The sequence below is a fragment of the Ensifer sp. CCNWLY38 genome (genome assembly GCF_037120565.1).
Classification (GTDB): Bacteria; Pseudomonadota; Alphaproteobacteria; order Rhizobiales; family Rhizobiaceae; genus Ensifer; species Ensifer adhaerens_H.
This window is the reverse complement of the sequence record NZ_JBBBBO010000004.1, coordinates 1-57,488: the sequence shown is the minus strand read 5'-3', so window position 1 is coordinate 57,488 and position 57,488 is coordinate 1. Positions and strand designations below refer to the sequence as shown.

General features: G+C 63.3%; 51 protein-coding genes. 24 read left to right on the top strand and 27 right to left on the bottom strand.

Features of this window, described 5'->3' with window-relative positions; all coding sequences use genetic code 11:
* Positions 1-13: 13 nt before the first annotated feature.
* The 3 genes from V7S54_RS09855 (at position 14) to V7S54_RS09845 (ending at position 2,432) form a co-directional block, all read left to right on the top strand.
* Positions 14-757 carry a HugZ family pyridoxamine 5'-phosphate oxidase gene (locus V7S54_RS09855; protein ID WP_065374277.1) on the top strand — a complete coding sequence of 248 codons (744 nt, stop codon included), beginning with the start codon at positions 14-16 and terminating at the stop codon, positions 755-757.
* A gap of 119 nt (positions 758-876) precedes the next feature.
* Positions 877-1,221 carry an ArsR/SmtB family transcription factor gene (locus tag V7S54_RS09850; protein WP_057253023.1) on the top strand — a complete coding sequence of 115 codons (345 nt, stop codon included), beginning with the start codon at positions 877-879 and terminating at the stop codon, positions 1,219-1,221.
* A gap of 176 nt (positions 1,222-1,397) precedes the next feature.
* Positions 1,398-2,432, top strand: a complete 1,035-nt coding sequence (locus V7S54_RS09845) for a Gfo/Idh/MocA family protein (protein ID WP_176707560.1) — start codon at positions 1,398-1,400, stop codon at positions 2,430-2,432.
* Between the two features lie 38 nt (positions 2,433-2,470).
* Here the strand turns inward: V7S54_RS09845 and V7S54_RS09840 are convergent, their stop codons facing one another.
* Positions 2,471-3,559: a Gfo/Idh/MocA family protein gene (locus V7S54_RS09840; protein WP_065374450.1), complete on the bottom strand. Its 1,089-nt coding sequence runs from the start codon at positions 3,557-3,559 to the stop codon at positions 2,471-2,473.
* Positions 3,560-3,721: 162 nt separating this feature from the next.
* Positions 3,722-5,974 (bottom strand): glycoside hydrolase family 9 protein, encoded by a 2,253-nt coding sequence (locus tag V7S54_RS09835; RefSeq protein WP_065374279.1) that lies wholly within the window; start codon positions 5,972-5,974, stop codon positions 3,722-3,724.
* Positions 5,975-6,246: 272 nt separating this feature from the next.
* Here V7S54_RS09835 and V7S54_RS09830 point away from each other — a divergent pair, with 272 nt between their 5' ends.
* Together V7S54_RS09830 and ade are read left to right on the top strand one after the other, a co-directional pair.
* Positions 6,247-7,572: an aspartate aminotransferase family protein gene (locus tag V7S54_RS09830; protein WP_065374280.1), complete on the top strand. Its 1,326-nt coding sequence runs from the start codon at positions 6,247-6,249 to the stop codon at positions 7,570-7,572.
* A 130-nt stretch (positions 7,573-7,702) separates the two neighbouring features.
* The gene (gene ade, locus V7S54_RS09825; protein WP_065374281.1) at positions 7,703-9,400 is read left to right on the top strand and encodes an adenine deaminase; all 1,698 of its coding nucleotides are present in this window, start codon (positions 7,703-7,705) and stop codon (positions 9,398-9,400) included.
* Positions 9,401-9,424: 24 nt separating this feature from the next.
* Here the strand turns inward: ade and aac(6') are convergent, their stop codons facing one another.
* Both aac(6') and bglA read right to left on the bottom strand, forming a co-directional pair.
* A complete protein-coding gene (aac(6'), locus tag V7S54_RS09820) occupies positions 9,425-9,889 on the bottom strand; it encodes an aminoglycoside 6'-N-acetyltransferase (RefSeq protein ID WP_065374282.1) in 465 nt (154 codons plus the stop codon).
* On the bottom strand, positions 9,889-11,523 hold the full coding sequence (bglA, locus tag V7S54_RS09815; RefSeq protein ID WP_065374283.1) for a beta-galactosidase BglA: 1,635 nt from the start codon (positions 11,521-11,523) through the stop codon (positions 9,889-9,891). The genes aac(6') and bglA overlap by 1 nt, the downstream gene beginning before the upstream one ends.
* A 197-nt stretch (positions 11,524-11,720) precedes the next feature.
* Here bglA and V7S54_RS09810 point away from each other — a divergent pair, with 197 nt between their 5' ends.
* Positions 11,721-12,638 carry a sugar kinase gene (locus tag V7S54_RS09810; protein ID WP_065374284.1) on the top strand — a complete coding sequence of 306 codons (918 nt, stop codon included), beginning with the start codon at positions 11,721-11,723 and terminating at the stop codon, positions 12,636-12,638.
* Positions 12,639-12,917: 279 nt separating this feature from the next.
* On the opposite strand, the gene der is transcribed toward V7S54_RS09810, so the two are convergent.
* From der to V7S54_RS09795, 3 genes are all read right to left on the bottom strand, one after another.
* Positions 12,918-14,351 (bottom strand): ribosome biogenesis GTPase Der, encoded by a 1,434-nt coding sequence (der, locus tag V7S54_RS09805; protein WP_057253007.1) that lies wholly within the window; start codon positions 14,349-14,351, stop codon positions 12,918-12,920.
* A gap of 391 nt (positions 14,352-14,742) precedes the next feature.
* A complete protein-coding gene (locus tag V7S54_RS09800; RefSeq protein WP_065374285.1) occupies positions 14,743-15,411 on the bottom strand; it encodes a tetratricopeptide repeat protein in 669 nt (222 codons plus the stop codon).
* Positions 15,412-15,691: 280 nt separating this feature from the next.
* Positions 15,692-16,279 carry an NnrU family protein gene (locus V7S54_RS09795; protein ID WP_065374286.1) on the bottom strand — a complete coding sequence of 196 codons (588 nt, stop codon included), beginning with the start codon at positions 16,277-16,279 and terminating at the stop codon, positions 15,692-15,694.
* A gap of 220 nt (positions 16,280-16,499) precedes the next feature.
* On the opposite strand from V7S54_RS09795, the gene V7S54_RS09790 reads away from it, so the two are divergent.
* Positions 16,500-17,507: a polysaccharide deacetylase family protein gene (locus tag V7S54_RS09790; RefSeq protein ID WP_336408383.1), complete on the top strand. Its 1,008-nt coding sequence runs from the start codon at positions 16,500-16,502 to the stop codon at positions 17,505-17,507.
* Between the two features lie 21 nt (positions 17,508-17,528).
* On the opposite strand, the gene sbmA is transcribed toward V7S54_RS09790, so the two are convergent.
* The 5 genes from sbmA to glpK form a co-directional block, all read right to left on the bottom strand.
* A complete protein-coding gene (gene sbmA, locus V7S54_RS09785) occupies positions 17,529-18,788 on the bottom strand; it encodes a peptide antibiotic transporter SbmA (protein WP_065374287.1) in 1,260 nt (419 codons plus the stop codon).
* Positions 18,789-18,951: 163 nt separating this feature from the next.
* Complete coding sequence (locus V7S54_RS09780) at positions 18,952-20,151, bottom strand: MFS transporter (protein WP_336408384.1); 1,200 nt, start codon at positions 20,149-20,151, stop codon at positions 18,952-18,954.
* Positions 20,152-20,285: 134 nt separating this feature from the next.
* Positions 20,286-21,035, bottom strand: coding sequence for a type I methionyl aminopeptidase (gene map / locus V7S54_RS09775; protein WP_065374288.1), 750 nt, complete (start codon positions 21,033-21,035; stop codon positions 20,286-20,288).
* Between the two features lie 100 nt (positions 21,036-21,135).
* Positions 21,136-22,194, bottom strand: coding sequence for an LLM class flavin-dependent oxidoreductase (locus V7S54_RS09770; RefSeq protein WP_065374289.1), 1,059 nt, complete (start codon positions 22,192-22,194; stop codon positions 21,136-21,138).
* A 165-nt stretch (positions 22,195-22,359) separates the two neighbouring features.
* Positions 22,360-23,847: a glycerol kinase GlpK gene (gene glpK, locus V7S54_RS09765; protein WP_065374290.1), complete on the bottom strand. Its 1,488-nt coding sequence runs from the start codon at positions 23,845-23,847 to the stop codon at positions 22,360-22,362.
* Between the two features lie 255 nt (positions 23,848-24,102).
* On the opposite strand from glpK, the gene V7S54_RS09760 reads away from it, so the two are divergent.
* The 3 genes from V7S54_RS09760 (at position 24,103) to xdhB (ending at position 28,804) form a co-directional block, all read left to right on the top strand.
* Positions 24,103-24,879, top strand: a complete 777-nt coding sequence (locus V7S54_RS09760) for a 3-hydroxybutyrate dehydrogenase (RefSeq protein ID WP_057252991.1) — start codon at positions 24,103-24,105, stop codon at positions 24,877-24,879.
* Positions 24,880-24,989: 110 nt separating this feature from the next.
* Complete coding sequence (gene xdhA, locus V7S54_RS09755; protein ID WP_065374291.1) at positions 24,990-26,465, top strand: xanthine dehydrogenase small subunit; 1,476 nt, start codon at positions 24,990-24,992, stop codon at positions 26,463-26,465.
* A 2-nt stretch (positions 26,466-26,467) separates the two neighbouring features.
* Positions 26,468-28,804: a xanthine dehydrogenase molybdopterin binding subunit gene (gene xdhB, locus V7S54_RS09750; RefSeq protein ID WP_336408385.1), complete on the top strand. Its 2,337-nt coding sequence runs from the start codon at positions 26,468-26,470 to the stop codon at positions 28,802-28,804.
* 18 nt (positions 28,805-28,822) lie between these two features.
* On the opposite strand, the gene V7S54_RS09745 is transcribed toward xdhB, so the two are convergent.
* Positions 28,823-29,143: a hypothetical protein gene (locus V7S54_RS09745; RefSeq protein ID WP_065374293.1), complete on the bottom strand. Its 321-nt coding sequence runs from the start codon at positions 29,141-29,143 to the stop codon at positions 28,823-28,825.
* 29 nt (positions 29,144-29,172) lie between these two features.
* On the opposite strand from V7S54_RS09745, the gene V7S54_RS09740 reads away from it, so the two are divergent.
* The 4 genes from V7S54_RS09740 (at position 29,173) to V7S54_RS09725 (ending at position 33,963) form a co-directional block, all read left to right on the top strand.
* Complete coding sequence (locus V7S54_RS09740; protein WP_065374294.1) at positions 29,173-30,087, top strand: LysR substrate-binding domain-containing protein; 915 nt, start codon at positions 29,173-29,175, stop codon at positions 30,085-30,087.
* 72 nt (positions 30,088-30,159) lie between these two features.
* The gene (puuD, locus tag V7S54_RS09735; RefSeq protein WP_065374295.1) at positions 30,160-31,398 is read left to right on the top strand and encodes a urate hydroxylase PuuD; all 1,239 of its coding nucleotides are present in this window, start codon (positions 30,160-30,162) and stop codon (positions 31,396-31,398) included.
* The gene (gene guaD / locus V7S54_RS09730) at positions 31,395-32,711 is read left to right on the top strand and encodes a guanine deaminase (protein ID WP_065374296.1); all 1,317 of its coding nucleotides are present in this window, start codon (positions 31,395-31,397) and stop codon (positions 32,709-32,711) included. Before puuD ends, guaD begins: the two co-directional genes overlap by 4 nt.
* A 115-nt stretch (positions 32,712-32,826) precedes the next feature.
* The gene (locus V7S54_RS09725) at positions 32,827-33,963 is read left to right on the top strand and encodes an alpha-hydroxy acid oxidase (RefSeq protein ID WP_057252982.1); all 1,137 of its coding nucleotides are present in this window, start codon (positions 32,827-32,829) and stop codon (positions 33,961-33,963) included.
* A gap of 259 nt (positions 33,964-34,222) precedes the next feature.
* On the opposite strand, the gene uraH is transcribed toward V7S54_RS09725, so the two are convergent.
* From uraH to V7S54_RS09700, 5 genes are all read right to left on the bottom strand, one after another.
* Entirely contained in the window at positions 34,223-34,585 is a 363-nt protein-coding gene (uraH, locus tag V7S54_RS09720; protein WP_065374297.1) for a hydroxyisourate hydrolase, read from the bottom strand.
* A 67-nt stretch (positions 34,586-34,652) separates the two neighbouring features.
* Positions 34,653-35,150: an ureidoglycolate lyase gene (locus V7S54_RS09715; protein ID WP_336408386.1), complete on the bottom strand. Its 498-nt coding sequence runs from the start codon at positions 35,148-35,150 to the stop codon at positions 34,653-34,655.
* A 96-nt stretch (positions 35,151-35,246) separates the two neighbouring features.
* Positions 35,247-35,750 (bottom strand): 2-oxo-4-hydroxy-4-carboxy-5-ureidoimidazoline decarboxylase, encoded by a 504-nt coding sequence (uraD, locus tag V7S54_RS09710; RefSeq protein ID WP_065374299.1) that lies wholly within the window; start codon positions 35,748-35,750, stop codon positions 35,247-35,249.
* Entirely contained in the window at positions 35,750-36,679 is a 930-nt protein-coding gene (puuE, locus tag V7S54_RS09705) for an allantoinase PuuE (protein WP_065374453.1), read from the bottom strand. Before puuE ends, uraD begins: the two co-directional genes overlap by 1 nt.
* A gap of 127 nt (positions 36,680-36,806) precedes the next feature.
* Positions 36,807-37,607: a DUF1045 domain-containing protein gene (locus tag V7S54_RS09700; RefSeq protein ID WP_065374300.1), complete on the bottom strand. Its 801-nt coding sequence runs from the start codon at positions 37,605-37,607 to the stop codon at positions 36,807-36,809.
* A 269-nt stretch (positions 37,608-37,876) separates the two neighbouring features.
* Between V7S54_RS09700 and V7S54_RS09695 the strand changes: the two genes are divergently transcribed.
* Positions 37,877-38,266 (top strand): PRC-barrel domain-containing protein, encoded by a 390-nt coding sequence (locus V7S54_RS09695; protein WP_065374301.1) that lies wholly within the window; start codon positions 37,877-37,879, stop codon positions 38,264-38,266.
* Positions 38,267-38,435: 169 nt separating this feature from the next.
* Here the strand turns inward: V7S54_RS09695 and V7S54_RS09690 are convergent, their stop codons facing one another.
* A complete protein-coding gene (locus tag V7S54_RS09690; RefSeq protein ID WP_065374302.1) occupies positions 38,436-39,578 on the bottom strand; it encodes an NAD(P)/FAD-dependent oxidoreductase in 1,143 nt (380 codons plus the stop codon).
* A 39-nt stretch (positions 39,579-39,617) separates the two neighbouring features.
* Here V7S54_RS09690 and mnmD point away from each other — a divergent pair, with 39 nt between their 5' ends.
* Together mnmD and V7S54_RS09680 are read left to right on the top strand one after the other, a co-directional pair.
* Positions 39,618-40,349 (top strand): tRNA (5-methylaminomethyl-2-thiouridine)(34)-methyltransferase MnmD, encoded by a 732-nt coding sequence (mnmD, locus tag V7S54_RS09685; protein WP_065374454.1) that lies wholly within the window; start codon positions 39,618-39,620, stop codon positions 40,347-40,349.
* Between the two features lie 256 nt (positions 40,350-40,605).
* Positions 40,606-42,192 carry a trimethylamine methyltransferase family protein gene (locus tag V7S54_RS09680; protein WP_065374303.1) on the top strand — a complete coding sequence of 529 codons (1,587 nt, stop codon included), beginning with the start codon at positions 40,606-40,608 and terminating at the stop codon, positions 42,190-42,192.
* A gap of 66 nt (positions 42,193-42,258) precedes the next feature.
* Here V7S54_RS09680 and V7S54_RS09675 read toward each other — a convergent pair whose 3' ends face one another.
* Both V7S54_RS09675 and V7S54_RS09670 read right to left on the bottom strand, forming a co-directional pair.
* Positions 42,259-42,708, bottom strand: coding sequence for a host attachment protein (locus tag V7S54_RS09675; protein ID WP_058321185.1), 450 nt, complete (start codon positions 42,706-42,708; stop codon positions 42,259-42,261).
* 126 nt (positions 42,709-42,834) lie between these two features.
* On the bottom strand, positions 42,835-43,509 hold the full coding sequence (locus V7S54_RS09670; protein WP_058321186.1) for a helix-turn-helix transcriptional regulator: 675 nt from the start codon (positions 43,507-43,509) through the stop codon (positions 42,835-42,837).
* 146 nt (positions 43,510-43,655) lie between these two features.
* Between V7S54_RS09670 and V7S54_RS09665 the strand changes: the two genes are divergently transcribed.
* The 3 genes from V7S54_RS09665 (at position 43,656) to V7S54_RS09655 (ending at position 46,936) form a co-directional block, all read left to right on the top strand.
* A complete protein-coding gene (locus V7S54_RS09665) occupies positions 43,656-43,955 on the top strand; it encodes a hypothetical protein (RefSeq protein WP_057252963.1) in 300 nt (99 codons plus the stop codon).
* A 34-nt stretch (positions 43,956-43,989) separates the two neighbouring features.
* A complete protein-coding gene (locus V7S54_RS09660) occupies positions 43,990-45,090 on the top strand; it encodes a DNA alkylation repair protein (RefSeq protein ID WP_065374304.1) in 1,101 nt (366 codons plus the stop codon).
* A 295-nt stretch (positions 45,091-45,385) separates the two neighbouring features.
* Complete coding sequence (locus tag V7S54_RS09655; protein WP_065374455.1) at positions 45,386-46,936, top strand: DEAD/DEAH box helicase; 1,551 nt, start codon at positions 45,386-45,388, stop codon at positions 46,934-46,936.
* Between the two features lie 51 nt (positions 46,937-46,987).
* On the opposite strand, the gene V7S54_RS09650 is transcribed toward V7S54_RS09655, so the two are convergent.
* The 3 genes from V7S54_RS09650 to V7S54_RS09640 all read right to left on the bottom strand — a co-directional run bounded on the left by V7S54_RS09650 (position 46,988) and on the right by V7S54_RS09640 (position 49,449).
* Positions 46,988-47,866, bottom strand: a complete 879-nt coding sequence (locus tag V7S54_RS09650) for a DMT family transporter (RefSeq protein WP_336408387.1) — start codon at positions 47,864-47,866, stop codon at positions 46,988-46,990.
* A gap of 178 nt (positions 47,867-48,044) precedes the next feature.
* Positions 48,045-48,500 (bottom strand): GyrI-like domain-containing protein, encoded by a 456-nt coding sequence (locus V7S54_RS09645; RefSeq protein WP_058326507.1) that lies wholly within the window; start codon positions 48,498-48,500, stop codon positions 48,045-48,047.
* 79 nt (positions 48,501-48,579) lie between these two features.
* Positions 48,580-49,449 (bottom strand): LysR family transcriptional regulator, encoded by an 870-nt coding sequence (locus V7S54_RS09640; RefSeq protein ID WP_065374306.1) that lies wholly within the window; start codon positions 49,447-49,449, stop codon positions 48,580-48,582.
* A gap of 81 nt (positions 49,450-49,530) precedes the next feature.
* Between V7S54_RS09640 and V7S54_RS09635 the strand changes: the two genes are divergently transcribed.
* From V7S54_RS09635 to V7S54_RS09620, 4 genes are all read left to right on the top strand, one after another.
* The gene (locus tag V7S54_RS09635) at positions 49,531-50,610 is read left to right on the top strand and encodes a YeiH family protein (protein ID WP_083203610.1); all 1,080 of its coding nucleotides are present in this window, start codon (positions 49,531-49,533) and stop codon (positions 50,608-50,610) included.
* A 235-nt stretch (positions 50,611-50,845) separates the two neighbouring features.
* On the top strand, positions 50,846-52,240 hold the full coding sequence (locus V7S54_RS09630) for a circularly permuted type 2 ATP-grasp protein (protein ID WP_065374456.1): 1,395 nt from the start codon (positions 50,846-50,848) through the stop codon (positions 52,238-52,240).
* Positions 52,241-52,243: 3 nt separating this feature from the next.
* Positions 52,244-53,182, top strand: a complete 939-nt coding sequence (locus V7S54_RS09625; RefSeq protein WP_065374308.1) for an alpha-E domain-containing protein — start codon at positions 52,244-52,246, stop codon at positions 53,180-53,182.
* 15 nt (positions 53,183-53,197) lie between these two features.
* Positions 53,198-54,028: a transglutaminase family protein gene (locus V7S54_RS09620; protein ID WP_065374309.1), complete on the top strand. Its 831-nt coding sequence runs from the start codon at positions 53,198-53,200 to the stop codon at positions 54,026-54,028.
* 25 nt (positions 54,029-54,053) lie between these two features.
* Here the strand turns inward: V7S54_RS09620 and V7S54_RS09615 are convergent, their stop codons facing one another.
* The 3 genes from V7S54_RS09615 to V7S54_RS09605 form a co-directional block, all read right to left on the bottom strand.
* Positions 54,054-55,427, bottom strand: coding sequence for an FAD-dependent oxidoreductase (locus V7S54_RS09615; RefSeq protein WP_065374310.1), 1,374 nt, complete (start codon positions 55,425-55,427; stop codon positions 54,054-54,056).
* 145 nt (positions 55,428-55,572) lie between these two features.
* Positions 55,573-57,318 carry an L-arabinonate dehydratase gene (gene araD, locus V7S54_RS09610; protein WP_065374311.1) on the bottom strand — a complete coding sequence of 582 codons (1,746 nt, stop codon included), beginning with the start codon at positions 57,316-57,318 and terminating at the stop codon, positions 55,573-55,575.
* Between the two features lie 53 nt (positions 57,319-57,371).
* Positions 57,372-57,488: aldehyde dehydrogenase family protein (locus V7S54_RS09605; protein ID WP_336408392.1), on the bottom strand; the 117-nt coding region annotated here is incomplete at its 5' end.

The following is a 57,488-nucleotide window of genomic DNA, read 5'->3' as shown; positions in this document are numbered from 1 at the left end:
AAAAGGTTGAGACATGAGCGACAAGCCGAGCGTATTGCGCGACACCGATAACGAAGCCCGGATCCTCGCCCGCACGCTGCTGCGCGGCGCGCGCAGCGGCTCGCTCGCGGCGATCGAGCCTGACAGTGGCGGCTTTCCCTTCGTCAGCCGCGTCCTCGTCGGCATGGATGTCGACGGCGTGCCTGTTATCCTGATCTCGAAGCTGTCCACTCACACCCAGGCGCTGCTCGCCGATATCAGGGCCTCTTTGCTGACCGGCGAGCCCGGCAAGGGCGATCCGCTCGCCCATCCCCGCGTCACGGTGCAATGCACCGCCGAACAGGTCGCTCGCGACAGTGAAACCCACGTGCGCATCCGCGAGCGATTCGTTCGCCGTCACCCCAAGTCGAAACTCTACGTCGATTTCCCCGATTTCGGCTTCTTCCGGCTGAAGCCCTTGCGCGCCAGCCTCAACGGCGGTTTCGGTCGCGCCTATGTCTTGACCGCGGAAGATCTGCTGATCGACACGCCCGCCATCGCCTCGCTCGCCGCCACGGAAGCCAGCGCGATCGAGCACATGAACACGGATCATTCGGACGCCGTGCAGCACTATGCGGTCAAGCTTTGCAATGCGCCGGAAGGCAATTGGAAGATCGTCGGGATCGACGCCGCCGGCCTCGATCTTGCAGATGGCGATCGGCTGAAACGCCTTGAATTCCCGGCACCTATCGAAGACAGTTCCAATTTACGGGCAATTTTGCGTGAACTTTACGGTTAATCGCGGGATAGCTACCCCCATTTCTTGCAGTGGGTGGTTGCCCTTTCATGCATCACGACTAATTATCATCCTTCGTCAACCATAACTACGCGTGATGTACTTTTCGCATGGAGCACGCAATGCAGCCACTTTCGCCTGAAAAACACGATGAAGCCGAGGTAGCAGCCGGTTTCCTCTCGGCCATGGCAAACCCTAAGCGCCTTCTCATCCTCGATTCCCTCGTCAAGGAAGAGATGGCAGTCGGCGCATTGGCCAACAAGGTTGGGCTGAGCCAGTCGGCTCTCTCCCAGCATCTTTCGAAGCTCCGTGCCCAGAATCTCGTCAGCACCCGCCGCGATGCGCAGACGATCTATTATTCGAGCTCATCCGACGCAGTGATGCGGATTCTAGGCACGCTCAACCAAATCTACGGCGACGAACCGATCGTCACCGCAGAAAAGACTCCGGTCCGCAAGTCGGCCTGATATTCGGTTCGCTCTGCGAACACGTCGAACAGCCCCACACGAGAAATCGCGCGGGGCTTATTCTTTTCAGCAGGGCGCCACCACATCCGGCTTCTCCACGGACGTTTACCGAGCCTTGAGACTTCGGCGGCACCATGGGCCGCAGCAGGGTCGGCCGGAGCAACGGACACAAGGGAATGCGTGACAAGGTCCGTTGGGGTATTGCCGGAACCGGCACAATCGCAAACAGTTTTGCATCGGATTTCCGCTTCGCGGGTAACGCGACGCTTGTCGCGGTCTCATCCCGCAGCGCTTCGAACGCCGCGGCTTTCGCCACACGCTTCGGCGGAATCCGCAGCTCTCACGATATCGGCGCGCTCGCCGCCGCCCCCGACATCGACGCGGTCTACATCGCCTCACCCAATGCGCTCCATCGCGACCATGCCGCCCTCTTCCTCGCGGCCGGCAAGGCGGTGCTGGTCGAGAAGCCACTGACGACATCGGTCGCCGACGCGCGCGCCCTTGAAGACGCAGCCGCCATCAGCGGCACCTTCGCGATGGAAGCGCTGTGGACCTGCTTCCTGCCGGCAATCGCCGAGGTTCGCGCACGCCTGCGTGCAGAGAGACTCGGAACCATCCGACATGTCCGGGCGGAACTTGCCTATGAGAAGCCGTTCGACCCAAACAACCGGTTCTTCGATCCGGCGCTGGGCGGCGGTTCGCTGCTTGATCTCGGCATCTATCCGATTGCGCTATGCCTGAACCTCTTCGGTCAGCCGAAGTCCATTGGCGGCACCTGGAGAAGCGCGCCCACCGGCGTCGATGTCTCGGCAGTCGCCAAGCTGGCCTATGACGGCTTTGATGCTGACCTCAGGTGCGGTTTCGATCGAAACGGCGACAACCGCTTCGTCATCGACGGCGACCGCGGCACGCTTGTCATCGACGCGCCATTCCTGAAGGCAAGCCGCCTGTTCGTCGCCACCAGCGCCCCGGCACGCAAGCTGCTGACATCGACGGGGCAAACCCTTTTCAAGATCGCCCGGTGGATCCCCCTGCCCGGTCTCAAACGCTTCGACCATGCGTTTCCCGGCAACGGCCTGCAATTCGAGATCGAGGCCGCCAGCGCGGCCATCCTGGACGGCCGGCGCGAGCATGCGCTGATGCCGCTTTCACGCAGCATCGAAGCTCTGGAAATTATCGAGGCGATCCGCGCCAAGGCACCCGTGGCCTGAACGCCTGCCCTTACGCGGGCAGCGCCTTCGGAAAACGCCTAGAGATCGAGCGGACGATAGTCCCGCCAGCCGCTGTTGAGCGCGAGCACGACCTCGGTCAGATGCCGCGCCGTCGCACCGGAGAAGAATGGCGTTTCGCCGCGGTTGATCGCATCGGCCTGAACGGCAATCCCCCGCACGAAATCGATCTGCGACGGAAAGGCCGGAAGCGCCGGTGCTGACGATGTCTTGGGGTAGCGCACCCTCATACCGGGGTAGAGCCGGATGGGCAGCTTGCGCCCCATCTTCCATTCCAGCCAGTCGAAACCGCGGTGTATCAACGATCGCTTGGCGCCGAACGCTTCGACATGAACGGGCGAGCGATTGTCCCAGAGATCGCGAACGACGATCGTTCCCTTGTCGCCGATAACAGTCAGCGACCGGTCGCGCGGCGCTGCCAGGCCGCAGGTGACGCGCGCCGTCACGCCTGAGCGAAACGTGAGACACCCCACCGAGAAATCAGGACCGAGCGTCAGCGTCTCGGTTCCCGGGCCTTTGTCCGGAAAGGTCAGGGCCGAAATGGCGCTGACCTCGGCGACCGGCCCGAAGAGCGAGACGAGCCAGCTTGCGGCATAGCCCGCGTGCTCGAGCGTGCAGCCAACCTCGAACTCGTGCACGCCCGGCCAGCGGGCGCCGGAGCGGCTGCGCCAGGCGCGCCAGTTCGCCTTGAAGACCGGCCCATCCTCCATCTCGGCATAGACCAGACGTGGCGTGCCGATGGTCCCGACCGCAAGCAGGCTCGCACAGAGCGCCTGCGCATCACTCAGGCCATTGGCCGGCGCGCCGGCAAGCACCAGAGCACGCTCGCGGGCAAGCGCGACCAGTTCGCTCGCCTCCTCCACGCTCATCGCCAGCGGCTTCTCGCAATAGACGTGCTTGCCGGCGGTGAGAGCGGCGCGGTTGACCGCGTAATGGCTTTCCGGCGTCGTCAGATTGACGACGATCGAGACGGTAGGATCGGCGAGCACCGCATCCAGCGAGGCATAGGGCGAAACCTTCCAGTAGCGCGCAAAGGCGTCGAGACGCTCCGCGTCGCGATCCCAGACGCCGGCGAGCCGGAGCTGCGGATGGTTGGCAAGCGTCGTCATGTAATAGTCGGCGACGAAGCCGGTTCCGACAAAGGCTATTCCGGTCACGCTTTCAGTCTCCTAGCGCAATTCCAGGAAAGGTGTGAAACGGCTTTCCGTCCAGAATTGCGTAATTTCAAACAGTTAGAATATTTCACTGTTTCAAGGAAACAGTGAAATATTCTAGCGCGCATCGGCAAGGAACGAGGCGACATAGACGAGCGGCGCATTCCAGTTGATGGCGATTTCATTGGATCCATAGGCTTCGATGTCGTCGGCATAACACGTCTGCGGCGCACATCCCTTCAGGTGTTGCCGTGCGACGTCGTCAACGAAGGTGGAATTCGGACCGCCGGCGAGAGAGCCAACCGGCGGGTTCGGCAGTTGCGGGTCCCGCTGGTGCGCATACCAGCGACTGTGCTGGTTCTTGGGCGCGCGGGTGCCATAGCCGGTGACATAGGACAGCGCCATGGCATTGCGACCGAGAATGTAATCCATGCCCTCGCGTGCACCATCGAGAAAGCTCCTCTCGCCGGAGAGGTCGAAAGCGGCCGACAACACGATGATGTTCTGCAGCATCAGCTGGTTCGATCCCCAGTCGTAGCGTCCGCCCTCGGGTCGGTAGACGAGCCCGAAGGGCTCTGTTTGCTGCACCGACAGGAAATGCCGCGCTGCCGAAAGCACCGAGTTTCGGATTGCGTCGCGCTCGTCGTCCGGCAAGCCCGTACCATAAAGGGCCAGTTGCAGCTGCGCGAAGCCTGCGACGTTGCGCCAATCGAAGGCGCCGCCGGGGGACAGCGTATCCGCCGCCCAAAGCGGCGACGGCCTCAGCACGTTGAGATAGGCCTCATCACCGGTCGTCAGATAGAGCTCGGTCGCCGCCCAGAAGAGCTCGTCCGAAATGTTGTCGTCGTCGTAGTCGCCACCACCGCCAAGTCCGTCCGACTTCGGTGCAAGGAGTGCGGAATTGGCATTGGCGGCCACCCAGGCCTTGCGCGCAGCCGCGAGCAGACGTGCCGAGAACGTCGGATTCTGATCGGCAAAAAGCCGGGCGCCCTGCGCCGCGACGGCTGCGACATCGAGCGTTGCGGCAGTCGACGGACGGTAAAGCGCCCGCGGCTGCGGGTCGTCGCTCGGCAGCATCGGCGGCGCGGTCCAGGTGGTGTCGTGAACCTTGTGGTGCACCATGCCGGCGAGCGGCTCGCCATCCGGAACCATCATGCGCAACAGGAATTCGAGCTCCCACCGCGCCTCGTCGAGAATGTCGGGTATGCCGTTGCCGTTTTCGGGAATGCGCGAGAGACCGTCGCGCGTCACCGGCGAAGCCGCGAAATAGACACGCCCGCGCTCGTAGGCGGCAAGCAGTTGCGCTGCGGACAGGGCGCCGGTCACCGCGTATTTGCCGTGGTCGCCAGCGTCGTACCAGCCGCCGGAAACGTCCAGCCGATAGGAACAGGACCAGCCGCCGTAAAGCACCTCGGCCTGCTTGCTGTCGAGGCACGGGACCGCCCGATCGCCCTGGTTCGGCGCCACGCCGACATGGCCTGCGGACCGGGCGTAGGCCCTGCCGGCGATCGCTGCCTTGATCTCGATGCCGCTACGCTGCGGATAGAACCAGGAAAGCGCATCGACGCGAAGGCGATCGTAAAGATTGTCGCCGATGGAGAAGCGGTCACTCGCCCAATCGCCGGACACGAGACGATAGCCATCGCCAGCCGTTGCGAAGGAAGAGAAATCCGCGACCTGCGTTTCGACGCCCGCCGTCGGATCGAAACCGCTTGCTTGCGTCTTGCCTTTGCCGACGACCTTGTCCTTGGCGTCGAGCAACTGGAAATCGATGGGGCGCTTCACATCGGCAATGAAGGTCGCGCGCTTCGGACCGCCGGTGAAGTAACCGAGCTGGTTGACGCGAATGGCAGGCCCCTCGGTCGCGCGCTTCGCCGCCTGTGACACGGCACCTGTCGCGACCAGCGATACATCATCAAGACAGATGCGGCCGGCCTCCGCACCCCCGAGCGGCAGCACCAGTTGCGCCTCATCCGGTTCGGTTGCTTCGAACTCCACGGAGAACGGGCTGCCGCCCGGCGACCCCACCGTCGTAAACTCGGCAACGGCGGTCCAGGGATCTGCGGCCCGCTGCACCCTGACAGCGATCGCCCGCGCCGGCTTGGCGGCAATCCTCGCCGACAGGCGATAAATGCGCCCGGGCACCAGCGTCAAACCATTGACGCCGACGATCTGGCTCCAGACGTCTCCCCCGCCCTGGGTCTCCACGCAGAGCCGCCCGTTTTCCCGCTCGAGGGTCAGCCCGTCGCTCGCCCAGAACGTGTCCTGCCCCTTTTCAAAGCGACCGTCGGCGATCAGTTCGGCAGCGACTGCCGGACCTGGCAGGAAGAGCGCTGCAATTGCCGCGTGTACTATCCCGAACCTCGACACGTCGCAGCTCCCGGTTGGTCAGGCCGGGCCGCGGGGCGCGCATACCCATTCACAGGCGGCCATGGACCCGGCAAGGCATGGCAACGCAGCGTTGCCGCAAACAAGTTAAGCTAGAGAAAATTTCCAGTCAGAAGACAAAAATTCGCCACCCCAAAGGCTCTCTGTGCGGGGCTCCCGAGGCTTGACGCGTCCCGGGGCGCTGATAGTTTGACCAAAGGGTAAAAAATGCGGGCGGCAAGCGCCTGACGAAGAACAGACCGAGGAGAACTGCGATGTCGAACCGTCTCAACACCCCGAACGATCTGCGTGCCTTCTGGATGCCGTTCACCGCGAACCGGCAGTTCAAGAAGGAACCGCGCCTGTTCGTCGGCGCCAAGGACATGTACTACACGACCCATGACGGTCGTACGGTGCTGGACGGAACGGCGGGTCTATGGTGCGTCAACGCCGGCCATTGTCGCCCGAAGATCACCGAGGCGATCCGCGAGCAGGCGGGCGAGCTCGACTACGCCCCGGCCTTCCAGCTCGGCCACCCCAAGGCCTTCGAGCTTGCAAACCGCCTGGTCGATATCGCGCCCGAGGGCATGAACCACGTTCTCTACACCAACTCCGGTTCGGAATCGGTCGACACGGCGCTGAAGGTCGCGCTCGCCTACCACCGCGCCAAGGGCGACGGTTCGCGCTTCCGCCTGATCGGCCGCGAACGCGGCTATCATGGCGTCAACTTCGGCGGCGTTTCGGTCGGCGGCATCGTCTCCAACCGCAAGATGTTCGGCACGCTTCTGACCGGCGTCGACCACATGCCGCACACGCATCTGCCGGCCCAGAACGCCTTTACCCGCGGCGAACCGGAACATGGCGGCGATCTCGCGACCGAGCTCGAACGCATCGTCACGCTGCATGACGCCTCGACCATCGCCGCCGTCATCGTCGAGCCGGTGGCTGGTTCCACCGGCGTGCTGATCCCGCCGAAGGGCTACCTGCAGAAACTGCGCGATATCTGCACCAAGCACGGCATCCTGTTGATCTTCGATGAAGTCATTACCGGTTTCGGCCGTCTCGGCACACCGTTTGCCGCGCAGTATTTCGACGTCAAGCCCGACATCATCACAACGGCCAAGGGCCTCACCAACGGCGTCATACCGATGGGCGCGGTCTTCGTCACCTCCGAGATCCATGATGCCTTCATGAATGGCCCGGAGCACATGATCGAGTTCTTCCATGGCTACACCTATTCCGGCAACCCGGTCGCCTCGGCCGCCGCGCTTGGCACGCTCGACACCTACAAGGAAGAAGGCCTGCTCACCCGCGCCGCCGAGCTCGCCCCCTACTGGGAAGAGGGCCTGCACTCTCTGAAGGACTGCCCGAATGTCATCGACATCCGCAATCTCGGCCTGATCGGTGCGATCGAACTGCAGCCGATCGCCGGCGAACCGACCAAGCGCGCCTTCTCGGCTTTCCTCAAGGCCTATGAGAGCGGCCTCTTGATCCGCACCACCGGCGACATCATCGCATTGTCGCCGCCGCTGATCATCACCAAGGCGCAGATCGACGAATTGTTCGGCAAGCTGCGCGCCGTTCTCAACAGCAACATCTGAGCAGGCTAACCGCCAACGATCTTGACCCTTTCCCCGGCGACGGGGGAAGGGTTACTCTTATCTGCCACATCGAACCCGAGTGCGATCAAACTGACCACACCGGGCGCACAAAGAAAACTGGAGTTGCCTCATGTCCGAAGCGCTGGAACGCTATATCGATCAGGGCGTCGGACGCGAACCGGCCGACATCGTCTTGAAGGGCGGGCGCTTCTTCGACCTCGTCACCGGCGAACTCGTCGCCTCCGACATCGCGATATCAGGTGACCGCATCGTCGGCACCTTCGGCAACTACGAGGGACGCGAGGAAATCGACATTTCCGGCCGCATCGTCGTGCCCGGCTTCATCGACACGCACTTGCACATCGAATCCTCGCTCGTCACCCCGCATGAATTCGACCGCTGCGTCCTGCCGCTCGGCATCACCACAGTCGTCTGCGACCCGCACGAGATCGCCAACGTGCTCGGCACCGAAGGCATCCAGTACTTTCTGGATTCGGCACAAGAGACGATCATGGACATCCGGGTCCAGCTCTCGTCCTGCGTGCCGGCGACGCATCTGGAGACGTCGGGCGCCGATCTGCCGATCGAAAGGCTCCTGCCCTTCCGCCACCATCCGAAGGTCATCGGCCTTGCCGAGTTCATGAATTTCCCGGGCGTCGTGCACAAGGACCCGGTCTGCCTCGCCAAGCTCGACGCCTTTCAGGGTGCCCATATCGACGGCCATGCGCCGCTACTGTCCGGCAAGGATTTGAACGGCTATCTCGCCGCCGGTATCCACACCGACCATGAATGCACCAGCGCCGACGAAGCCATGGAGAAGATCCGCAAGGGCATGCACATCCTGGTACGCGAAGGCTCGGTATCCAAGGACCTCCATGCACTGATGCCCATCATCACCGAGCGCTTGTCGCCGCATCTGGCGCTCTGCACCGACGACCGCAACCCGCTCGATATCGCCGAACAGGGCCATCTCGACCACATGATCCGCACCGCGATCGCCGCCGGCGTCGAGCCGTTGGCGATCTACCGCGCCGCCTCGATCTCGGCCGCCCGTGCTTTCGGGCTGCGCGATCGCGGGCTGGTCGCTCCCGGCTGGCGCGCCGATCTCGTGGTCGTCGACAGCCTGGAGAACTGCAAGGCCGAGACGGTATTTTCCGGCGGCCGCCGTGTGACCGATGCGCTGTTTGCCACCCGAAACCCGGTTGAGCCCGTCGGCCTCGACAGCGTCAAGGCCGGCCATGTCCATGCCAGTGCCTTCGGCATCCCGGTCACCGATGGCGACACGTCGGTCATCGGCGTGCTGCCCGGCAAGATCATCACCGAGCACCGCCGCTATCGTCTGCCGGCCGTCGGCAACCAGACCGGCGTCGACCTCGGCCGCGATATCATCAAGGTGGCAGTAATCGAGCGCCACGGCGTCAACGGCAACCACGCCAACGGCTTCGTCCAGGGGTTTGGGCTGAAGAAGGGCGCGATCGCCTCGACCGTCGGCCATGACAGCCACAACATCTGCGTCGTCGGTGTCAGCGAAGAGGACATGGCGATCGCCGCCAATCGGCTCGGCGAAATCAAGGGTGGCTTCGTGGTCGTCGAAGACGGCAAGGTGACCGGTGAGATCGCGCTTCCGGTCGCGGGTCTGATGAGCCTGGAACCTTACGAGTCCGTGCGCGATACGCTGCACCACCTCAGACACGCCGCCTTCGCGCTCGGCGCCACGCTGGAAGAGCCGTTCCTCCAGCTCGCCTTCCTGCCGCTGCCGGTGATCCCGCATCTGAAGATCTCCGACCGCGGGCTGGTCGATGTCGACAAGTTCATGCTGATCGGGTGAGTTCCATCCCTGCCCGCGGGAGCCTCAATTGTCTGCCACGGCCGGCGACAGTTCCTTGCGGAAATAGACGACGCGCTCCGTCTCCTCGAAACCAAGCGCCATGTGCAGGCTCTGGCTCCTGAGATTGTCGGTCGCCGTGTCGGACGCGAGTTCCTGGCACCCTTGCGATATAGCCCAGCGTTCCACCGCCGTGATCAGCGCACGCGCCACGCCGCGACGACGATATCCGGGCAACACATAAATCCCTTCGAGAAAGGCCACGGGCGAGGTTTCGCAGCCGTTGACATAGTCCCTGCGGATCGACGCCTCGGCAAAACCAGCGGCAACACCAGCCTCGTCCTCGCAGAGGAACGACGCATAGCGATCAGTCTCGGCAAGAGAGGATTCGATTTCCGCGCGATGCTCCGCTTCCGGCGTATCCGGCCAAAGCGCCAGACGCATCTCGACCCAGCGGCCGATGGTTTCGCCATCCATCAACAATACGCGCATCAAAGCTTCCCGCAGAAGGCCGACAATCCGTCAACCTGGATGCTACCTGCTTCGAGGCGCGCCGGATATCCGGGCAAATCCAGGGGGTGCACCGCAACGGGCGGCAGAAACGCCTGCGGCTCGCGGGTGAGGTTGAACACAAACAGCAGGCGCTCGCCATCCTTTTCGCGAACGAAGGCCAGGAGGTCGCTGTTGCTGTCGAGGAAACGCATCGCGCCATCGTGCAGAACCGGTAGCGATTTGCGGAAAGCGAGCGCCGCCCGGTAGTGGTCGAGGGTCGTATCCACGCCCGCGGCCAGGGCATCCACGGCCAGGCGGCGGTGTTCAGCCGGCACCGGCAGCCAAGGCTTGCCGCCGGTAAAGCCGGCATTGGCCGCCGCCTCTTCCCAGACCATCGGCGTCCGGCAACCGTCCCGCCCCTTGAACGAAGGCCAGAACCGGATGCCATAGGGATCGCGCAGGTCCTCGAAGGCAAGCTCGGCTTCCGGCAGTCCCAGCTCTTCGCCCTGGTAGAGGCAGATCGAACCGCGCAGGCTGGAAAGCAGCGTGATCGCCAGCCGCGCCACCCTCTCCCGCTCTGCTTCGTTCCTAGCGAAGCGGCTGACATGACGCGTCACGTCGTGGTTGGAGAAGGCCCAGCAGACCCAGCCGTCGGTGACGGCCTTCTGAAAATTCTCGACGCAGCGGCGGATATGGGCCGCGGTGAAGTCCGGACCGAGGAGGTCGAAGGTGTAGCACATGTTGAGCTTGTCGCCGCCGCCGGTGTAGGCAGCCACCGTCTTCAGCGAGCGGGCGCCGTCACCGACTTCGCCCACCGTCATACGGCCCTCATAGCGGTCGAGCAACGCCCGGAAGCGCTGGAGGAAAGCGACATTCTCCGGCTGGCTCTTGTCGTAGAGATGGTCCTGCATGCCATAGGGATTGACGTCGGGCGCATCGTTGCTGGTGGCGTCCGGATCGGGCACGAGCGGCGGGTTGTCGCGCAGATACCGGTCGTGAAAATAGAAGTTCACCGTATCGAGGCGGAACCCGTCGACGCCGCGATCGAGCCAGAAGCGGGCGGTATCGAGCACGGCGTCCTGTACCGCCGGATTGTGGAAGTTGAGGTCCGGCTGCGAGCCGAGGAAATTGTGCATGTAGTACTGCTTCCGCACCCCGTCCCATTCCCAGGCGGGGCCGCCGAAGATCGACAGCCAGTTGTTGGGCGCAGTGCCATCCGGCTTCGGATCCGCCCAGGCATACCAGTCGGCTTTCCCGTTCGTCCGGCTCGAGCGGCTCTCGGCGAACCAGGGGTGCCGGTCGGACGTGTGCGAGATCACCTGATCGATGATCACCTTGAGGCCGAGACGATGGGCCTCGCCAAGCATATCGTCGAAATCGGCGAGCGTTCCGAACATCGGGTCGACGTCGCAATAGTCCGATACGTCATAGCCCATGTCGGCCTGCGGCGAGGTGAAGAACGGCGACAGCCAGATCGCGTCGACGCCGAGAGAGGCGATATGCGGCAGCCGCCGGGTAACGCCCTTGAGATCGCCGATGCCGTCGCCGTCGGTGTCCTGGAAGGAACGCGGATAGACCTGGTAGATCACCGCGCCGCGCCACCAATCGTCATTCGATGCCTGCCGAGACGTCATGAAATGCCCCTTGAAGACCGATGCTCCACGCCAGAGCGGGATGATGAGGAGCCAAGGTGTATCGCCGCCCGGCGCGGGAGTAAACGCCGTTCCTTCCTCTCGGTCCGCCGCGAGCCCTTCACCAGAAACAATCTCTTGCCGAGATCGGCGGAGCCCCTTATCCCGTCTCAGGCGAAATGTTGTGAGGAGGAAAGTCGTTGGCCGGGAAGATGCTTGCGATCGGGGAGTGCATGGTCGAGCTCATGCAGGCGGAAGGCGGGCTGCTGCGCAAAGGTTATGCCGGCGACACCTTCAACGCCGCCTATTATGCTCGCCTCTTCATGCCTGATGACTGGACCGTCGGCTATTGCTCCGCCGTCGGCACCGACACGGTCTCCGACGAAATGCTGACCTTCATGGCGGAAAAAGCGATCGACACTTCGGCCGTGCGCCGGATCGAGAACCGCTCGGCCGGGCTCTACATGATCCATTTGAAGGACGGCGAGCGCAGCTTCTCCTACTGGCGCTCGCACTCGGCAGCCAAGCTGCTCGCCGACGATGCCGATCATCTCAGGCGCGCGATCGAGGGCTCCGACCTGATCCTCTATTCCGGTATCACGCTGGCGATCCTTGCCCCAGACGCGGTCGAGACGCTGCTGTCGGAACTGCGCCGTGCGAAAGCAGCCGGCAGCCAAGTGGTCTTCGACCCGAACATCCGCCCGCGCCTTTGGGACGATGCCGAGCGCATGCGCCGGACGCTGACCGATGGCGCCCGCGCCGCAAGCCTCGTGATGCCGAGCTTCGACGACGAAGTCACCCATTTCGGCGACGCCTCGATCGAGGCGACGATTGCGCGCTACAAAAGCCTCGGCGCCGCCAATGTCGTCGTGAAAGATGGCGAAAAGGGCGTGACGCTCGCCTTCGGCGATGCGCCGGCTGAACATGTGCCGGCCACACCGGTCGACCGCGTCGTCGATACGACCAGCGCCGGCGACAGTTTCAATGGCGCCTTCGTCGCCCGCCTTGTCGCCGGTGATCAACCGGCTAAGGCGGCAGCCTTTGCGGCAAGTGTCGCCGCCGGCGTCATCGGTCATCATGGCGCACTGGTCGCCAGGGAGAGGCTACCTGCGGCGTAGGTGGCAGAAGAAAGGGCCAACGGCGCTTCTCAGGCTGCTGATTAAGATATTTCTGATAGTTGTAAGCTTGCCGGAAAAACCTTTGCGCCAGCCAAAATCTCCGTCATTCCTGTGCTTGTCACAGGAATCTAGCCAGCCCAAGTCCTTGGGCTGAAGGATCTCTGAACCGACGGACGTCGGGTCGCTGGATCCCCGCCACGGGGGCGAGGATGAGGGGAGATTGGGGTCGCGCTATCGCCAGAAAACCATCTTCAAGGTTTGTAGCAGTCTGGGAAGCGCCTATCGGCGCTTCTTCGCCTTGGATTCGTAAGGGTTGTCGCCCGCGCGGAAATGCATGCGGATCGGCACGCCCGGTAGGTCGAAATCGTTGCGCAGGCCGTTGATCAGGTAGCGCACGTAGGATTCCGGCAGCGCATCGGGACGCGTGCAGGAGATCATGAAGCCCGGCGGACGGGCTTTCACCTGCGTCATGTACTTCAATTTCAGGCGGCGACCGGACACGGCCGGTGGCGGATGCTGAACCGTCTGCGATTCCAGCCAACGGTTGAGCCGCGCGGTGGAGATGCGGCGGTTCCAGGTCTTGTCCGTTTCGATGATGGCCTGCATCAGCCGGTCGAGGCCATAGCCGGTGTGGCCGGAGATCGGCACGGCGCGGATGCCGCGTGCCTGCGGCAGCAGCCGCTCGGTCTTTTCGCGAAGGTCGGCAAGCACCGCCTGCCAGTCCTCGACCAGATCCCACTTGTTGAAGGCGAGCACCGCGGCGCGGCCCTCGCGCAGCACGAGATCGACGATCTGCAGGTCCTGCTTCTCGAAGGGAATGGTCGCGTCGAAGACGATGACAACCGTTTCGGCAAAGCGGATCGCGCGCAGCGCATCGGCAACCGAGAGCTTTTCGAGCTTCTCCTGTACCTTCGCCTTGCGGCGCATGCCGGCGGTGTCGAACATCTTGATGGTGCGGCCGCGCCAATCCCACTCGACGGAAATGGAATCGCGGGTGATGCCGGCTTCCGGGCCGGTCAGCAGCCGGTCTTCACCGAGGAAGCGGTTAATCAGCGTCGACTTGCCGGCGTTCGGGCGGCCGACGATCGCCACGCGCAATGGCTTGGTCTCGTCATAGGCTGTCTCCGCCTCTTCCTCTTCGCCCTCTTCGTCTTTGAACGTCGGGCGCAGATCGATATCGGTCTCGGCCACGTCGTCTTCCGGCGGATAGGCCCGCTCTTCGCCGATCGCAGCGACGATCGCGTCGCGCAGATCGAGCATGCCCTGGCCGTGTTCGGCCGAGATCGGGCAAGGTTCGCCAAGGCCGAGCGTGAAGGCATCGTAGAAGCCGCCGTCGGAGCCACGCGCTTCGGACTTGTTGGCGACCAGCACCACCGGCTTGCCGCGGCGACGCAGCATTTCGGCCAGCGTTTCGTCCGCCGGCGTCAGGCCGCCCTTGGCATCGACCAGGAACAGCGAAAGATCGGCTTCGTCGATCGCGGCCTCGGTCTGCGCCCACATGCGACCCTGCAGCGTGTCGGGCCCCGATTGCTCGAGGCCGGCCGTGTCGATGATGCGGAAGCGCAGGTCGATCAGTTTCGCCTCGCCCGGCCGGCGGTCACGGGTGACGCCCGGCGTGTCGTCGACGAGCGCCAGCTTCTTGCCGACCAGACGGTTGAATAAGGTGGACTTGCCGACATTGGGACGCCCGACGATGGCGACGGTGAAGCTCATGGATCTATCCGTTTCCGCTAGGAGCGCCGCTGCCGATCGGCCGGCCGCGCTCATATCTCTTTCTCTGCCGCATCTAGGCGGCGCCAGAGCCTCTCTGCTGGGAGCGGCTTTCTGATTGCTTACGCAGTCCCGGGCGCAAAACCGCTTAAGCACTTTTGCTGGAACTGCCTGTCTGCCTTCCGCAGTCCCGGACGCAAAACCGCTGCGCACTTTTGTTGGAACTGCCTGTCTGTCTTTCGCAGTCCCGGACGCAAAACCGCTACGCGCTTTTGCTGGGACTGCTTTAAATGCTTTAGCGCACAACCCCAAGATCGAGATCGATTTTGGGATCATGCGCTGATTCGAAAGGGTCGTGCACCCTGTGCCCATCCACGCGGAATGGGCGGAAACCTTAGGCCTTGCCGCTGGCCGTGATCACGTCGAGCAACATCTGGGCGCGACCGGTGATGTTGCGCGGGCTCTGCGTGTCGTCGACGATCTGCTGGAACCAGGTCTTCGCCTTGGCGTAGTCGCCGGCCTTGTAGGCCGAGAGACCAAGCGCTTCGCGCGCCGAGTGGCGCATGTTGTTCTGCGGCGTCGCGAGTTGCTCGACTTCGGCCGAAACCTGATCGTAGCTGCCGGCATCGACGAGCAGATAGGCCGCACGCAGTCGCGCCGCTTCCTGAATGGCAACCGGAACGCTGCCGTCCTTGCCGATGGCGGAGAATGCCTTCACCGCCGCATCGGTGTCGCCCTTCTGGGCCTGAAGCGTTGCGGCACGCAGACGGGCCAGCACCGGATAGGCGCCGTAGCCGTCCTTCTCAAGCGCGTTCAAGGCAGCGAGCGCCTCGTCCGTCTTGTTTTCCTTGGCGAGGTTCAGCGCCTGCAGGAAGGCGTCGCCCGACTTCGAGGAGGCCCCCTCCTGCCAGTACTCGAACCCGACCTTGCCGATGGTGCCGAGAACGATAAGCACGGCGATCGCCGCGATGAGACCGCCGAAACGAGCCCAGATGCTCTTCATCTGGTCGGAACGCAGTTCCTCATTGACCTCGCGGATAAAGCTGTCGTCTTGGTTCGCCATCTACTGCCCCGGCCTTGCCTGCCCACTGGTACGCCATTCCGACCGTCATCGACGGGAACAGCGCACAATCTCAAACTGTTCGAGCACGTACGACGCGTTCTAGCGCACGCATCGCGCTCTCATGGATTTTGCGCCTTCTACCCGATTTTGCGGCGCTTGTAAGGGGGCCGACGTTATTTAGAGCGCCTAGGGTCGACACGAAGTCACCTCCGACGCTCTAAATTTTTTGTTACACGCAAGTCGGGACGCAAAACCGCTGCGCACTTTTGCTGGAATTGCCTTAGCCCATCACCACGGGGGCAACCCCGATCAACCACTCGTGAAGCTTCCAGACGAAGAGCCCGTAGGCGACGAGACCGATGACGATGGCCAGCACGTCGTTCATCGATGACTTGAACACCGGCAGCACGCGCTCCCCTGCCCGCTCGCGGCGCTTCAACGAGATACGCAGGATCACCGCCCAGGCGAGAAACGAGCCGAAAAGCAGGACCGAGGACGTCTCGCCGTTTGTCAGCAGGTGCGCCAAAGCCCAGGTCTTGATCGACAGGATCTGCGGATGCTTGACCGCCACCGCAATGCGGCCCGCCGGCAGGAAGCCTGCAGCAAGGAAGACGAAGGCGAAGAGCATCAGGAGCAGCGCTATGTGGCGCAGGAACACCGGCGGATCGTAGAGCATGCCCGTTTCAGTGCGGGCCTGGCCGAAACCATAGATGATCAGACAGAGGCCAATGAGGCTGAGGATCGCATAGATCCCCATCCAGGTGCCCTTGCCGCGACGCTCGATGATGCCGGCGCGAAAGCCGGGCGCAACCACGCGGATGAGATGCATGCCGAGAAAGATGATGATGCCGAGAACGAGTATCGCCATGGGGCCACCGCTTTGTTCGAGATATCGGAGATAGCGTCGCGTGCCGGATCTGGCGCGCTTGGGCGCTGTAGCTCTTTGATTTTCTATGCCATTCGCCTTTGGACCGATTCCAGTCCAGGTTGCTATGGAGTAGCCTTGATGGCGCCTTTTTTCCAGCCCGATCAAAGGAATGCCGCAATTTCGAACCATCTGCGACAAAAATTCATTGCTGCAGTTGATCATGATCCGAACATTTCTCGCCTTTTCCCTTGCCCTGGTTCCTGCGCTTGCGCGGGCCGAACCGGCGACGCCGGCCACCGTCCCCGCCGCTGACCGGCAGCTTGTCATCGTCTCCTTCGACGGTGCCCATGACAACGCGCTTTGGGAAAAGAGCCTGGCGATGGCCAAGCGCACCGGCGCACATTTCACCTATTTCCTCTCCTGCACCTTCCTGATGACCCGGGCCGACGGCAAGGAAACCTACAGGCCGCCGGGCCAAAAGCCCGGCCGCTCCAATGTCGGCTTCGCCCAGAGCCGCGAGGAGATTGCAGCACGCGCCGGCCATATCTGGCAGGCCCACCTTGATGGTCACGACCTCGCCAGCCACGCCTGCGGTCATTTCGACGGCAAGGGCTGGAGCAAGGCCGACTGGCAGAGCGAATTTTCGACCTTCAATGCGGCGCTCAGCGACGCCTGGAAGAAAGCCGGCAAGCCTGAGGCGGAACCGGCCGGCTGGGCCGAGTTCGCCAAGACCGGCATCAAAGGCTTCCGTGCCCCCTATCTATCGCTAAGCGACGGCCTGCTGCCGGCGCTGAAGGCGGCAAACTTCACCTATGACGCAAGCCTGGTCACCAAGGGACCGGGCTGGCCGACGACGAAGGACGGCCTGCCGCGCTTCGGCCTGCCGCTGATCCCCGAGGGACCGTCGCAGCGCCCCGTTATCGGCATGGACTACAATCTCTTCGTCCGCCACTCGATGGGTGTCGAGAACAAGAAGGACAGCGCCCGCTTCGAGGAGCGCACCTACGAGGCCTACCGGAAAGCCTTCGACCGCGAATATGGCGGCGACCGCATTCCCCTGCAGCTCGGTTTCCACTTTGTCGAAATGAACGGCGGCGCCTACTGGCGCGCCCTTGATCGACTGCTCTCGGAAGTCTGCGGAAAACCCGACGTCGCCTGTGTCAGCTATGCCCAGGCCTTGCCTGTCATCGAGCAGGCAAAAAAGAAGGCGGGTCGCTCCGCCTTCTGATCGCTTGCTGCAGCGGCGGGCTCAAGCCAGCTCTTCCTCGCCGCCAACTTCGATGAACTTCTGATCGATCTCCGGAAGGGGCGCATCGTCAATCGTCGCCTCGAAGGCGCGCAGGCGCTTGTAGATCGACAGGAGCTCGACGATCGTCGGCCAGGACGAAACCAGATACTGGAACGACGAAGTCACCTGCCCGAAGGCGCCGGAAATCTGGTTCAATGCGCCAAGGCTGATCTTGCCGGCAATGATGGATGGCGCAAGGATCAACAGCGAGAAGATGTTGTTGATCTGCAAGTAGAAGATGCGGGCAATGTTGAAGTAGAGATAGTGGAAGTACAGCCGGAAATAATTTCGGCGAACGTTGTCGAAAAGATCGGCGACCGTCGGCGGCTGGGCACGGTCGGCATGATCCTCACCGTATACCAGTTCCTTGCGATAGGCGGCCTCCACACGCTGGTTGCGGAATTCCAAGCCGGGCAGCTTCATGCCGACGACGGCGAGGAACACCGTACCGAACAGCGACCAGAGCACCGCAGCCGTCACCAGCGGATAGGGAATGGCGCCGACGATCGGCAGTTCCGTGATGTTGGCCGACAGGCGGATCAACACCGGCGTGAAGGCAATCAGCGTCATGACGCTGTCGATCAGGCTGACGCCCAGACCTTCGACCGTGGTCGAAAAGCGCATCGTGTCTTCCTGCACACGCTGCGAGGCACCCTCGATATGGCGCAGCTTGCCCCAGTGGACCATGTAGTATTCGTTCATCGCCGTGCGCCACCGGAAGATATAATGGCTGACGAAGAAGCGGGTCATGACCGCGACGGCAACGGCAACAAGCGCGATGCCAAGAAAGACGGCGATCTGGCCATAGAACTCGTCCGCCGTCACCACCTTCGATTTGGAAACCGCCGCCTGGATCAAGTCCCAGAACGGTCCGTACCAGTTGTTGATCGCTACGCTCACCTGCACCTGAAAATAGGTGACGAAGAGAATGAGAGCCGACCCAAGGATCGACCAACTCTGCCAGCGATGCGGCGAATAGACATACCAAAACGCCGTGAACAGTCCGACGACCAGCGCAAAGTAGATGTAGAACCAGATAAAGGCGGGCGACCAGAAGGCGGAAATGCCAACAATTGGAGGCGCGTCCGACGGCAATGGCGGCATGCCGAAGACCGCGCCGAGTTGCTCACCTCCGCCATACCAGAAGGCAATGGCAATCAGTGACCAGACGACGAATGAAATGAAGAAAAGCTTCGGCTTCGGAAAGAAGGATACGAACAAGGGGTCTACTCACGTTTCGGTAAGGCGATATGTCACCGCTCGAAGCGCCGAAACTAGGGCAAAGCGCCGTCGTCAACAATCGGATAATATAAACGTTACTGTTATTTCATCCGGGCAAACCGCGGCGAACAAGACCTTTTTCCGCCGCAGCCCATGGCATCCGTCAGCGCCTTAGCGCTGCCGAAATCCGCTTCAACTCGACGAGGATGACGCCGCCGCAGAGGAAGAGCACGGCTGCCGCGATCAAGGTTGGCGCGGAAAAGCTGCCGGTGCGGTCCGCCAGCCAACCGGCGACCAGGGGACCGATAATCTGACCGATTCCGAAGGCGGCGGTCATCAGTGCCAGCGCCTTGCGCGGACTTTCCGGCGCAAGTTGTCGGCCGATCTGCAGGCCGTAAGCCGTGATCATCATGAAGGTAGCCCCGAGCATCAGGCCGCCGGCGAGCGGCGCATAGGGCAAGGGCAGGCCGACCGTCAGCACCAGCCCGACCGCCTCGACCAGAAGCCCGATTGCGTAGACACCGGCAAGGCCGAAGCGCGGCACGGCAAAGCGCCAGAGATAGACGGACAATGCGGCGGCAAGGCCCGTCAGCAGCCAGGCGAGAAACTCGACACTGTGGCCGCCGCTCGGGTCACGCGCCATGGTGACGAGGAAGGTAGCGGTGATGACGTAGCCGAAACCGAAAAGCGCATAGGTCAGCGTCACCACGGTGAACGGCCGCGTCCAGCGAAGCGGCTTCTCGCGCATCGTGCCCGCACCGGTCGACGGAACGCCTGGCAGAAGTGCGGCGACGACAATGGTCCCGATCAATCCAACCAGAGCCCCGGTGAACCAGTCGCCCACGGAGGTCGTCAGGCCGGCATGGCCCGCAAGCGGGTTTGCCCAGACGCAGAGCGACGAAAATGCGATGCCGAGGCCGACGCCGCCGAAATGGACGGCCGGCACATGCTCCGATCGTGCAAGCAGGCCATGGCCAAGCACGATGCCGGAGATGAAGATCATCGCAAAGGCGCTGGCAAGGCCGGCCAGGAACCGGATGAGCGCCAGCGCGGCGACAGAGGACGAGAGCCCCATGGCCGCAAGCAGCACCGTCGTGGCGACGAGCGCGATAAGGCCGATACGCCGTTCATGTCCGTGCGCCCAGCCATAGGCTGCAAGGATCGCGCCTGCGAGATATCCGACGAAATTTGCCGAGGCGATGAGGCCGGCATCGCCGGGCGACAAGCCCAGATCGGCCATCATCGCCGGCAGGATTGGCGTGTAGGAAAACCGGCCAAACCCCATGGCGACGGCCATGGCAATGGCGCCGGCGATTGCCGTGGCGGAGATATTGGTCTGAAGCGGTCTGTCGAGCGTGGTCATGTCAGTTTATTGCACCGCAACACGACGCGCCACAAACGACAATAATTGAAGGACCTATTGAAGAAATCGAACGATCGCCGATTTCAATGGGTTAGAAGAGCGATGACGGCGGCGGCCGCAATCGCATCCCTGATCTAGCCGGGCAGCGTCACGACCAGCGGCCCGCCGCGCGTGACGACGACCGTGTGTTCATATTGCACCGTTGGCGCTCTTGGATCGCTGTAGAGCGTCCAGTCGTCGTTGCCGCCTTCGGCCCATTGCGCGCCCATCGACAGGAAGGGCTCGACGGTGAAGACCATGCCGTCCGTCATCCGGCGGCGTTCGCGCGGATCTGGCCAGGTGGCAATCTCGGTCGGCTCCTCATGCAGCGAGCGGCCGATGCCATGGCTGGCGAGGTTGGTGACGAGCGAATAGCGGTTCTTGCGGGCGAAGTCGCCGATGGCGTTGCCGATCGCCGCCAGCGGCTGGTCGGGACGCACCTGCTTGAGGCCCACCCACATCGCCCGCTTGCCATCGCGGCAGAGCCGGTCGATCGCGGCCGTGACCGGCGGCACCGGGAACGACGCACCGGTATCGGCGAAGATGCCGTCCTTCTCGGCCGAGACGTCGATATTGACGAGGTCGCCGGCCTTGATCACCCGGCTGCCGGGAATGCCGTGGGCGATTTCCTCGTTGACGCTGATGCAGGTGGCGCCGGGAAAATTATAGCAGAGCTCGGGCGCCGAGCGCGCGCCGGCGTCTTCCAGCACCTTGCGGCCGATCGCATCCAGTTCCGCCGTGGTGATGCCGGGCTCCAGCGCCTCGCCCATCGCCTGCAAGGCATTGGCGCAGATGCGGCCGATTTCCTTCAGCCGCAGCAGATCTTCTTCGTTGTTGAGGGTCATCCGTGTCTCGCTTTCGCGCTCACATGTAGCGTGTCGCCATACGTTATGCCAGCACGGAGCAGGAAGGCCGGCAGCAATCATCGCGCCGGCCTTCGAGCTATCAGACTGTGGCTGGCGCCGTTGCCTTCTCCTCGGCCAGCGCCTGGCGCACCAGCGGCGCCACCTTGGTGCCATAAAGTTCGATGCCGCGCATGATCTGGTCATGCGGCATCGGCCCGATCGCCATCTGCAGCAGGAAACGATCGTTGCGGAAGAGCTTCCAGTTCTCGACGATCTTTTCCGCCACCGTCTCCGGGTCGCCAAGGAAGAGGTTCCCGTTGGGGCTGCGCGCCTGGTCGAAATGCGCCCGGTTCGTCGGCCCCCAGCCGCGCTCGCGGCCGATGCGGTTCATCACCTCGGCCTGCGGTCCGTAGAACTGGTCGGCGGCGATATCGGTGGTGTCGGCGATGAAGCCATGCACGTTGATGCTGGTCTTCAGCCTGGCCGGATCCTGACCGGCGCGGCGTGCCGCCTCGCGGTAGAGGTCAAAGAGCGGTGCGAAACGACGCGGCTCGCCACCGATGATAGCAAGCGCCACCGGCAGGCCGAGCGCACCGGCGCGCGCCACCGATTGCGGCGTGCCGCCAACGGCGATCCAGAGCGGCAGCACCTCCTGCAGCGGCCGGGGATAGATGCCGCGATCGTGGATGGCCGGCCGCATTTCACCCGACCAGGTGACCTTCTCGCTATCGCGCACCGCCATCAGCAGATCGAGCTTCTCGGCAAAGAGCTGGTCGTAATCGTCGAGCGACTGACCGAAGAGCGGAAAGGACTCGATGAACGAGCCTCGGCCGGCCATGATTTCGGCGCGGCCATTGGAGATCAGGTCCAGCGTCGAGAACTGCTGGAAGACGCGCACCGGATCGTCGGAGCTTAAGACCGTCACGGCGCTGGTCAACCGGATGTTTTTCGTCGTTGCGGCGGCAGCGGCCAGAATGACCGAGGGTACCGAGGCCGCATAGTCAGGGCGGTGATGTTCGCCAAGACCGAAAACGTCGAGGCCTACCTGATCGGCAAGCTCGATCTCTTCGAGAAGGTTCTTGAGGCGCCGCTGCCCCTCTTTGCCCTTGTCTGCCGCATTCGGATCGACATCCGCAAATGTGTAAAGCCCAAGTTCCATGATGCCCGTCCTATTTCTGTTGTGACAACAGATAGTTGCCGCGCGCGTGGGCAGCAAATGCTCATCCGGGAAACGCTGTGTTTCCCGGATGAGCATGAATGGAGCCTGTGTCGGATGATTGGCAGGAACCGGATGATGCGGGCGAAAACCGCCCCGCCCGGGCTCTCAGCTCAGCGTGCGCTTGACGGCGTTGCGCCAGCCCCTGAGCTTGGCCTTTCGCGTCTTCTCGTCCATGGCCGGCTCGAAGCGATGGTCACGCGCCCAGGACTGGGCGAACTCCTCCTGCTTCGGCCAGACGCCAGCACGGCTGCCGGCAAGCCAGGCGACGCCGAGCGCGGTGGTCTCGAGAATGACGGGCCGATCGACGGGCGCGTCGAGCAGGTCGGAAAGCCGCTGCATCGTCCAGTCGGAGGCGACCATGCCGCCATCGACGCGCAGCACCGTTTCCTTGCCGTTGTTGCGCCAGTCCTTGTGCATCGCCTCGAGCAGGTCGCGCGTCTGGTAGCAGACCGCTTCGAGCGCGGCGCGGGCAAACTCGGCGGGGCCGGTGTTGCGGGTCATGCCGAAGATCGCGCCGCGCGCATCCGGGTCCCAGTGCGGCGCGCCGAGACCGGTGAAGGCCGGCACCAGGTAGACTTCCTGCGTCGGATCGGCGCTCTCGGCGAGCGTCCCGGTATCGGGTGCCGCCTTGATGACTTTGAGCCCGTCGCGCAGCCATTGCACGGCAGCACCGGCAACGAAGATCGAACCTTCCAGCGCATAGGTCGTTTCGCCGTCGAGCCTGTAGGCAATGGTGGTGAGCAGCCGGTTCTTCGAGCGCACCATGTCCTTGCCGGTATTGAGCAGTGCGAAGCAGCCGGTGCCATAGGTGGATTTCAGCATGCCCGGCTTGAAGCAGGCCTGGCCGATCGTCGCCGCCTGCTGGTCGCCGGCAACGCCAAGGATCGGGATGGCGGCGCCGAAGATTGCCGGGTCGGTGACGCCGAAATCGGCGGCGCAGTCCTTGACCTCCGGCAGCATGGCGCGCGGCACTTTCAGGATCTTCAGCAGTTCGTCGTCCCAGGCATTCTCCGAGATGTTGTAGAGGAGCGTGCGCGAGGCATTGGTGGCGTCGGTGACGAAAGACTTGCCGCCGGTGAGCCGCCAGATGAGAAAGGTGTCGATCGTGCCGAAGCAGAGCTCCCCCTTGGAAGCGCGCGCCTGGGCCCTGTCGACGTTGGTGAGCAGCCAGTTGAGCTTGGTGCCGGAGAAATAGGGATCGAGCAGCAGGCCGGTCTTCCTGGTGAAGGTCTTTTCCAGCCCCTGCTTCTTCAGCCTGTCGCAATAGGACGCGGTGCGGCGGTCCTGCCAGACGATGGCATTGTGGATCGGATTGCCGGTTTCGCGATCCCATACGACGACGGTCTCGCGCTGATTGGTGATGCCGATGCCGTCAAGGTCGCCGGCGATGATGCCCGCCTTGGCGATCGCTTCCTGGACCGTCGAAAGAACCGTCTGCCAGATTTCCTCGGGATCGTGCTCGACCCAGCCGGATTTGGGGAAGTGCTGCTTGAATTCCTTCTGGCTGGCGCCAGCGATCTGCTGCTGACCGTCGAAGACGATCGCCCGGCTTGAGGTCGTACCCTGATCGATCGCGAGAATATATCCGCCCATATGCCCCTCCCCGGCCACACGCATGTTTATTCACCCGTCCTCAAGGGCGGGATCTCATTTCGAAAACTTCAATACGATGGCAAAACGAATGTCAAACGAAAACAAAACGCAACCGGTCGGCTTCGCTGGCCCCCGCAGCAACTCTGCGGCCCGGAGCTCAAAAACACAATTGTCAGTGCGCCCGTTTTACGCGTAGGCTGGCGCCGTTGCGCTGCAACAAAGCAGTCCGTAGCGCCACGAAGGGAGAGAGCAGCAATGACGAAAACAGCGGTCATCACCGGTTCGACGAGTGGCATCGGGCTTGCGATCGCCAAGGCTTTCGCCAAGGGCGGTGCCAACATCGTGCTGAACGGCTTCGGCAGTCCTGATGAGATCAGACAAGCGACGGACGACGTCAGCGCGCTGACGAGCGGAACGGTGCTTTATCACGGCGCCGACATGACGAAGCCCGCCGAGATCGCTGATCTGATCGCGACCGCAACCGAGCACTTCGGCAGCGTCGATATCCTCGTCAACAATGCCGGCATCCAATATGTCGAGAAGGTCGAGGATTTCCCGATCGAGCAATGGGATCGTATTATCGCGATCAACCTTTCCTCCTCCTTCCACACGATCCGCGCCGCCATTCCCGGCATGAAGGCGAAAGGCTGGGGCCGCATCATCAACATCGCTTCCGCCCATGGCCTCGTCGCCTCGCCTTTCAAGGCGGCCTATGTGGCGGCCAAGCACGGCGTCCTCGGCCTGACGAAGACCGTCGCGCTAGAAGTTGCCGAAAACGGCATCACCGCGAATTCGATCTGCCCGGGCTACGTGCTGACGCCGCTCGTCGAAAAGCAGATCCCCGATCAGGCGCGCACCCGCGGCATCACCGAACAGCAGGTCATCAACGACGTGATGCTGAAGGGCCAGCCAACCAAGAAGTTCATCACCGTCGAACAGGTGGCAGCGCTTGCCGTCTATCTCGCCGGCGACGATGCCGCCCAGATCACTGGCACGCATGTGTCGATGGACGGCGGCTGGACGGCGCAATAGGCACACTCACGGACACAGCCAAATATTTCCACGGCCCTTTGCTTTTCTGCATAACCACCTAAGATCAAAGTGATTTCAGGTGATATGCAGCAGCTCAGGGAACGAATGGCATGCCCCAGCCGAACGGAAGCATCAGCTTCATCCTTAACGATCGCGAGGTCGCGCTTTCCGACGTCGCGCCGACCGCGACGCTGCTCGATTACCTGAGGTTGGAGCGTCGGCTGACCGGGACCAAGGAAGGCTGTGCGGAGGGCGACTGCGGCGCCTGCACCGTGCTCGTCGGAAGGCTTGCCGGCGACAGGCTCGTCTATGAAGCCGTCAACGCGTGCATCCGTTTCCTCGGCTCGCTGCAGGCAACCCATGTCGTCACGGTCGAGCATCTTGCCGGCCAGGACGGGACGCTGCATCCGGTGCAGCAGGCGATGGTCGATTTCCACGGCTCGCAATGCGGCTTCTGCACGCCCGGCTTCGTCATGTCGCTCTATGGCCTTTGGCTCGCAAACGACGATCCCAGCCGCGCCGATATCGAAAAGGCGCTGCAAGGCAACCTCTGTCGTTGCACCGGCTACGAGCCGATCGTGCGCGCCGCGGAAGCGGCGGCAAAGGCGCGCCCCTCCGAAATCTTCGACCCGATCGCGCGAAAACGTGCGGCGATCACCGCCCGGCTGAAGGCTCTGACACCGACCGAAACCATAACCATCCGCCAGGGCGACACCTGTCTGATCGTGCCTGGCGACGGCGACGGCCTGGCGACAGCGCTTGCCGACAATCCGGACGCGACGGTCGTTGCCGGTTCCACCGATGTCGGCCTCTGGGTGACGAAGCAGATGCGGCCGATCAACCCGGCCATCTTCATCAACGGCATTGCCGAATTGCAGCGGATCGAAGAAAGCGAGGCTGGCCTGACGATCGGCGCCGGCGTCAGCTACACCTCAGCCTTTGACGCCCTCAGCCGGACCTTCCCCGGCCTCGGTCCGCTGATCGAACGGATCGGCGGCGAGCAGGTGCGCAACATGGGCACGATCGGCGGCAACGTCGCCAACGGCTCGCCGATCGGCGACAGCCCGCCGCCCTTGATCGTGCTCGGCGCGACGGTGACGCTGCGCTCGACGGAGGGGCGCCGGACTCTGCCGCTCGAAACCTTCTTCATCGCCTACGGCAAGCAGGACCGTAAGCCAGGCGAATTCGTCGAAAGCATCTTCGTGCCGCGCCTGCCCGCCGACGAACTCTTTGCCGCCTACAAGATCTCCAAGCGCCGCGACGAGGACATTTCCGCCCTTCTCGGCGCCTTCCGCCTGTCGCTGGATGGTGGCCGGGTGGCAACCGCGTGCATCGCCTTCGGCGGCATGGCCGGCACGCCGAAGCGAGCCACGAATGTGGAAGCGGCGCTGATCGGCAAGCCCTGGACCGAGGAGACGGTTCGCGCAGCACAAGTCGCCTTCGAGACCGACTACCAGCCGCTCACCGACTGGCGGGCGACCAGCGACTACCGCATGCTGGCGGCGAAGAACCTCTTGATGCGTTTCTTCCTGGAAAGCGGTGGCGAGCCCGCGCAACTGGTGCGCTACGCCGCGGGAGACAGATGATCATGGACAAATCCACCTTCGAGGAACGCAAGGCGATATCGGGCGAGATGCACGCGGCACAGCGCCACGACAGCGCCCACAAACACGTGGCCGGCACCGCCGACTATATCGACGACATGCCGGAACCCGTGGGCACGTTGCACGGCGCGCTTGGTATGACCGACCGGGCGCATGCGGAGATCACCGCGATGGACCTCTCGTCCGTCGCCGCCGTGCCCGGGGTCGTCTGCGTGCTCACCGCCAAGGACATGCCGCATTCCAACGACATCAGCCCGAGCCACCTGCATGACGAGCCAGTGCTTGCCGATGGTCTCGTGCAGTTTCATGGGCAACCGGCCTTTGCCGTGATCGCCGAGACCCGCGACATCGCCCGCCGGGCCGCACGGCTGGCGAATATCACCTATCGCGACCTGCCGCATTTCACCGACATCCTCGACTCCGTCGCCCATGGCGGCGAGCTGGTGACCCAGCCTCTGAACCTGCAACGCGGCGACGCCGAGGCGGAGCTGGATAAAGCGCCACGCAGGCTCAAAGGGCAAATGCGCATCGGCGGCCAGGAGCACTTCTACCTCGAAGGCCATATCGCGCTCGCCATTCCCGGCGAGGACGACGAGGTCACCGTCTGGTCCTCGACCCAGCATCCGAGCGAGATCCAGCACATGGTCTCGCATGTGCTTGGCGTGCCCTCCAATGCGGTGACGGTGAACGTCCGCCGCATGGGCGGCGGCTTCGGCGGCAAGGAAACGCAGGGCAACCAGTTCGCCGCCCTTGCCGCGGTTGCGGCAAAGAAGCTCAATCGCGCCGTCAAATTCCGCCCCGACCGCGACGAGGACATGACCGCCACCGGCAAACGCCACGATTTCCTGGTCGACTACGACGTCGGCTATGACGACGACGGCCGCATCCACGCGGTCCACGCCAACTATGCGGCGCGCTGCGGCTATTCGTCAGATCTCTCCGGCCCGGTGACCGACCGGGCACTCTTCCATGCCGACAGCTCCTATTTCTACCCACATGTGAAGCTCACCTCGCAGCCGCTGAAGACCAACACGGTCTCGAACACCGCCTATCGCGGTTTCGGCGGGCCTCAAGGCATGCTCGGCGGCGAACGCATCATCGAGGAGATCGCCTATCAGCTCGGCAAGGATCCGCTAGAGATCCGCAAGCTGAACTTCTATGGCGAGAGCGGCTCGGGCCGGGACGTCACGCCCTACCACCAGAAGGTCGAAGACAACATCATTGCCCGCATCGTCGCCGAGCTTGAGGAGAGCGCCGACTATCAGGCGCGTCGCCAGGCGATCCTCGACTTCAACCGGACGAGCCGCATCATCCGCAAGGGCATCGCGCTGACGCCGGTGAAATTCGGCATCTCCTTCACCATGACTGCCTTCAACCAGGCGGGTGCTTTGGTGCATATCTATCAGGACGGCTCGATCCACCTGAACCATGGCGGCACCGAGATGGGCCAGGGCCTCTACATCAAGGTGGTGCAGGTGATTGCCGACAGTTTCCAGGTCGACCTCGACCGGGTGCGTATCACCGCGACAACCACCGGCAAGGTGCCGAACACCTCTGCGACCGCCGCCTCCTCGGGCTCGGACTTGAACGGCATGGCGGCTCATGACGCCGCACGCCAGATAAAGGAGCGGCTGGTCGCCTTCGCCTGCGAGCGCTGGCAGACGACGCCTGATCATGTCAGCTTCATGCCCAACCATGTGAAGATCGGCGAAGAGCTCATCCCCTTCCCCGAATTCATCAAGCAGGCCTATATGGGCCGCATCCAGCTGTCGGCCGCCGGCTATTACAAGACACCGAAGATCCACTGGGATCGTGCCAGTGGCCGCGGCACGCCCTTCTACTATTTCGCCTATGGCGCGTCGGTTTCGGAAGTGTCTGTCGATACGCTGACCGGCGAATACATGGTCGACCGTGTCGACGTGCTGCACGATGTCGGCCGCTCGCTGAACCCGGCGATCGACATCGGCCAGATCGAGGGCGGCTTCGTGCAGGGCATGGGCTGGCTGACGACGGAGGAACTGTGGTGGGACGACAAGGGCCGGCTTCGCACCCACGCCCCCTCCACCTACAAGATCCCGCTCGCTTCCGACCGGCCGAAGATCTTCAATGTGAAGCTCGCCGAATGGTCGAGCAATGCCGAGAAGACGATCGGCCGCTCCAAGGCGGTGGGAGAGCCGCCCTTCATGCTGCCGATCTCGGTTCTGGAGGCGCTTTCCATGGCGGTCGCCAGTGTCGCGGATTATCGCGAGTGTCCGCGGCTCGATGCCCCGGCAACACCGGAGCGCGTGCTGATGGCCGTCGAGCGTCTGCGAGATCGCTGACGGCCATCGGGATTTACCTCAGATCCGCGGCAGCTCATTGATGCTGAGCAGGCGACGGGCGTTGGCCATCGCCTCCTCGTCGTCGCTGTGGGGGCTATGAACATCCATGAAACCCATATCTCTCTTCATGTGGTCGGAGAGAGCGTTGACATCCAGCATCGGCTTGGCGGCAACGAGCCCCCCGAACAGGGCGGCCGTGAGCCGAATGACCGGCTCGAGTGAAAGAAATGGTTTTCTTTCAGTACGTTCGAAAGTGTCGCAAGTCATTTCAGCACCTGTTCGTCTTGGGAAGTTGACTTGGAGGATGCCGTGGAGGAGGATCGAAATCCAATCGAACATCCGTCTGCATGCATCAAGAGAACTTATCCATGAAGATGTCGAAGCAGTTTCCGCTGAATGCGCTGCGGGTCTTCGAAGCAGTCGCAAGGCTCGGCAGCTTCACCAAGGCCGGTGAAGAGCTTGGCATGACCCAGACAGCCGTCAGCTACCAGGTCAAATTGATCGAAGAGAATGTCGGCGAGCCGCTGTTCCTGCGCCGCCCTCGCCAGATCTCGCTGACGGATGTCGGCCACCGCATGGCGCCGCGTGTGACCGAAGCCTTCGAGATGCTGCAGGAAGCTGTCTCCAATGCCCGCGGCGATATCGACAGCGCGCTTTTGATCAGCTCGACCCCGACCTTCGCCTCGCAATGGCTCGCCCGCAACATCGGCAGTTTCCAGCTGGCCCACCCGAATATTGCCGTCCGGCTGACGACGAGCGACTCGCTTACCGATTTTAGCCGCGAGCCCGCCGATCTCGCCATACGCTCCGGTGGCGGCGTTTGGCCCGGCCTCGACACGCACCCGCTGATGCGCGTCGAATTCAGCCCGATGTTGAGCCCGGCGCTTGCCGAGACCATCGGCGGCGTGCACGAGCCGCGCGATCTGCTGAAGCTTCGCATCATCGATGCCGGCGATCCCTGGTGGCCGATGTGGTTCAAGGCCGCCGGGGTCGACGATCCCGATCTCGAGGGACGGCCGCACAGCCGGCTCGGTGCGCAGACCTTCGAGGCGCGCGCTGCCGTCGCCGGACAGGGTGTCGCCATTCTGACGCCGGAATTCTATCCCGATGATGTCGCGCTCGGCCGGCTCTACCAGCCGTTCGATCTGCGCTGCAGCGACGGCTGCGACTACTGGCTCGCCTATCCGCACGCGCGCCGCAACACGCCCAAGATCCGGATTTTTCGCGACTGGATCCTCGGCGAACTCTGCCCGCCGAGCTTCCTGCACGCAAATAGCGCTTGAGGAGAGCCCTGCCCCCTTTTCCCGTCGATCGTTTTTGCGCAAGGTGCAACGATTAAGACAAAGGGGATCTGAATGTACGAGTTCGCCATTGCCTGGGAATGGCTGGCCTTTGCCGTGCGCTGGCTGCATGCGATCACCGCCATCGCCTGGATCGGCTCATCCTTCTATTTCATTGCCCTCGACCTTGGCCTCACGAAGCGTGATCACCTGCCTGCCGGTGCCTATGGCGAGGAGTGGCAGGTGCATGGCGGCGGCTTCTACCACATCCAGAAATATCTGGTGGCGCCGGTCTCGATGCCCGAGCATCTCACCTGGTTCAAATGGGAATCCTATGTGACGTGGCTCTCGGGCTTCGCCATGCTCTGTATCGTCTATTACGGCGGCGCCGATCTCTTCCTCATAGACCGGCACGTGCTCGACATCTCGGCAACGACCGCGATCCTGATCTCGCTCGCCTCGCTCGGCATTGGCTGGCTATTCTACGATCTGCTCTGCAAATCGCCGATCGGCGGCAACACCTGGGGGCTGATGGCGCTGCTCTATGCGGCGCTCGTCGTCATGGCCTGGGGCTACACGCAGGTCTTCACCGGCCGCGCCGCCTTCCTGCATCTTGGCGCGTTTACCGCGACGATCATGTCGGCCAACGTCTTCTTCATCATCATCCCCAACCAGAAGATCGTCGTCGCCGACCTGATTGCCGGCCGCACGCCGGATCCGAAACTCGGCGCCCAGGCGAAGCAGCGCTCGCTGCACAACAACTACCTGACGCTGCCGGTCATTTTCTTCATGCTGTCGAACCACTATCCGCTGGCCTTCGCGACGGCTTTCAACTGGATCATCGCCGCACTCGTCTTCCTGATGGGCGTCACCATTCGTCACTGGTTCAACACCACCCATGCCCGCAAGGGCAGGCCGACCTGGACCTGGCTCGTCACCGCGCTCCTCTTCATCCTGATCATGTGGCTCTCGACCGTGCCGAAGGTGCTGACCGGCGGCGAGAAGGCCGAGGTGGCGCCTGTTTTCACGCGGTTCGCGCAGAACGCCCACTTCCCCGCCGTCAAGGATACGGTCTCGACGCGCTGTTCCATGTGCCACGCGGCAGAACCCGTTTATGAGGGCATCACCCAGGCGCCGAAGGGCGTGGTGCTCGAAAGCGATGCGGAGATTGCCGCCCATGCCCGCGAAATCTATATCCAGGCCGGGCGCAGCCATGCGATGCCGCCTGGTAACGTGACAGACATGACGACGGACGAGCGCCAGCTGCTGACAGCCTGGTTCGAAAGTGCCCTCGAGGAAGGCAAGACACAATGACGACCACCCTCATCCGCGGCCGACTCTTAAGCTTCCACCGCGCGCCCACGTCGATCGACGACAGCGCCGCGTATGGCTACGAGAGCGACGGCGCGCTTCTGGTCGAGGGTGGCCAGATCCTTGCAAGCGGCGCTTACGCCGCGGTGAAGACAAGCGCGCCTGAAGACGCCGCGGAAATCGATCATCGCCCGCACCTGATCGTGCCCGGCTTCATCGACACGCATCTGCATTTCCCGCAGATGCAGGTGATGGCCTCCTATGCCGCCAACCTGCTGGAGTGGCTGAACACCTACACCTTCCCGGAAGAGTGCCGTTTCGTCGAAACCGCCCATGCCGAACGCATCGCGACCCGCTTCTTCGACGAGATGGTCCGCCATGGCACGACAACGGCCACCGCCTATTGCTCGGTGCACAAGGCGTCCGCCGATGCCTTCTTCGCCGAGGCACTGCGCCGTGACATGCGCATGGTCGCCGGCAAGGTGATGATGGATCGCAATGCCCCGCAAGGGCTGCTCGATACGCCGCAGATGGGCTATGACGAAACCCGCGCCGTCATCCGCGAATGGCACGGCAAGGGCCGCAACCACGTAGCCATCACCCCCCGCTTCGCCATCACTTCGACGCCGGAGCAGATGGACGTCGCCAAGTCGCTCGTGCACGAATTCCCCGACCTGCACGTACAGACCCATCTGTCGGAAAATCGCGACGAGATCACCTTTACCTGCGAGCTCTATCCGGAAGCCAAGGACTACACCGACGTCTACGCCCGCTATGGCCTGCTCGGGCCCAAGAGCCTCTTCGGCCATTGCATCCATCTCTCCGAGCGCGAGGCGGATGCGATGAGCGAAACCAGCTCGGTCGCCGTCTTCTGCCCTACCTCCAACCTCTTCCTCGGCTCCGGCCTCTTTCCGCTGCGGGCGCTTACCCGCCGCGACAAGCCGGTGCGCACCTCGGTCGCCTCCGACATCGGCGGCGGCACAAGCTATTCGATGCTGAAGACGCTCGACGAGGCCTACAAGATCCTGCAGTTGCAGGGCGAGCGGCTGAACCCTTTCGACAGTTTCTTCATGATGACGCGCGGCAATGCCGAGGCGCTCTCGCTCGTCGACAGGATCGGCACGCTCGAAGCCGGAACCGATGCCGACTTCGTCGTGCTCGACATGGCGGCAACGCCAGCGATGGCGCTGCGAGCCGAAGTGGTCAATTCGCTCGCCGACGAGCTTTTCCTGCTGCAGACCATGGGCGACGACCGCGCGATCGTCGAAACCTATGTCGCCGGCAAGCCGGCGAAATCGGCGCTCGCCGCCGCGTGACCGCGCAAATCCAGAGAGGTCAAGAAAATTGACCTCTCTGCGTTCTGGCTATTAACAAGCCTCCGGCAAACATGATAATGGCTCGTTCAATATCCGTTGGACGAAGGCCGTTTTCATGACGCAAATCCTCGAAATCAGCGATCTCAAGGCGCTCGCCAAGCGCCGCGTGCCGAAGCTCTTCTTCGACTACGCCGACAGCGGCGCCTGGACCGAGGGCACCTATCGCGCCAACGAGGAGGATTTCGCCAAGGTGAAGCTGCGTCAGCGGGTGCTGGTCGACATGACCGACCGCTCGCTGGAAACGACGATGATCGGCCAGAAGGTGTCGATGCCGGTGGCGCTGGCGCCTACCGGCCTCACCGGCATGCAGCACGCCGACGGCGAGATGCTGGCAGCCCAGGCCGCCGAAGCCTTTGGTGTCCCCTTCACACTCTCGACCATGAGCATCTGCTCGATCGAGGACGTGGCCTCGGTCACCACCAAGCCCTTCTGGTTCCAGCTCTACGTCATGCGCGAGCGCGAATTCGTGCTGAACCTCATCGACCGCGCCAAAGCCGCCAAATGCTCGGCGCTGGTGCTGACGCTCGACCTGCAGATCCTTGGCCAACGTCACAAGGACCTGCGCAACGGCCTCTCCGCACCGCCGAAGATGACGCCGAAGCATCTCTGGCAGATGGCGACGCGCCCCGGCTGGTGCATGAAGATGCTCGGCACCAAGCGCCGCACCTTCCGCAACATCGTCGGCCACGCCAAGAGCGTCACCGATCTCTCGTCGCTCGGCGCCTGGACGGCGGAACAGTTCGACCCGCAGCTTTCCTGGAAGGATGTCGAATGGATCAAGGAGCGCTGGGGCGGGCCGCTGATCCTCAAGGGCATTCTCGATCCCGAAGACGCCAAGATGGCGGCAGCGACCGGCGCCGACGCGATCATCGTCTCCAACCATGGCGGCCGCCAGCTCGACGGCGCCCATTCCTCGATCAGCATGCTGCCGCGCATCGTCGATGCGGTCGGCCACCAGATCGAGGTACATCTCGACGGCGGCATCCGCTCCGGCCAGGACGTGCTGAAGGCCGTGGCCATGGGCGCCAAGGGCACCTATATCGGCCGCCCCTTCCTCTATGGCCTCGGCGCCATGGGCAAGGACGGGGTCACCAAGGCGCTGGAAATCATCCGCAAGGAGATGGACATCACCATGGCGCTCTGCGGCAAGCGCAACATCAACGACGTCGATCGCAGCATTCTGGCGGAGTGAGGGTTGGCAATTGGGGGGTCTTCAAGGCGCAGCCAGTCCGCTGGCGACCTCACGCTCGGGACCCTTTTCGACGGTAGCTCCACTATCTCGGTCATGCTCGGGCTTGACCCGAGCATCCACGTGCTTCCGGCCCGGCGCAGGAATGGATCCTCGGGTCAAGCCCGAGGATGACAGGTGGAGATGTCGAGCGCGAAATCAGACCGCCCACTCTGCAGACCGCCTGTGGAGCCTCGTTACCAATCACGCAGAAAATCCGCGCTCAGCTCCCCCGATAGGTCGAGTACCCATAGGGCGAAAGCAGCAGCGGCACGTGATAGTGGCTCGCCGGATCGGCGATGCCGAAGCGCAAGGGGATGCGGTCGAGAAAGGCCGGTTCCGGCAGTGTCGCGCCTGATCGGCGCAGATAGTCGCCGGCGTGGAAGACCAGCTCGTAATTGCCGGCCATGAAGCCGACGCCTTCGACCATCGGCCCGTCGACACGGCCGTCGCTGTTGGTGTGAACGGTGCGGATCAGCTGCCGTTCCTCGCCTTCGAGCCAGTAGAGATCGATGCGCAGCCCCTCGGCCGGCTTGCCGAGCGCGGTGTCGAGAACGTGTGTCGTCAGTCGGCCGGTGCTGCTCATCCTATCCTCTCATTCATCAGTTGGCACAGGATGCGCGCGGAAGACCGCACACGATTTCCTCATGCCGCTAGACTGGGCTCGAAATGACGAAAGGCTCGTCGTAGAAAAACTCTTCGAGATTGTTGCCCGGCCCTTCGCGATCGACGATCAGGAAATCGCTGACGGCGCCGATCGACATCAGCGGGTGATGCCAAACGTTGCGGCCGTAATTGACCCCTTGCCTGCCACCCGCCTGGAATACCCGCGGCGTGCCCGGACGCCCGTCCTCGTCTTCGGCGACGACGACGAGCCAGGGGCGATCGTCGAGCGGCGAAAAGCTCTGGCTGCCGAGCGGGTGGCGTTCCATCATCGTCACCGCATAGGGGAAAGCGCGCGGCTGGCCGCGAAAGATGTTGATGATGACATTGGCGCCGTCGCCGACCACATCGGCGCGCGCCAGCCCGTGGAAGCGTTCCGTGTTGCCGCCGTTGATGTAGCGCATCGTCGCCGGATCGGCTTCGATGATGGTTCCGAAGGGTGCAAAGGCGTCGCGCGTGAGCGGTTCGATCGTAAGCAGGCGCGACATCAGGCGTGGACCTCGCAGGTTTCCACGGCATTCGACAATGTCAGCTCCAGTTCGACGGTCCTCCGAAAGAGCGAGGACGCGGATCGAACGGTTTTGTCAGGCATTTTCGTCTCCAGGAAGCATCGACTGCAGCCGCAGGCGGGCGATTTTCTCCACCTGCGCGCAAGCGGTTTCAAATTCCTCTTCGGGCGAATTGTCAATGCGGGTTTCGAAGGAGGCGAGAATCTGGCCCTTGCTGAGCCCCTTCACGGCGATGATGAAGGGGAAGCCGAATTTCTTCGTGTAGGCATCATTCAGCGCGGTGAAGCGCTGATGTTCCTCTGATGTCAGCCGGTCGAGGCCGGCAGACGACTGCTCGGCGGTCGAGTCTGCCGTGAGCTTGCCCGCGATCGCCAGCTTGCCGGCAAGATCGGGATGGGCGCGCAGCACCTGCATCTTTTCGCGCGGCAACGCCGCACGAAAAGCCTGGCAGAGCGCAGAATGCACGTTGCCCGCCATCAGACCCGCCGCCGCGGCGCGATCGTAAGCGCGTTCGGCCACCCAGGGCGAATGCTCGAACACGCCGCCGAAACGGGCAACGAAGGCGTCGCGGTCGGTCATCAGAGAGCCCCTTCCGGCTTGTGGTGCTGGTACCAGTGGTTGGCGATGTCGATGCGACGCGGCACCCAGACCTTGTCGTGCGACATCACGTAATCGATGAAGCGGGCAAGGGCTGCGGCGCGGCCCGGGCGGCCGACAAGCCGGCAATGCAGGCCGATATTCATCATCTTGGCATCGCCCTGGCGGCCTTCCTCATAGAGCACGTCGAAGGTGTCCTTGAGATAGGTGAAGAACTGGTCGCCGGAGTTGAAGCCCTGGTTGGTGGCAAAGCGCATGTCGTTGGCATCGAGCGTATAGGGGATGATCAGATGCGGCTTGTCGGCCGGCAGCCCCGGTACCCAATAGGGCAGCTCGTCGGCGTAGCTGTCGCAGGAATAGAGGAAGCCGCCCTCCGCCAGCACCAGCTTCAGCGTATTGGCCGAAGGCTTGCCCTGGTAGATGCCGAGCGGGCGCTCGCCGGTCAGCTCCGTATGCAGACGCACGACTTCGCGGATATGCTCGCGCTCGACCTCCTCGGGGAAATCCTTGTATTCCAGCCAGCGCAGCCCGTGGCTGGCGATCTCCCAGCCGGCTTCCTTCATGGCCGCAACCGCTTCCGGATTGCGTGCCATGGCGAGCGTCACGCCGTAGACGGTCAGCGGCACGTTGCGGCTGGTGAACATGCGCCACAGCCGCCAGAAACCGGAGCGCGCGCCATATTCGTAGATCGATTCCATGTTGAGATTGCGCTGCCCCTGCCAGGGCTGCGCGCCGACGATTTCGGACAGCAGACATTCGGACGCCGCGTCGCCATCGAGAATGCAGCTTTCGCCGCCCTCCTCGTAGTTCAGCACGAACTGCACGGCAATGCGCGCATCGCCCGGCCAGTTTGCCTTCGGCGGATTGCGGCCATAGCCGACGAGGTCGCGCGGATACTTAGTCTCAGACATCAAATCACCCTTCGATTTTTCCAGAACGGTATCACCGCCGACCGGATTGTCGATACCGAAATCTGCCCGCGAAGGGTCGCTGGGCGGCAAGCTCGGAATGAGACGAAGGCTGAATTCTGCGCGCTCGCTAGCGATGCGCCATCAATGCCGCGACGATGAGCGGCAAGGGCCGGATCGATCCCGTACCAAGAGAGGGCTCGGCGGCAACGCGTTTGGCGCGCTCGGCGCGCGCATTCGTGGAGATCTTGCCGAGCGGGTGCTGCGAATGCACACGCAGGGGCGCGCCGGTCTCCTGCTCGACGAAGAGGGCAAGGCTGCCGATGGCAAGCGGCGTCGCCAGACATGGCTCGAACAGCTCGCGAAGCGGCGCCTCGACCTGGCGTATCGCGTCCGATGCGAGCGGGCCAGTCAACATCATGTGGAAGCGGTACTCGTCCATCACATGAGGATCGCCCCAGCGGTGCAGGTTGGAAAACTGCGGTGCGGTCAGCCGATCCGGATCGGAGCGCTCGATCTCGTCTTCGCTGAGCGGCGCACGAAAAGCATCGAACTCCTGAACGATATTGGCCGCCAGCAGATGCATCGCGGTGCTCGGGACTTGCGGCATCAGGCCAAAGCACCGGCCGATGCGGGCGACCTCCAGGCGATCGATTTCGAACGGAGTCTGCGCGCCGGCAAAATGCATCAGCGCCTTCAGGAGCTGTGACTCCATCATGTCCGGATGCAGTCGAAACGGCGACATCATCACCGCATGGAAACCGAAGCGGCGCGGTACGGCCGTATGGTAGGCGATGTCGGCAGAGCTCAGGCCCGCAACCGAAGGCAGTTCCGCCGGTTCGCCGGAATAGACGTTGCGCCCAAGCCAGCTTGCGGCGACCGCGGAAAGCGGGTCGGCCATCGGCGGCGTAAAACAAATGGCGTAGCGCATGTCTGGCTCCGGTTATCCGTTCGAGCGGGATGAGGAAAAATGCCTGCGGTTTTCCGTCCCGCTCCAGTGAGATCGGTCACGCCTATGAGTATCGATCCGACCCGGGATCATCGTGACCTATTGGCCGCGTCTTAGGTGATTTGCGTGACAGATTGACGAAGTGGATCGTGCAAAACCACGCGATCCCGCCGGTTTGCGCACCAGATTTTCGGAACCATCCGGCCCAACGGCCGTTCCCTCAAGGTAACAATCAAGGATGGAGAAGAAGCGTGAGCTATCACAACGCAAACCTGCAGGATGCCCGGATCAAGGAAACCCACGACCTGATCGCGAGCGACAAGGTTGAAGGCACGAAGGTCTATGGCTCCGACAACAAGCACATCGGCTCGATCGAGCGCGTGATCATCGAAAAACGCAGCGGTCGTGTTGCCTACGCCGTGCTCGGTTTCGGCGGCTTCCTCGGCCTCGGCGAAGACCACTATCCGCTGCCCTGGGCGAAGTTGACGTATGACGAAAGCCTCGGCGGCTATCGCACCGACGTGACGCGCGATCAGGTCGAGCGCGCGCCGAAGTATCGCGGTCACGAGGAATACGACTGGAACGCGGAAAACGGCCGTCGCGTCTACGACTACTACGGCGTGCCGCCCTACTGGATGTAAGGTCGGACTGTCGCATGTCCGAATATTTGAGGCTCCGCCAGAGGCGGGGCCTTTTCTGTGCCCAATCCTAGAGCGCCGTGCGTTCAAGTGAACGCACAAAGGACGCTCTAGCACTTTGATTCTAGAGCATCTTTCCGCTTCCAGTGATTCCACTTGAGAGCGGGATGCTCTAGAGATGCTTCTCGCGAAGCGCCGCGATGTGATTTCGGCACAGGAAGGATTCCGGCAGATCGAGCGCCGGGAGACCGACTATTTCGTCGACAACGAAGCGCGCCAACCGGTGCGCAATCCCGAAGCTCACCTTGAAGCCGCCGGTCAGCACGGAAATGTTCGAATGGTCAGGGTGCCGCCCGACCATGGGTTCGCGCCCCGCCGACTTTGGCCTGAGCCCGGCCCAGCGCTCAACCACCTCCGCATCCGCCAGACGCGGCGCCAGCAGTGTGGCGTGTAGAAGGAGATCGTCGAGCTGTTCGTCCGTGGACAATGGATCGGCAAAGCTGTTCTCGCTGGTGCTGCCGATCGCCACATGGCCATCGTCATGAGCGATGATGTAGACGCCATCGGTGAAAATAACCGGCAGGCCTGGATCGACATCCGCCTTCAAGAGCGCGGCCTGACCCTTGACCGCCGTGCCGCTCGTCGATTTCAGCGGCCCCGACACGGCATCGATCAGCGGGAAACTGCCGATGCCGGCAGCGATGATGCAATGGTCGAAGCTGAGCCGGCTGCCATCGTCACGCTCGGCCCTGCCGTGCGCCGGAAGGATGGCGCGCACGCCCGAGCCTTCATCCATCTGAACATTCTGCAACTGCAACAAGGCGGCGCGCAGGGCCGAAAGCGTGCGGCGCGGCGACACCCGCGCGGCGAGCGTATCGAAAACGACGCCATGCGCCGTTGCCTCCGTGCCTGGCCAGCCCTCTGGGCCGTCCTCCTGGACATGCCAGAAGAATTGCCGGTCGCCCGCGCGCCATTGCTGTCGTGCGTCCTGTTCATGCCGGAGCGCAATGTCGCGTAAGTGCGGCTTGGCGAGCGGCATCAGCCTCCCGGTGCGGCGATAGCCGGTCGACACCCCCGCCTCGGCTTCGAGCTGCGCGATCTCCTCTTCGAGCGACACCAGCGCTTCGAACTGGAATTGTTTCTTGGCATTCCAGCGGTCGGGCATATGCGGCATGAGCGCGCCCAGCAGGCCGCCGCTCGCGCCGGCACCGATGGCCTGTTGCTCGACGAGCCGCACCGTCATGCCCTTGCGCGCGGCGGAAAGGGCGGCCCACAGCCCCATGATACCGCCGCCGACGACCAAAAGCTCGCTCATCGATTGACCTTCTCCGGCCGGCGGATTATCGCCTTTGCCATGACAGGACCAGCAGACCCGATCGACCCGCCAGCGCACCAAAACCTTGATTGGCACGAGGGCGATATGCCCTATTCCCGGGAGTTTGGCGATCACTTTTATTGCCGCACCGATGGGCGGCTGGAATGCGGCCACGTCTTCCTTTCGGGCAACGGCCTGCCGGATCGCTGGGTCGGTGCGGGCACCTTCCGCATCGGCGAACTGGGCTTCGGCACCGGGCTCAATTTCTGCGAGACATGGCGCCAGTGGAAGGCAACCGCTGGAGCCGGCGACCGTCTGCACTTCGTCTCGTTCGAGCGGTTTCCCATGGCCGCCGACGAGATTTCCCGCGCGCTCAGCCACTGGCCGGAAATCGATGCGGAACGGCTGGCCCTGGTCTCCCGCTGGCCGGCAGACCCCGACGGTGACGTCCGCATCGACTTTGGCGACGGCGTCAGCCTCACCGTCGTCTGCGGTGCGGCGCTCGAAGGTGTCGCCCGCGCCGAACATCCGTTCGACGCCTGGTATCTCGATGGCTTCGCCCCCTCGCGCAATCCTGACATGTGGTCGGAAGAGCTGATGCGGCTCGTTTTCGAGAAAACCGCGCCCAGCGGCAGCTTCGCGACCTATGCGGCCGCCGGTTTCGTCCGCCGCAATCTCCAGGCCGCCGGCTTCGTCGTCGAAAAACGCAAGGGTTTCGCCGGCAAGCGCGAGATGCTGCGGGGCGACCGCCCCTACTGCATGTCTCCTTAAATCGACCTCGATTTAAGGACCAAGACATGCAGAAAATCAAAGTGCTACAGCGACCTTTGCGCGTCTGATAAGACGCGCGGCGCTGCAGGCGGCCCCGCCCCGATTTCGACGTGTCTTGAACGGTTGCGCCATCGCACTGCGAAAATGCGTCAGCGGAAACGATTTACTCCACAAGAGAACTGAACTGTCGCAAATGGCGGGCCATCGCGCCTGCGAATCTGCGACACAACCCCATCGGCAACACGGTGGGTCCTTCATGAACGACGATCAGTTTCCCGATGCAGCAACCGGCGATGCGGCCTCGACCCCGCTGGAGCGGCGACGCAGGCCAGGTGGCCGCGGTGGCGAGCGCACTCGCAAGTCCGCAGGCGGAAAATACCTCAATCTTGTCAATACGCTGGCAAAGTCCACGGTGCTTTCGGAAGATGCGCTCGAAGCGATCCATGACGCGTCGCTGACCATCCTCGAAGAGATCGGCATGGACATCATCCTGCCGGAAGCACGCGACCGGATGAAGGCCGCCGGCGCCGATGTGACGCCCGGCACCGACCGGGTGCGCTTCGACCGCGGGCTGATCATGGACATGATCGCCTCCGTGCCTCCGGCCTTCACCATGCATGCCCGCAACCCGGCGCGCAACGTTGCGATCGGCGGCAACAATCTCGTCTTCGCCCAGATCGCCAGCGCGCCTTTCGTCGCCGATCGTGACGGCGGCCGCCGCACCGGCAACCAGGAAGATTACCGCAAGCTGGTGAAGCTCGCCCAGTCCTACGACATAGTGCACACGACCGGCGGCTATCCGGTGGAGCCGGTCGACATTCATGCCTCGGTCCGCCACCTCGACTGCCTTTCGGACATGGTGAAGCTCACCGACAAGGTCTTCCACGTCTATTCGCTTGGGAAGCAGCGCAATACCGACGGCATCGAGATCGCCCGCATCGGCCGCGGCATTTCGATGGAGCAGATGGAACGCGAGCCTTCGCTGTTCACCATCATCAACACATCGTCGCCGCTTCGCCTGGACGGGCCGATGCTGCAGGGCATCATCGAGATGTCCTCGCGCAATCAGGTGGTGGTGGTTACGCCCTTTACGCTTGCCGGCGCGATGGCACCGGTGACGATTGCCGGCGCGCTGGTCCAGCAGAACGCCGAGGCACTTTGCGGCATCGCCTTCACCCAGATGGTCAGGCGCGGCGCACCCGTCATGTATGGCGGTTTCACCTCGAACGTCGACATGAAGACCGGCGCACCCGCCTTCGGCACGCCGGAATACATGAAGGCGGTGGTCGCCGGCGGCCAGCTCGCCCGCCGCTACAACATCCCCTACCGCACCTCGAACACCAATGCCGCCAACACGCTGGACGCGCAAGCCGCCTACGAGTCCGCCATGTCGCTCTGGGCGCTGACCCAGGGCGGCGGCAACTTCGTCATGCATGCCGCCGGCTGGACCGAGGGCGGGCTCACGGCCTCCTTCGAGAAGTTCATTCTCGACGTCGACATGCTGCAGATGGTGGCGGAATATCTGGCGCCGCTCGATGTCAGCGAGGATGCGCTGGGCCTCGATGCCGTGCGCGACGTCGGCCCCGGCGGCCACTACTTCGGCACGCTGCATACGCTGCAGCGCTACGAGACCGCCTTCTATTCGCCCATCCTTTCCGACTGGCGCAACTTCGAGACCTGGACAGAAGCCGGACGGCCGACCACGTACGATCATGCCAACCGTATCTTCAAGCAGAAGCTCAACGAATATGAGCGCCCGCCGCTCGATCCCGCGATCGAAGAGGAACTTGATGCCTTTGTTGCCAGACGCAAGGCAGAGGGCGGCGTCCCGACGGACTTCTGACGGAGCGCCGCGATGGCTGATTGCACGAGCAGCCGCTAGTATGGAGGCGAGCCCTACAAGCCGGGCTCAGGGAAAGACGGCAGCCCGCGCCGTGGCGATCAGTTGATCCGTCGTTGAGGCGACACAATTGCGGTCAATCTCAGCGACTGTCCGCTCCCTGACATGCGCGGACAGGTGTTTTCTGAAATCGCCGAGGGTCCTTGGGGCGGCGCAGATCACGAGGCTGTCGAAAGCGTGGTTGGCGGCGTAACTTTCGAGCCTTTCAGCAACGTCGGCGACGAAGCGCTGCTGCTCCTCGCGAACGGGATCGCTCTTGTATTCCATGGCGGAGCGGCCGTGCCCGTCGGACGAGTGCGCTCTGCCCGGCTTATCCGCCATGATGTCCTGAACGCGTTTCGGTTCGGTGTGAAAAGTTTCCTCGTCCGGCCGCTGGCGTTCCTCCTTCAACAGGTTCACGCCCTTGACGATGCGCGCGGTGTTGCCATCCGCGACCAGTATCCATGTCCGGTTCTGCACGATTGTCTCCCAGTGAAAGGTGTTGATCGTGGCGGGCCGAAGAGGCCCTTGAAGGAAACGCGCGAGGCTCGGTTCGGTTCCATCAAAACGCCGCTCAGCACCAATTGTTTCGGCCTGTAACGGCGATCACATCCGTGCGACATAGGCCTCGAAGCTGCGCTCCGCTGTCACCTCGTAACGCTCACGCTCGACGTGAACGGAGCTGATCCTGTCGACGCGAAAATCGCGGAAATCCGACCTCAGCTCGCACCAGCCCGTCAGCAGCCAGAAGTGGCCGAAGACGCTGAGACCGAGCGGCCAGATGATCCGCTCGGAGTGCTCGTTCTTGAGGCTGTCATAGCTGAGGCGAAGCTTGCGCCGCTCCGCGATCGCCTGGCGCAGATCGCCGAGCAGTGCCGGCGGTTCCGGCTGGAGCGCCGAGCGGAAGGCGCGAAGTGGTGCCGCCATCAGCCTCTGCCGGTGTTCGGGAGGCAAGCCGTGGGCGATCTTCTCCATCGCCTCGCGCGCCGATCGAGCAAGCCGCCCGTCGCCCAGCATCTGCACCGCTCTGGCACCGAAGGCGAGCGCTTCGAGCTGCTCGAAGGTGAAGGCGAGCGGCGGCGCGTCGAAGGCCCCGCGCAGCAGATAGCCGACGCCACGCTCGCCATCGATCGGCGCACCAGAAGCGATCAGATGCTCCATGTCGCGGTAGATCGTCCGCTGCGCGACCTCCATCTTCTCGGCGATCTCCCGCGCCGTCATCGCCCGGCCGGTCGCGCGCAGGAGCTGGATAATGCGAAACAGCCGGTCGGCGGGTCTCATCCGAGGTCTCCCTTCGCCATTCTGCCCACGTTTGAAAGGGCTATAGCGACCGCCCGGCACGCACAAGCATGCGAGTGTCGACTATGGCCATAAGGCTGTCAGTTGCCCTATGCTAAATCAAGCTCCAACAGACATGGAGCATGAACATGACCAGCGACCACATCCTTGAGCTTGCCGTTTGCATCGTTCTCGACAAACCCGCGGCGACAGCCACGCGCCGCCGGGCGATGCAGGCCGTTTCCCGCTATCCCGGGTTCGTCTCCTGGCGCGCCGTCGATTCCTGCGAGACCTCGGGCATGTTTGCGGACCTGGTCGAATGGGAGACGCTGGAGGCCGCCCAATCGGCCGGTGAGCGCGTTCGGGTCGATCCGGAGTTTGCGCCTTACGCGGCGACGATCAGCGCGGTAATGCTGGTGCAGCATTTTACCGACGGCCAGAAGATCTGAGCGGCCAGAAAAACGAGCGAAGGACTGCCGAGCGATGGCCGAGCCACTGAAGAACCTGCTGCACCCCGGCGTCGTCACCGATATCGCCGATCGGATCGCCCGTGGCGCCAGCGTCTTCGATCGGGAAAAATTCCTGCGGCTCGCGGGCGATGGCCTCGAAACGCTGGAACTGATGCAGCGTTCGCTCAAGATCCGTGACGCGTTGGTCGAAACGCTGCCGCAGCCGTTCCCTGAAGCGGTCGCCATTCTTGCGGCCTGCCTGCCCCGAGACGATGCGCCCGGTCTCAGCGGCTGGGCATTGCTCCCCCTCAGCCAGTACGTCGCCTTGCGCGGCCTTGGGGAATTCGACCTGTCGCTGTCGCTGCTGCGTGCACTGACGCCGCATTTCACCGCCGAGTTCGGCATTCGCGTCTTCATCGACCGCGATCAGGACCGCGCTCTTGCGGCGATCCGCTCCTGGACCCAAGACGCCAACCATCACGTCCGCCGGCTGGCGAGCGAAGGCACGCGCCCGCGCCTGCCCTGGGCAATGCGGCTGCCGAAACTCATCCGCGATCCGAAGCCAATCCTGCCGATCCTGACGGCCCTTCTCGACGACCCCGAGGACTATGTGCGCCGATCGGTCGCCAACAGCCTCAACGACATCGCCAAGGACCATCCGGATCTGGTGGTGGCTTTCGTCGTGGGGCATATCGTCGACGCATCACCGGAGCGCCGCCAGTTGCTGCGCCATGCCTCGCGCACGCTCTTGAAGCAGGGCCACCCGGACGCGCTTGGCAATTTCGGCTTCGCTCCCCCGGCTGGCATCAATGCCAGGTTCTCGCTCGACCGCTCCGAGATCGTGCTCGGCGAAAGCCTCGGCCTGCGCCTGGCCGTCAGTCATGACGCCGAGACGAGCCAGAAGGTGATGATCGATTACGCCGTGCATCACCGCAAGGCGAACGGCGCGTCATCGCCGAAGGTGTTCAAATGGACCTCGGCGACGCTTGCGCCCGGCGGCTCGATCGAGATCGAAAAACGCCATGCGATCCGACCGATCACCACCCGGCGTTACTATCCGGGCGCGCACCGCATCGTCATCCTCGTTAACGGCCAGGAAGCGGCTGAAGCCGGCTTTGATCTCGCGCTGGAGTAGATCTCATTTCGCACCTGCGAAAAGATGCGCCTTGACTTTTTCGCCCAAAACGACGACATGGTGCCCAGCGTCACCTTCAGGCCGCCGCGTGAGCGCGCCCTCGGCAACACAGAAAGCCGTGAAGAAGGAAAAGCGCACCCATACGCCGTAAGCGGCGACAGCACAGGCGCTTGACGACTTTTTTCTTAACCCACAAGTTCCCAATTCACGCGGGGTTCTTGACGCCAAACGACACCGGAACAGCAAGGATGCGGTTCCGGCGAATGCGTTTGGCGCCCCCAAAAGGTATATGCATTTGTCCACCTTTAAAGATCTCGGCCTCTCCGAGCACATTCTGGAGACCCTGTCCGCCAACGGCTTCGAAAAACCGACGCCGATCCAGGCGCAGGCAATTCCGCAGGTGCTGAAAGGCAACGATCTCATCGGTCTCGCCCAGACCGGCACCGGCAAGACGGCCGCCTTCGGCCTGCCGATGATCGAAAAGCTCGTTGCCGAAGGCAAGCGCCCCGATCCGCGCAACATCCGCGCCCTCGTACTGGCCCCGACCCGCGAACTGGTCAACCAGATCGCTGCCAACCTCAAGCTCTTCGTCAAGAAGTCTCCGCTGAAGATCGGCGTTGTCGTCGGCGGTGTCTCGATCAACAAGCAGACCGAGCAGCTCGCCCGCGGCGTCGACATCCTGGTCGCAACGCCGGGCCGCCTGCTCGATCTCGTCAACCGCAAGGCCGTGACACTGACGCAAGGGCGCTACCTCGTCCTTGACGAAGCCGACCAGATGCTCGACCTCGGCTTCATCCACGACCTGCGTAAGATCTCCAAGCTCGTGCCGAAGAACCGCCAGACGCTGCTGTTCTCGGCCACCATGCCAAAGCAGATCGCCGAGCTTGCCGGCGAGTACCTGACCAACCCGATCAAGGTCGAAGTCACACCTCCGGGCAAGGCCGCCGACAAGGTCGAACAGTATGTTCACTTTGTTCCCGGCAAGGACCTGAAGACGACCATCCTCAAGAAGACGCTGACCGACAATCCGGACGGCCTGTCGCTGATCTTCAGCCGCACCAAGCATGGTGCCGAGAAGCTGATGAAGCACCTCGACCACGTGGGCTTCAAGGCCGCCTCGATCCACGGCAACAAGAGCCAGGGCCAGCGCGAGCGGGCACTGAAAGCCTTCCGTGATGGCGAGATCCGCGTGCTGGTCGCGACCGACGTCGCCGCCCGCGGCATCGACATCCCCGGCGTCACCCACGTCTACAACTACGACCTGCCGGAAGTGCCTGATGCCTATGTTCACCGCATCGGCCGCACCGCGCGCGCCGGCCGCGACGGCATCGCGATTGCCTTCTGCGCTCCGGACGAAATCCGCCTGCTGCGCGACATCGAGAAGCTGATGGGCATCAACATTGCTGTTGCCAGCGGCGAAGCCCCGGCCGACCAGGCCCGCCCCTCCAAGAGCCGCAGCGGCCGCGGCAATAACGGCGCCGGCCACCGCAAGGGCAATGGCGGCGGTCAGCACCAGAACGGCGGCCGTCCTCCGCGCCGCGAGCGCCCGGCTGGCGAGCCGGTTGCAGCCACCAGCGGCTTTACCGGCGACGACCTGTTGCGCGACGAGCGTCGTCCGCAGCGCCAGGAACGCCGCGATCATGGCCATCCGCAGACCGACGGCCGTGGCGAGGGCAACCGCAACCACGAAGGCAAGAAGCACCACGGACGCCCCGGCCAGAAGCAGGGCGACCGTCGCGACCGCAACCATGGCGGCCGCAACGAGAACCGCGGTGGCGGCGAGCGTCGCGAAGGCGGCCAGGGCCAGCGTCGTGGCAACGGCGGCAACCGCGGCCACCAGGGCTGATTTCTAAAAATCGCTGAAATGAACGGCGGGCCTAAGCGACCCGCCGTTTTTTTATGCCCGCTGCTTGCGGTTGGTAAGATAAACGCCCGCGACGGCGATCACCGTTCCGATGACCATCGGCAGCGTCAGCGCTTCGCCGAAGAAGAGCCACGCCTGCACTGCGGCAAGCGGCGGAACCAGATAGATCAGCGACGCCGCGCGGGACACCTGGCCGCGGCGGATGAGATAGAGCAGCAGCGCGATCGCGCCCATCGAGAGCCCTAGGACCGACCAGGCGAGTGCGAGCACGACCTGGAGGTTCCAGGTGACGTGCAGATCCTCCAGCATCAGGGCAAGCGGGATCGTCACGATCAGTGCGCCGAGATACTGAAGCGCTGCGATGCTGCGAATGTCGCCGCTCTGCAAGTGACGTTTCTGGTAGAGTGTGCCGTAGGTAACGGCAGCCATCCCAACCACGTTGACGATGACAGGCAGCAGATGGATTGGCGTCGCGCCGGTATCGATCGCCAGTACCTTCGGCAGCACGGCAAGCGCAATGCCGAAGAAACCGAGCACCAGCCCCAGCTTCTGTTGGGTCGTCAGCTTTTCGTCGATCACGACGGCCGCGGCGACTGCCGTCATCAGCGGCTGCAGGCCGGCAATGATGCCGGAGATACCGGCCGGAACACCTTCGCCGATTGCCCACCAGACCGCCCCGAGATAGAGCCCGTGCAGGAACATGCCCGAGACGACGGCATGGCTGGCCATCGCCCAAGATTTCGGCCATCGGGCGCCAGTGACGACGCAGAACAGGATGAAGAGCACGATCGCCAGCGTATAGCGCAGCACCAGAAAGGTCAGCGGATCCGCGTAGGCAGCCGCATATTTCGCGACGACCCAGCCGGTCGACCAGAGCAGAACGAAGATGGCGGGAGCCAGGCGGGTGAGCATGATGGGCCTATCGGATGACGGCGGCAGATCGGCGGCATGCAGCCCACGGAAGGCGACATCAAGCCGCTGAATACTCTGATCTACCGGATGATTTCGGGCCAAATCGTTGCGATTTAGGCATTGAGGCAAGTAGACGCGGCCGCATTGATGGTCAAAACAATTTTTCTGATGGGAAGGATCAGCCGATCGGAACCATCAGCCGGAGCGAGGAAAGCGACAGCGAGACGAAGCCGGGCTCGTACTCCTCCCGATAGTGCAGCACGGTGGTATCGGCAGCGTGTCCCTCAGCCGCCATCCAGTCGAACATTCTCTGATAGTGGGCAAAGGCGTCGCCGCTTTCCGGATGATGCAAGGCGGTGACAAAACGCATGGCCGGCAGGTCGACATGCCCGGGATGAACCGTTGTCTCGGCCTTGTCGGAGATGTAGCCGACAAGATAGCGGAAGCCGTCCGGGCGGTCGTTCCAGGAAAGGCCGACCAGCGCCGCATGATCCCCCGGGTGAAGATGTTGGTGGTGCCCCTGCATCTCGGCGATCAGCCGGCGCACGGCTCCATCGGCCGCCTCGCCAAAAGTGCCTTCCCAAAACGAGCCGGCTATGCGCTGGGCCGGTCTTTCAACGATTTCGAACGCCATGACCACCTCATCAAACGAAGGTCCTGCAACTTTTGCCGGCCACACGAAGGCCAGTCGCAGGAGTAAAACGGAATTTGCCTCAAAGCAGTTCCACAAAGACGCGGGCCGCGTGGCTGAACTGCCTCTCGCGATGGGTCAAGAGTTCGAAGTTACGCTCCGCCAGTTCAAACGGCAGCTCGACCAGCCGGCCGCTGTCGACGAAGGGCTGGGCGGCAAGCCGGGAAACGGCCGTGACGAAGGGACCGCTTTCGACGGCCGTCAGCACCGCTTCGTTCGAAGGCAGATCGAGCTCGATCTTCAACCCGTCGAGCTCCGCTCCATGATCACCCATCGATTGCAGGAACATTGCCCGCGTGCCGGAGCCCTCTTCACGCAGCACCCAGCGCGCGGCAAGCAGCATCTCCAGATTGACCGGGGAGCCGACAAGCGGATGCGCGGGTGAAACGTAGACCGCGATGCGGTCGACCGCGACACGGCGGTGGTCGAGCCTGGCGCCATCGACCCGCCCTTCGACGAAGCCGAGCTGCACCGTCCCCTCCTCGACCGCCTCGGCGACGACGGCGGTGTTGCGCACGGTGAGTTTCACATCGACCTGCGGATAGTCGTGGGTAAAGCGCGCGAGACGCGCCGGCAGCCAGTAGCTCGCAACCGTCTGGCTGGCGGCAATCGACAGTTCGCCGCGGCGAAGCTGGGAAAGATCGTTGAGGCAGGCGGCCGCGGCCGTCGCCCGAGCGAGAACCGCACGCGCCTCCGGCAGGAAAGCCTTGCCGGCGTCCGTCAGCGTCAAGCCGCGGCCGACACGATCGAACAACCTGATGTCGTGCTGGGTTTCGAGCGCGGCGATTGCGGCACTCGCCGCCGATTGGGTGACGTTCATCGCCTCGGCGGCTTTGGTCATGTGCAGGCGCTCGGCGACCGCGACGAAGATTCTAAGCTGATCGAGTGTCATGGCAAATCAATCGCAAAAATCGATCAAAATGACAAGAATAATCCGTTAGACTGATTCATGGATAGGCGTAGGTTGCACGCCATGTCCAGATTGCATCCCACATTCCGCTCCGCCCTTTCGTCCTCTGTTTCTCGCCTGACGTGTATTCTTCCGGGACTTTTCCTCTGCTGCCTCGTCGCGCTTGCGGCCATTGGCCTTGAATGGATCGAGTGGCGCTGGACAGGTCGGGCATGGCTGGAGGCCCTCGTTCTTGCCATTCTGCTTGGCGCCATCGTCCGCACGATCTGGACGCCCAGCGCCCGCTTCCTCTCCGGCATCCATTTCTCTGCCAAGGTTCTGCTGGAGACCGCAATCGTCCTGATCGGCGCCATGCTGAGCTTCGACGCGATCGCCGCGAGCGGGCCGACCCTGCTTGTCACCATCGTCGCCATGGTTGTCATGTCGATCGCCACCGGTTACCTGATCGCCCGCCTGCTCGGCCTGCCAAAGCGGCTCGCGACCTTGATCGCCTGCGGCAACGCCATCTGCGGCAATTCCGCCATCGCCGCCGTCGCTCCGGCGATCGGCGCCCGCGGCGAAGAGGTCGCCGCCGCCATCTCCTTTACCGCCATTCTCGGCATAGCCGTCGTCCTGTCTCTGCCCTTCGTCGGCGGCTGGCTCGGCATGACGCCGCAGGGCTACGGCGTCTTTGCCGGCATGACCGTCTATGCGGTGCCGCAGGTTCTCGCCGCTGCCAGCCCTTTCAGTTCGCTCTCGGTTCAGGTCGGCACGCTCGTCAAGCTCGTGCGCGTGCTGATGCTCGGCCCCGTCGTCTTCTGTTTCTCGCTGATCGGCGGCCGCGATGCTAAACCCGCGCCGGGCGAAGGCCGCGCAGTGGGATCGCGCCTCGCCGCCGTCGCCCACTTCGTCCCCTGGTTCATCCTCGGTTTCCTGGTCGTCGCCATTGCCCGCAACAGCGGCGTAGTCCCCGACCCGGTCGCGACAGGCGCCGTAAAGGTCTCCACCTGGCTGACCGTCATCGCCATGGCCGCTCTCGGCCTCGAAGTCGACGTCCGCACGCTCGCCAATGCCGGCCCGCGCGCCAGTGCCGCTGCCCTGCTCTCGCTTCTCGTGCTCTGCATCCTGTCAGCGCTCGCGATCGCTTGCCTGGGCCTCGGCTAGCACCGAAAACCCGCGCCCAAATTTAGAGCATATGCATATTTTGCAGCCGCTCGGCCGCCACACCTTTCGGCGGCCGGATCCCGCTGCACTGTTGTTGGGCAGTTTTCCCCGCGAACAAGCGCCCGAACCGGCGCCAACTTTCTTTTCAGGCGACTGAGCACGCTTCTTGCATTGCAACCAACGTTGTACTCAAATGGTCAAAAATAAGGGGACCACGCCTTTGGCATTTGACGAAATGATGAATGCGGACAGCAGTCCGCGCCAGCCATATTCGACCTATCATGATTGGTATGCCAGCCAGGACAAGAATCGGCTCATAGCGAAATCCCGGGAAGCCGAGAACATATTCCGCAAAACCGGCATCACCTTCGCGGTCTACGGACACGCAGACTCATCCGAAAAGCTCATCCCCTTCGACCTTATCCCCCGCATCATCTCCGGCCGCGAATGGCGCAAGCTCGCGCAAGGGATCGAACAGCGGGTCATCGCGCTCAACGCCTTCCTCGACGACATCTACCACAAGCAGGAAATCATTCGCGCCGGCCGCATCCCGCGCGAGCTGATCGAGAAAAACGTAGCCTTCCTGCCGCAGATGATCGGCTTTAGGCCGCCGGGCGGCGTCTATACCCACATCGTCGGCACTGACATCGTGCGCACCGGCGAAGACCAGTTCTATGTTCTGGAGGACAACGCGCGCACACCGTCCGGCGTCAGCTACATGCTGGAAAACCGGGAAACCATGATGCAGATGTTCCCGGAACTCTTCCATCAGAACCGTGTGCGCCCGGTCGAGAACTACCCCTATCTCCTGCGCCAGAGCCTGGCCTCACTCGCCCCTCCCGGCTGTACCGGCAAGCCGCGTGTCGCGGTGCTGACGCCCGGCATCTACAACTCCGCCTTCTACGAACACGCCTTCCTTGCCGACATGATGGGCGTCGAGCTCGTCGAAGGCTCGGATCTGCGCGTCATCGACGGCAAGGTGAAGATGCGCACGACCCGTGGCTACGAAGCGATCGACGTACTCTACCGCCGCGTCGACGACGACTTCCTCGATCCGCTCACCTTCCGGCCGGATTCAGCCCTTGGCATTCCCGGCATCATGGATGTCTACCGCGCCGGCAACATCACCATCGCCAATGCGCCCGGCACCGGGATTTCAGACGACAAGGCGATCTATTCCTACATGCCCGAGATCGTCGAGTTCTATACCGGCCGCAAGCCGCTGCTGGAGAACGTGCCCACCTGGCGCTGTTCCGAGCCGCAGAGCCTCAAATACGTGCTCGAACATCTGGAAGAGCTGGTGGTCAAGGAAGTCCACGGCTCCGGCGGCTACGGCATGCTTGTCGGCCCGACGGCGAGCAGGAGGGAACGGGCCGTCTTCGCGGAAAAGCTCAAGAGCCGCCCCAACAACTACATCGCCCAGCCGACGCTCTCCCTCTCCACCGTGCCGATCCTCGTCAACAAGGGCATTGCACCCCGGCACGTCGACCTTCGTCCCTATGTCCTCGTCTCCGACAAGGTTCAGATCATCCCCGGCGGTCTGACGCGCGTGGCGCTCAAGGCCGGTTCACTCGTCGTGAATTCCAGCCAGGGTGGCGGAACCAAGGACACCTGGGTGCTGGAGGACTGAGAGATGCTGGGAAGAACTGCAAACGGCCTCTACTGGATGTTCCGCTACATCGAGCGGGCGGAAAACGGCGCCCGGCTGATCGATGCCGGCCTGCGCATGTCGCTGACGCGAAGCGAAGCGAGCGAAGACGATTGGGACGGCGTGCTGCAAAGCGCCGGGGTCCGGGAAAACTATGACGAAGTGCACGACAAGCTGACGAGCATCGACGCGATCGACTTTCTTTTGCGCGACCGCGCCAACCCGTCGAGCGTCATGTCCTGCATCGAGGCGGGCCGCCACAACGCGCGCATGGTGCGCACGGCGCTGACCCGGGAGACCTGGGAAGCGACCAACGAATGCTACCTCGAAATGAAGACGATGCTCTCCAAGAAGGCGCGTCCGACCGACATGCCGGAGATCATCGACACGATCAAGCGGCGCGCCGGCCTCATCCGCGGCGCCTTCCACGGCACGATGCTTCGAAACGAGATCTTCAACTTCTCGCGCATCGGCACATTCATCGAGCGAGCCGACAACACCGCCCGCATCCTCGACGTGAAATACTACGTGCTCCTGCCGGCAGTCGCCGCTGTCGGCTCGTCGATGGACAATGTGCAGTGGGAATCGATTCTGCGCTCGGTCTCGGCCCACCGCGCCTATGGCTGGGTCTATGATGCCGAGCTTCGCCCGGCCAACATCGCCGACTTCCTGATTTCCAACGGCCGCATGCCGCGCTCGCTTGCCTATTGCTACGAGAAGATCGCCAGCAATCTCGGCTATCTCGAACGGGAATATGGCGAGCGCCACGCCGCCCACGACACCGCCGACCGCACGCTCGCGTCGCTGCGCAGCCAGTCGATCAAGGACATCATGGATGTGGGCCTGCATGAATATCTCGAAGACTTCATCAGCCACAACAACCGTCTGGGACAGGAAATCTCCGACGGTTACCGGTTCAACTGAGTTCGGGAGGATGGCATGCACCTGAAGATCAGCCACACGACCGAATACCACTATGACGAACCCGTGCAATACGCGCTGCAGCGCCTGCGGCTGACGCCACTGACCCAGGCCGGCCAGACCGTTCTCGGCTGGGATACCCTTGTCGATGGCGCGGCAATCGAAGTGAGCTACGACGACCACTTCGGCAACCGGGTTCATCTTGTCAGCGTCGACGGCGACCGCGACGCGATCCGCATCACTGCGTCAGGCGAGGTCCATACGGAGGATCGCGCCGGCGTCTTCGGGCCGCACCAGTCCTACGTACCGCTCTGGCTCTATGCCCGCGAAACGCCTTTGACCAAGGCCGGCAAGCTGATCCGCGAACTCGCAAAATCCGCCGAAGGCGACACCGACCTTGCCCGCATGCATGCGCTGATGGAGACGATCCACAAGGCTGTGGAATACAAGCCCGGCGAGACCCACGCGGAGACGACGGCCGAGGATGCGCTCGAAAGCGGCAGCGGCGTCTGCCAGGACCACGCCCACATCCTGATCGCAGCGTCGCGCTCGCTCGACCTGCCGGCGCGCTACATCTCGGGCTATCTGATGATGGAAGGCCAGCCGGATCAGACGGCGAGCCACGCCTGGGCCGAAGTGCATCTGAACGGGCTCGGCTGGGTCGGCTTCGACGCTGCCAACAAGATCTGCCCCGACGATCGCTACGTTCGCATAGCTTCCGGCCTCTGCTACCGCGACGCCGCGCCGATCTCCGGCCTGATCCATGGCGAGGCCAAGGAGACGCTCAAAGTTTCGGTGACCGTCGAGCAAAAGCAGCAAAGCCAGAGTCAGAGCCAAAGCCAGAGCTGACCCGGTTGCGTTATTGGCGCCGTTTCTACTGGATTCGAACGCCTTGCCGTGAAAGCTCCGCCTGGACCGCAGCGATATCGACGCGATCCGGCGACCTTCCCTGTCGGATGGACAGCGCGGCCGCGACGCCGGCTCCCTGCCCGACCACTGCGCAGCAAGCCATGTTGCGCGTCGCCGCATGCGCGATCCGGTCACCGCCGATGGCCCGCCCGGCGACGAGCAGGTTCTCAATCGACTGCGGCAAGAGGGCCCGATAGGGAATGTGCATGTAGCGCCCCGTCGTCGGCAGGATGAGAACGCCGTAGCCATCGATGAACTCGGGATAGATGCCGATGCTGTCTTCGAAGCGAGCCTCGTTGCGCACATCCCCCTCGGTCAGATTGTAGACGGCGTCGATCTTGCGGGTATCACGAATGCCGATCGTCATGCCGAAGTTCCTGAGCCGCGCCGCCGCGCAACCGGGCGTGTAGCGCCTGAGCGCCTCTATCGCCAGCATCGCCTGCCGTCGCCCTTCGATCTCAAAGCGCGTCAGGCTGTCGGGATCGGTCCCGTCGCACCCGGCGAGGTGGACGAGATTCATGTAGGTCATCTCGCCGGTGTCGTGGACCGCGCCCCAGGTTCCGCCGATCGTGTTGAGGTGCGCCGGAATGACGCCATCGCGAATGGCCTGCGCGAACGGCTTGGCCAGGAAAGGCGAAAACATGTCGTCCTCCTTGCCGGAGGTCTCGACCTGCCACTCGCCGGTCGACCAGTTGCGGTAGGTCTGCGGGTCGGCGCGCACGCCCTCCAGGAAGGCGCGCTTGTCGATGCCGGCAAGATGAAACATCACCGATGCCGCCTGCATGGCCTCCACCGGTGTCTTGATGACCGACGCTCCGGCCCAGTTCGCGACGTCGGCGTCCCCCGTCGCATCGATGACGCGCTCGGCGAGGATCGCCTCGCGTCCAGCCTTCGACTCGGTGACGATACCGACGATGCGGTTTCCGTCCATCAGCGGCGCCACGAACTGGCGGTGCAGCATCGGGTGGATGCCGGCGTCCTCGACCAGCCGGTCGGCCACGAGCTTGAACCCCTCCGAGTCGATCTCGTAGGAGAGCGACTGCGTTTCAGGGACTGCAGCGCCCATCTCCTTGGCAAGCTCCTCGAACTCCCGGCCGATGCCGCCCGCTTCAATGGTCTGCTCATGTCGATACCAGGCAAAGCCTTCGACGCCGACCACCGTGATGTTGCCGCCGAAGCAGCCAAAACGCTCGACCAGCGCCACGGTCACGCCCGCTCTGGCCGCCGCAAGGGCCGCAGCCAGCCCGCCAGGACCCGACCCGACGACGAGGACATCAGTGCGATGCACGATCGGAGTGGATCTGGCAGGTTCGGTGATGAAAGCGGGCTTGGCGGGCATTCAACGCTCCTGGACCGATAGACGACGCTTCGGGCCAGGCGGCACGAAGGCTTTCCGTTCTATCGCGACCGCTCGCGTGGATGCGCCCTGGAAACGGACCGCGAATGTCCCCGATGCGGCGCGCCACCCGGACGCGCCGTGCCGATCAATGGCTGTCGCGGTTCATCGGGATTTCCGCGCCACGCGGGCCGACGAGGAAGTCGAGATCCGCCCCCGTATCGGCCTGCATGACCGTCTTGACATAGAGACCGCCATAGCCGCCGGCTAGCGGCTTTACCGGCGACACCCAGGCCGCGCGGCGGCGAGCCAGTTCCTCGTCCGAAATGTCGAGGTGAATGGTGCGGGCCGGCACGTCGACGGCAATCATGTCGCCGTTCTCGACCAGCGCCAGCGGGCCACCATCGGCCGCTTCCGGCGCCGTGTGCAGGATGACCGTGCCATAGGCCGTGCCGGACATACGCGCGTCCGAAATGCGGATCATGTCGGTGATGCCCTTCTTCAGCACCTTCGGCGGCAGGCCCATATTGCCGACCTCGGCCATGCCCGGATAACCCTTCGGGCCGCAATATTTCAGCACCATCACGCAGGTCTCATCGATATCGAGATCGTCGCGGTTGATACGGGCGTGATAGTCCTCGATGCTTTCGAAGACGACGGCACGCCCCTTGTGCTGCATCAGATGCGGCGAAGCGGCAGACGGCTTCAGCACGCAGCCCTTGGGTGCCAGGTTGCCGCGCAGCACTGCGATGCCGCCCGATTTCGTCAGCGCCTTTTCGCGCGGCACGATGACGTCGTCATTGTAGTTGACGACATCCTTGACGTCGTTCCAGATCGTGTCGCCGGTGACGGTCACGGCATCCTTGTGAAGGAGTCCCATTTCGCCCACGGCCTTGATGACGACCGGCAGACCGCCGGCGTAGTAGAACTCTTCCATCAGGTACTTGCCCGATGGCTGCAGGTTGACGATCGTCGGGACGTCGCGGCCGAGGCGATCCCAGTCGTCGAGGCTGAGATCAACGCCGATGCGACCGGCAAGCGCCAGCAGGTGCAGGACCGCATTGGTCGAGCCGCCGACGGCACCGTTGACGCGGATGGCGTTCTCGAAGGCTTCTTTCGTCAGAATGTCGGAGGGCTTCAGATCCTCTTTCACCATGTCGACGATACGGCGGCCGGAGAGCTGAGAGATCACCCGCCGGCGCGCGTCGACGGCAGGAATGGCCGCGTTGCCGGGCAGCGTCATGCCAAGCGCTTCGGCCATGGACGCCATGGTGGAAGCGGTCCCCATGGTCATGCAGCTGCCAGCCGAACGGGCCATGCCCTGCTCCGCATCCATGAATTCCGCCAACGACATCTCGCCGGACTTCACCATCTCGGAGAACTGCCAGATCGCCGTGCCGGAGCCAACGTCTTTGCCACGCCACTTGCCGTTCAGCATCGGGCCGCCGGAAACCAGAATGACCGGGATATCGACGCTTGCAGCGCCCATCAGCAGGCTCGGCGTGGTCTTGTCGCAGCCGCCGAGCAGCACGACGCCATCGACCGGATTGCCGCGGATCGCCTCTTCGACGTCCATCGCCGCAAGATTGCGAAACATCATCGCGGTCGGGCGAAGCGTGCTTTCGCCGACGGAGAAGACCGGAAACTCCACCGGGAAACCGCCGGCCTCATAGACGCCACGTTTCACCCGTTCAGCGAGATCACGCAGATGCGCGTTGCAGGGCGTCAGCTCCGACCAGGTGTTACAGATGCCGATGATCGGCCGTCCATCGAACGTATCGGCCGGCAGGCCCTGGTTCTTCATCCAGGAGCGATGCATGATGGCATTCTTGCCGGTGCCGCCGAACCAATCCTGCGAACGCAGCTTGCGCGGCCATTCAGCTTTCTTCTTCATCTTATCCTTCCTTAGGCGGCCCGCGCAGTCACGCGGGCCTGTGACGGCGCCCGTTAAGCGAGCGTGTAGGCCGTCTTGACGGTGGTGTAGAACTCGGCGGCGTAACGACCCTGCTCGCGCGAGCCATGGGAGGAGCCCTTGCGGCCGCCGAAGGGCACGTGGAAGTCGAC

Bases quoted from the DNA above. Each gene is read 5' to 3' on its own strand.
- V7S54_RS09635 (WP_083203610.1), top strand. From the start codon at position 49,531: ATGTCCAGATTGCATCCCACATTCCGCTCCGCCCTTTCGTCCTCTGTT.
- der (WP_057253007.1), bottom strand. From the start codon at position 14,351: ATGAGCTTCACCGTCGCCATCGTCGGGCGTCCCAATGTCGGCAAGTCC.
- V7S54_RS09725 (WP_057252982.1), top strand. From the start codon at position 32,827: ATGACGCAAATCCTCGAAATCAGCGATCTCAAGGCGCTCGCCAAGCGC.
- V7S54_RS09780 (WP_336408384.1), bottom strand. From the start codon at position 20,151: ATGACCACGCTCGACAGACCGCTTCAGACCAATATCTCCGCCACGGCA.
- V7S54_RS09660 (WP_065374304.1), top strand. From the start codon at position 43,990: ATGGCCGAGCCACTGAAGAACCTGCTGCACCCCGGCGTCGTCACCGAT.
- araD (WP_065374311.1), bottom strand. From the start codon at position 57,318: ATGAAGAAGAAAGCTGAATGGCCGCGCAAGCTGCGTTCGCAGGATTGG.
- V7S54_RS09850 (WP_057253023.1), top strand. From the start codon at position 877: ATGCAGCCACTTTCGCCTGAAAAACACGATGAAGCCGAGGTAGCAGCC.
- V7S54_RS09770 (WP_065374289.1), bottom strand. From the start codon at position 22,194: ATGGAACTTGGGCTTTACACATTTGCGGATGTCGATCCGAATGCGGCA.
- ade (WP_065374281.1), top strand. From the start codon at position 7,703: ATGTCCGAAGCGCTGGAACGCTATATCGATCAGGGCGTCGGACGCGAA.
- V7S54_RS09650 (WP_336408387.1), bottom strand. From the start codon at position 47,866: ATGCTCACCCGCCTGGCTCCCGCCATCTTCGTTCTGCTCTGGTCGACC.
- bglA (WP_065374283.1), bottom strand. From the start codon at position 11,523: ATGACGTCTCGGCAGGCATCGAATGACGATTGGTGGCGCGGCGCGGTG.
- xdhA (WP_065374291.1), top strand. From the start codon at position 24,990: ATGCCCCAGCCGAACGGAAGCATCAGCTTCATCCTTAACGATCGCGAG.
- glpK (WP_065374290.1), bottom strand. From the start codon at position 23,847: ATGGGCGGATATATTCTCGCGATCGATCAGGGTACGACCTCAAGCCGG.
- V7S54_RS09840 (WP_065374450.1), bottom strand. From the start codon at position 3,559: ATGACGACGCTTGCCAACCATCCGCAGCTCCGGCTCGCCGGCGTCTGG.
- V7S54_RS09615 (WP_065374310.1), bottom strand. From the start codon at position 55,427: ATGCCCGCCAAGCCCGCTTTCATCACCGAACCTGCCAGATCCACTCCG.
- mnmD (WP_065374454.1), top strand. From the start codon at position 39,618: ATGACAGGACCAGCAGACCCGATCGACCCGCCAGCGCACCAAAACCTT.
- V7S54_RS09645 (WP_058326507.1), bottom strand. From the start codon at position 48,500: ATGGCGTTCGAAATCGTTGAAAGACCGGCCCAGCGCATAGCCGGCTCG.
- map (WP_065374288.1), bottom strand. From the start codon at position 21,035: ATGACCCTCAACAACGAAGAAGATCTGCTGCGGCTGAAGGAAATCGGC.
- uraD (WP_065374299.1), bottom strand. From the start codon at position 35,750: ATGACCGACCGCGACGCCTTCGTTGCCCGTTTCGGCGGCGTGTTCGAG.
- puuD (WP_065374295.1), top strand. From the start codon at position 30,160: ATGTACGAGTTCGCCATTGCCTGGGAATGGCTGGCCTTTGCCGTGCGC.
- V7S54_RS09630 (WP_065374456.1), top strand. From the start codon at position 50,846: ATGATGAATGCGGACAGCAGTCCGCGCCAGCCATATTCGACCTATCAT.
- V7S54_RS09855 (WP_065374277.1), top strand. From the start codon at position 14: ATGAGCGACAAGCCGAGCGTATTGCGCGACACCGATAACGAAGCCCGG.
- V7S54_RS09625 (WP_065374308.1), top strand. From the start codon at position 52,244: ATGCTGGGAAGAACTGCAAACGGCCTCTACTGGATGTTCCGCTACATC.
- guaD (WP_065374296.1), top strand. From the start codon at position 31,395: ATGACGACCACCCTCATCCGCGGCCGACTCTTAAGCTTCCACCGCGCG.
- V7S54_RS09745 (WP_065374293.1), bottom strand. From the start codon at position 29,143: ATGTTCGATTGGATTTCGATCCTCCTCCACGGCATCCTCCAAGTCAAC.
- V7S54_RS09760 (WP_057252991.1), top strand. From the start codon at position 24,103: ATGACGAAAACAGCGGTCATCACCGGTTCGACGAGTGGCATCGGGCTT.
- V7S54_RS09620 (WP_065374309.1), top strand. From the start codon at position 53,198: ATGCACCTGAAGATCAGCCACACGACCGAATACCACTATGACGAACCC.
- V7S54_RS09700 (WP_065374300.1), bottom strand. From the start codon at position 37,607: ATGCGCTACGCCATTTGTTTTACGCCGCCGATGGCCGACCCGCTTTCC.
- xdhB (WP_336408385.1), top strand. From the start codon at position 26,468: ATGGACAAATCCACCTTCGAGGAACGCAAGGCGATATCGGGCGAGATG.
- V7S54_RS09800 (WP_065374285.1), bottom strand. From the start codon at position 15,411: ATGGCGAACCAAGACGACAGCTTTATCCGCGAGGTCAATGAGGAACTG.
- V7S54_RS09830 (WP_065374280.1), top strand. From the start codon at position 6,247: ATGTCGAACCGTCTCAACACCCCGAACGATCTGCGTGCCTTCTGGATG.
- V7S54_RS09665 (WP_057252963.1), top strand. From the start codon at position 43,656: ATGACCAGCGACCACATCCTTGAGCTTGCCGTTTGCATCGTTCTCGAC.
- V7S54_RS09715 (WP_336408386.1), bottom strand. From the start codon at position 35,150: ATGTCGCGCCTGCTTACGATCGAACCGCTCACGCGCGACGCCTTTGCA.
- V7S54_RS09845 (WP_176707560.1), top strand. From the start codon at position 1,398: ATGCGTGACAAGGTCCGTTGGGGTATTGCCGGAACCGGCACAATCGCA.
- V7S54_RS09640 (WP_065374306.1), bottom strand. From the start codon at position 49,449: ATGACACTCGATCAGCTTAGAATCTTCGTCGCGGTCGCCGAGCGCCTG.
- V7S54_RS09740 (WP_065374294.1), top strand. From the start codon at position 29,173: ATGAAGATGTCGAAGCAGTTTCCGCTGAATGCGCTGCGGGTCTTCGAA.
- V7S54_RS09680 (WP_065374303.1), top strand. From the start codon at position 40,606: ATGAACGACGATCAGTTTCCCGATGCAGCAACCGGCGATGCGGCCTCG.
- V7S54_RS09790 (WP_336408383.1), top strand. From the start codon at position 16,500: ATGATCCGAACATTTCTCGCCTTTTCCCTTGCCCTGGTTCCTGCGCTT.
- V7S54_RS09795 (WP_065374286.1), bottom strand. From the start codon at position 16,279: ATGGCGATACTCGTTCTCGGCATCATCATCTTTCTCGGCATGCATCTC.
- V7S54_RS09670 (WP_058321186.1), bottom strand. From the start codon at position 43,509: ATGAGACCCGCCGACCGGCTGTTTCGCATTATCCAGCTCCTGCGCGCG.
- V7S54_RS09690 (WP_065374302.1), bottom strand. From the start codon at position 39,578: ATGAGCGAGCTTTTGGTCGTCGGCGGCGGTATCATGGGGCTGTGGGCC.
- uraH (WP_065374297.1), bottom strand. From the start codon at position 34,585: ATGAGCAGCACCGGCCGACTGACGACACACGTTCTCGACACCGCGCTC.
- puuE (WP_065374453.1), bottom strand. From the start codon at position 36,679: ATGTCTGAGACTAAGTATCCGCGCGACCTCGTCGGCTATGGCCGCAAT.